Raw genomic sequence first — 55,969 nt, forward strand, 5'->3', positions numbered from 1 at the left:
GAAGACCTGGTGGCCATTGCGAGGGCCCTACACCCGATCCCTTCCCGAACTCGGCCGTGAAATCCCTCAGCGCCTATGATACTGCACCTCAAGGTGCGGAAAAGTCGGTCGCCGCCAGGTCCCCTAGCCCACTCACAAAAACTCCCACACACCAACATCACATACACCACCGCGGGGTGGAGCAGCCCGGTAGCTCGTCAGGCTCATAACCTGAAGGCCGCAGGTTCAAATCCTGCCCCCGCAACCACTGATACCGACACTCCCGTGAGCCCAACTCCGGGAGTGTTTCTTTTTTCAGCCTTTCCAATGGCTTGCCGCTCGATCCAGCTCAGGATCGTGCCCAGTTCCCCATACAGCATCGCGTCGATCTCGCCCCGGTTCGGGCCGGGTGTCAGCACAACCTTCTCGATCAGCGCCCGCAGTGCCTCGGCAGCTTCCAGCCGTTCCTCAGGGTGGTTGAGGGCGTCGGTCAGGCGTCCGACCTTGCGCGCATAGATCGCTGACGCACTCGGCAGCAGGTCAGGCACATCGTTGGGAACGTCGGAGAGCAGGGTCGCCAGCTCAGCCTTGCGGGCTTCGAGCGTGTCCATCTCCGCCTTCATGCTGGGATGGAACATGCCCTCCTTGATGGCCTCGATGATGCCCCGGATATGCTTCTCGACCTTCACCTGTTCCACCTGCCAGACATCGGCGTTGGAGCGGCGCTCGCGATTGAGGCGATTGGTCTCCTCGGCATAGGCGCGCATCGCTTCGGCCGCGATCTCCGGCGCCATCATCCGGTCCTTGAGACCGGAGAGCACGCGGCGCTCCAGATCGGGACGGGGGATCGTCCGGCTGTTGGCGCAGGAACCATTGGTGACATGGCCTGAGCAGGCGAAGCGGTCGGAACCCCGCAGCGTGTAAGGGCCAGCACACAGGCCGCAGAACAGCAGGCCCGACAGAAGGGATTTCGGGCGGCGGGTGCCGTTGAGCCGGTTCCGCTTGTGGTGGGCGCGAACGGCCTCGGTGACGTTGACGTACTTCTCGGCGATGACGCTCTGGCGGGCCTTGGTCGCCTGCCAGAGCGCGTCATCGACGATCCGCAGATCGGGAACCCCTGTTACCACCCACTCGGATTCCGGATTAAGGCGCGAGACGCGCTTGCCGGTGGATGGGTCTTTGACATAGCGCTGCCGGTTCCAGACCAGGCGTCCGATATACAGCTCGTTGTTGATGATGCCGGTGCCGCGCTTCACATGGCCCCGGATGGTGGTGTCGCTCCACAGCTTGCCCTCGGGACCGGCGATGCCCTGATCGTTCAGGGCTTTGGCAATGGCGCGTGGGCCGATGCCGGCGGCGAAGTCCCGGAAGATGCGGCGGATAATCTCCGCCTGATGCGCGTCGACCTCGCGATCGCCCCGGATCTGTTCGCCCTTTGCGTCGAACTGCCGGACGACGCGATAGCCGTAGCAGAGACCGCCGCCGGATTTGCCGTCCTCAACCCGGCCGCGCAGGCCACGATGGGTCTTGGCCGCAAGGTCTTTCAGGAACAGGGCATTCATCGTGCCCTTGAGACCGACATGCAGTTCGCTGATTTCGCCCTCGGCCAGGGTAACGATCGGCACGCCGGCGAATTTCAGGTGCTTGAACAGGGTGGCGACGTCGGCCTGATCCCGCGAGATGCGGTCCAGCGCCTCGGCCAGAACGATGTCGAAGCGCCCGGCCTGGGCATCCTGCAACAGGGTCTGGATACCGGGACGCAGGATCATGCTGGCGCCAGAGATACCCGCGTCCTTGTAGGCGTTAATGATCTTCCATTTTTCCCGCTTCGCGTGTTCCCGGCAGATGCGGAACTGGTCCTCGATCGAGGCGTCGCGCTGGTTGTCGGACGAGTAGCGGGCATACAGGGCGACGCGGGTCATGGCGGTGTTTCCTATCAGGCGACCTTGTCCATCCGGCTGGGCCGGATCAGCACCTCGGCCGAGATGCCTAGGCCGTCATGCAACTGGCGGATCATATCGATCGAGAGGCCGCGCTTGCGGTTCAGCACATCGGCCACCCGGTTGCGCGGGCCGATCATCGGCTCCAGATCCTTGCGGGTGAGGCCCTGCTGCTCCATGCGGAAGCGGATCGCCTCGACCGGATCGGGTGGGTCGATCGGATGGTGCTTCGCCTCATAGGCGTCGATCAGCGTTGCCAGCACGTCGAGGCGGTCGCCGTCCGGTGTGCCGCTCTTCGTACCCCACAGCCGGCCGACTTCTTCCAGCGCTGCGTCATAATCCGCCTCGTTGCGGATGGGTTTCAGATCAGCCGTCATGCTCCACCTCCGTCACGTCGATCCTGTCATACGCCTTGTGCGTGCCGATCCATTTGATCCAGACGATACTTTTCTCGAAATCGACCGCCACGACCAGACGATAGGCATTGCCCTTGATGTTGAAGACGATCCGCTCGGCACTGACGATGCTGGCCGTGGCATAGAGCCGCTTCACATCGGCAGTGCTCGTCCACGCAGCCCTGCCGACTTCGGCGAACCAGGCATCCAGCGCCGCCTTGACGGCCGGCTGGTCCTTCTGACCCACCAGACTGTCGACGAACTCTCTCAGCGTGCGACGGGCGATGATCCTCATTGACTGACCTTATATCACGGGACCATAATGGTCACAAGAAAAATGCACGACTGCCCGGCGAGGGGGCGTTCGCCGGGGGAAACGCAGCCGGGGAGAGGAAGCTACCGCATGGGGCCGGATCGGTTCTGCCGGGTCTGTTTCCGCTCCAGCGCGCGGGCACGCTCAAACTGCTTGCGGGCGATCTGACGCCCGATCAGGCGGGCGAGGGATCGGACGGCTTCATTGGAGGGGCGAAACGCCTCTTCGGCTGTTTCCGCCTCAGTGGGGTCGAACACCTCGATCCTGATCCTGACGGGTTTGCGTGCCATCCTGTCCACTTTCCCGGTCATGGGGCGACAGGAACGATGAAGGACGGGACAAGGGGATTTGAGAAGACCAGACGCCGGTCAATGCGGTAATCGGCGGTGATCGCGCAGAAAAGGGAGGCATGGCGGAAGTGGAAAAGGTGATCATTTTTCTGGCGATCGGATATGCCATCGGATTCTACGTTCGGGATCGCCGCGCGAAAGAGGCCCTGGCGCAGCAGGCCGCTGTTCGGCAGAAGGAAGACGAACGGCGTCGGCAATACCGACAGGAAAATGACCTGTCCGATCCGCAGAACCAGTTGCGGTTCATTGATGAATGCAGCCTGAAGGCAGTCCCTCCCGTCAATCGGGAAGCCGTGCGCGTGCTCTATGCGATCGATGAATGGATCAAGGATATGCAGCCCGACTGGCGTTTCGCCTTCGAAGTTGCGATGGGTGGCTTCATCAAAACGCCTTATGCCCCGGATGATCCGCGTCAGAAGCGGGCGTTCAAGTCCTACAGTGGCAAGCGCGTCGATTTCCTTCTGATCGATCGTTTTGGTAATCCGGTCCTGGTGGTCGAGTATAACGGTTCCGGTCACGATCTGTCCGGCGACGCTGACGCTCGCATGGCGGTCAAGCGTCTGGCCTTGCAGAAGGCGGGTATCCCGCTGCTCGAAATTCCCGAAAGAATGGGCAAGCTCGACATCCTCGCCGCGCTTTCAGAGAAAGTTGGAGTGCTGGAAACAGAAAAAAGAACAGGCTAAGGGCTCCGCCCTCGCGCCGGCAAGGGTTCGCGTCAGCAGGCTGACGCCGCCCGATGGGGTGTCCCCGATCTTCCTGCGCTACGCTCCGTGCAGACCGGGAGAGACCCCTCCCCATCGGTCGCCCTTGCCGTTGCTACCCCGCTGCTCGCCGCGAGGCAGAGGAACAGCGGGGGCTGTTCCTCGCGGAACAAAGGGCAAAGACCATGACCGGCAACACCATCACGGCGACCGATTTCCGCAATACCATTCTCAATGGCGACAGCGTGGACCTGATGCGGGCAATGCCGCGCAATTCGGTGGATTTCATCCTGACCGACCCGCCTTACCTGGTGAATTATCAGGGCAGGGACGGGCGGAAGGTCCGCAATGACGATAATGCGCGCTGGCTCCGGCCTGCGGTGAATCAGATGCACCGTGTCCTGAAATGGGGCGGTCTTGCCGTCAGTTTTTACGGATGGAATAAGATCGACCTGTTTGCCGACGCCTGGAAAGCCGCCGGGTTCCGCATGGTCGGGCATATCGTGTTTCGCAAGTCATACGCCTCATCTTCGGGTTTTCTGCGCTACGAGCACGAAAGCGCCTATCTATTGGCGAAGGGAAATGCGATGCGGCCCCATCAGCCGGTGCCGGACGTGATCGACATGCCCTACTCGGGGAACAGGCTGCATCCGACGCAAAAGCCCGTCGCGGCGCTGCTTCCGCTGGTGGATACGTTCTGCCCGGCTGGTGGTCTGGTGCTGGACCCGTTTTGCGGTTCGGGTTCGTCGCTGGTGGCGGCGCAGCATCTCGGCCGTGAGTGGCTGGGGATGGAACTCGACGCAGAACATGCGGCAACGGCGACCCGGCGACTGGCCTGGCACGCGGCGAAGAAAATAGCAGCATAGGGATCGAACGCCGCAGGGCCGACAATTCGGTTCTGCGTCTTTCCTTTCTTGGGCCTGTCTGTCCGTACAAATTTGCGCCGATCCGACTTCGCGGATCGGCGACGGGAAGATGGAAAATAAGTGCCGCTCGCCGGGCGCGTGCCCGGCTCGCGGACTATTTTGGTAGCGCGGACGAACGCCATAACATCGTGCGATCGTGTTACGAGATCGACATATCTCCAAACACAGTCTGCACAAAATCTTCCCATTGCGCATCCTGATGTTCCTGCTGCCAGAAGCAGGCGCAAGAGGAAGGGTAACGCGATGCCGATATCAGATTGGCAGTCGCCGGCCGCTTACGAACACGCACAAGACATTGCTGCTGCCGGCATGGCCTGGGAATATCTTCGACGTGACGACGAATATCGTCGCGCGTTCCAGCGAATGAAAACGCTTGCGGCTCCGAAGCCAAGGGGCAGGAAAGCTTTCTCCGAACGATGGGGTTTGCGATTTCCCTGTCGATCCGGCGCAGCCTGCCGGCCGCACGCCTGTCTTCTGGATGCCGGAACTCTCGCCTGACGTGATCGAACTGCGCGAGGCTCTCGCTGACACAGATAACCCGGTCGTCATGCCGATCAACCTCGCGGAATTGCCGGACCTCGTCGTGCGGCTGGATGACGGTGATGCCTGGCATGGTTTCTGGCGGTCCGGCGCATCGGCGCATCAGGTCTGGCTCCCGACACCTCCGGCGGACGGGCGCGCCACCTATGTCATCATCTTGCCGCTCGACAAGCTGCTGGAACTTCGCGCGGAGGCCGTGCTGCGTTTATGGCGCGCGCTGGTTGGCCGGTCTGAGGGCAGGTGGGCTCATGATTTTCCGCAGCAAACGCGGGACCGGCATATCCTGATGCTCCGGGCGTTTGACGGTCGGACGGCTGGCGCGAGTTATCGCAAGCTCGCCGAAGTTTTGCTCGGGTTTGAAGGCAGGAAGGCCGATTGGGAAAACAATCCTCGCAAGAACCAGGTCCGCCGTCTCGTTGCTGATGGTCAGTATTATGTTCGTGGCGGCTATCGTGACTTATTGCGCTATCCGATCCGTCTGTCTGAGCGTTGAGATAAGGCGGGGGACCAGGAAGCTATCATGAGTCCGAACATGACCAAAGAGCCGCAACAGGCCGATAATATTCTGACACGACTCTGTGCGCTTTTCAGCCCAGTATCCAGGAAACGCCTGCCTCAGCGTGAATCGCTGTGGTATCAAAAACGGGCAGATCGGTATCATCCTGCGTGATCAGCATGGTGATTTCCGTGCATCCCAGAATGACGCTGTCGGCTCCTTCTGCTTTCATTTGTTTGATGACATCACGATAATACGCCCGGCTTTCGTCGCGTATGATACCCTGGCAAAGTTCTTCATAGATAATGCGATGAATGCCGATCCGCGCATCCTCATCGGGAATCCTGGCCGTGATCCCGAACAAATCGCGCAGGCGTTTCGTGTAGAATTCGCGTTCCATCGTGAAACGGGTCGCAAGAAGCATGGGGTGTTTGCAGCCGGCGCGTTGCAACACTTCACCGGTTCCGTCCGCGATATGCAGTGCCGGGATCCCCGCCGCCTGTTCGATGGTCTCATGGAGACAGTGCATGGTGTTGCTACAAATCAGCAACGCCTCAGCGCCTGACCGTTTCAAGTGCTGACCGGCCCGGCCTAATTGTTCCGCCAGCGCCGACCAGTCATCTTCACGTTGGCGGTCTGCGATCAGCGCGAAATTCGGTGACCAGAGCAGCAAGGGAGCCGAGTGCAGACCACCCTTTCGCGCCCGGACGCCTTCGTTCATCAGCCGATAATAGATCGCCGTGCTTTCCCAACTCATTCCGCCCAGAAGACCAAGAACGTGCATTTTCTTCTCCCTTTCCCATCCGTGACCGTTACCATCGAAGCCGGGGAACGGGTCTTGAACAAAATGCACATGGCGAAAACGGTCAGAAGGCTTGAGACAGAGAACTGGGTGGTCGAGTTGTGGCCCAAGGCGGCCTACGATGTGCAGGCAACCTCTGATCGCGCTGTGATCGGCTTTGCCTTCGAGGCGCAGCGCGGGGTGGATGCGATCGGAACCGGGAAGGCGCACTCTTTCCTGCGGCGCCCCAATACCTTGTCCTGGGTGCCGAGCACATGTCCGGTGTTTTCCCGCTCGGACGAAGGCGGTGAATACCTCGTCCTGCGCGGTATGCCGACCATCATGATAGGGCATCGGGATGCCAGAGAGCGACCGTTGAACGGAATTGTCGACCCGGACGCCGTGGCAGCCGCCTGTTCATTGCGGCGCAGGCTGCTCTCCGGGACACAGAAAATCGCATCGGAGCCGGATATCCTCGCCGCCGTCCTCCTCCATCAGTTTACTTCAGGAAGGGTTGCTGCTCCGTGGATCACGGCGGCTCGTCTGGCCGCGATCGATAGGTTGATCGACCGTCACATGGGTGAACGGCTGGAGGTTGCTCGACTGGCGGCGGAGCTTGAATTGTCCGTTGGATTTCTGGTGCGGGCTTTCCGGCAAAGCCTCGGCGTAACGCCGCATCGCTATCTCATGGAACGACGCCTGGCCCGCGCTAGAGAGCTTCTGGACGCCCGGTGTCCTATTGCGGACACCGCCACGGAATGCGGGTTCGCCGATCAGGCGCATCTGACACGCTATATGAAGCGTTCCGTCGGCGTCACTCCCGCGTTCTACGGTCGTATGGCAAAATGAGACGGCGATATCCAAGACGCTCGCCTTTGGTTCATTTTCGCCTCACTTTTGACTGCCGCACAGATATTTTTTTTCGGATAAAAATATTGCTATAAAAAATCAATGTCACACTTGTTACAATGAGGATTTTGTTGTGCGTAATAATCAAACCAATACTTTATTTGGAGTTGAAATTCAAAGACCTCTTGAAGAAGAAAACATAAAAGAAATTTTTAAAATTATAAAGGATATTATTAAAAATAAGGTCGAATCAGAAGATTCGGATATTGATCAATTAATGCATGAAATGGATAGTACTATTAAAGATTTTATTGAGCAACTTGATGAAGTTGAATTTGAAAAATTTATCGAAATAATGGAAGGCGAAATGTCGGCAGGAGTTGAAGATTCAAATGAAGATACCATAAGCATAATGGACTCTGAAGAGACTAAATGGAGTTTCTATATTCGCTTTAAGATATCAAAACCACTTGGAGTGGATCAAGATTCAATAGTATTTTTAGATAGATTTACTATCGTATCCGACTCAAATGAATCACTGAAGGGATCTACGATCCTAAAATTGAAGAGCTCGGATAATTTAATTTATCGGGAAATCGTCGATGTTTCTAAGAAAGTTGAGCAGGCTTTGATTTTAGCTTTTGCTGAATCTGGGATAGGTATCTCTTATCCTGAGCATCTGGCTTCTGAAGTAATTGTTGAAAAGTTAAGAAGGGAATTAGAAAGTGTTTTTATTGGACGGCACATTGATATTTATGAAAAACATTGTACAATTCCGCTAATTAACTTTAGTGATAAATTCGGAGTTGTTCTATTTCCATCTGGAACTTTTCAGTATAACAGTATGACTAAAATGGAAAGCGATACTTTTGATGTCGAAGAATTTACACTTTCATTTGATAAAAATTACAATAAATTTGAGGATGTTTTTATTTATGATAATAAATTTAAAAAGTTAGAAACTGCCATATCTATACTTACGGCATCTCTATTCGACGATCTTCTCATAAATAAAATAATTTTATCAATGACTGCTATTGAAGTTTTATCCGAAAAAATAAAACGCTCGGATAATGAAATTGAGGCGTTAAATTATTTAAAAAAAGAATTAAGTGAAGCCGATCTTGATGAAAACGTCAAAAAATCTATCACTCAAGGTGTATTATCAAATGAGTTTCAGTCTATTGGAAAAAATTGTGGAATTTTAGTTAAAAACCTTCTGGGAAAGAAAGAGGTTGATCCGTTTTATAAACTATATAATTATAGATCACAGTTAGTGCATGGGGGTTCTATTTCCGATGATAAAAAAACAATGTACAAAATTCATATGGAGGCATACCTTTTTTCTAAAAGGATAATTCTATCTTATATAGAAAGTATTTCTAACATAAAAAAAGACGAATAATAGCAGTATAAAAATATTATTGTTTGATTTATGATTTTAGATTCTTCCATTGTGGAGATGGCTTCTTTCGGTTTTCTCCTCCCGATAGCTGACTGTCATTTCCTTTCCACATAAGCACCTCCTATCGGGGTGTCGGAATCAATCCCATTTCATTCCGGCACTCTCCACGCCGCCGATCCTCCGCCACGGTTCGCCATGGCCCGCTGTCGTGACCGGCAGCCGCCGAACCCAACCGGAGGCCCGATCATGCTCGATCCCAAGACGGGGTTGCCGCCCCGTTTCCTGCGCACGCCCGACGCGGCGCGCTTCCTCGGTATTTCCATCCGCACGCTGGAAAAGCACCGTACCTATGGCACAGGCCCGACCTATCGGAAGATCGGCGGCCGCATCGTCTACGCCCTCCCAGATCTTCAGGGCTGGGTCGAGAATGGTGTCCGCAGGTCTACCACCGATGAGACTCCCTGCCGTGTCTTCCCAGCCCGCCCGCTGACTCCGGCCGAAAAGGCGACTCTCTGAATGGCCGGCGTCATACCGCAGCGCGGCCAGCACGGGAGGGAGAGCGAGCGGCTGCGCCTCGATCCCTTCGTGATCGCGGGTGGGGATGCCAGCCCCCGCGACCAGCGCGACCTTATGGAGCGCCCGTTCTTCTCGCTTTCCAAGGTGAAGCGGGTCGCCCCGATCCTCTACGAGGCCGGCGGTCAGCGGGTCGAGATTCACGGCCTGGCCGAGCACGGCATGGCAACCATCTGGGATGCCGACGTGCTGATCTGGGCCGCTTCGCAGATCGTCGAGGCCGAGAATGACGGCCTCAGGACGTCCCGCTTCCTGCGCTTCACCCCATACCAGCTTCTGACGGCCGTTGGCCGTGCCACGGGCGCACGGGAATACCGGCTGCTCAAGGCCGCGTTCGCCCGGCTACAATCGACCGTGATCCGCACCACGATCCGCAATGGCGAGCATTGGCGCCGGCACCAGTTCTCCTGGATCAACGAATGGGAGGAACGGACCACCCGCGACGGCCGTGTCGAGGGCATGGAGTGCGTCCTGCCCGACTGGTTCTATCGCGGCGTCATCGACCGCTCGTTGGTCCTGACCATCGACCCGGCCTATTTCCGCCTGACGGGCGGCATCGAACGCTGGCTCTACCGCGTCGCCCGTAAACATGCCGGGCATCAGCCGCAGGGCTGGCTGTTCGAGATCGCCCATCTTCACGAGAAATCCGGCAGCCTGGCGCGTGTCTCCGATTTCGCGCTCGACCTGCGGCGCATCGCCGTCCGCCAGTCGCTTCCCGGTTATCACCTCGCGATCCGACGCGAGGGGCGGCGGAACCTGCTGCATATTCGTCCCGCCAACTTATCCACAGTGCCTGTGGATGACGCTGTGGGCGGACACGGGATTTCGGGCGCAGGGACTATCGGGACTTCGGGCGCATCACTATCGGGATTTCAGGCGCACGAACCTCAGTTAAGTCTTTGGCCTAAAACGCGGAATCGCGCTCCTAACTTAGAGTCTAACTTAGACTCTAACTTTTTGATGTTGGGGCGACCGGATACCGACCGTGGTGCCGGTGCCGCCGACCGGCCGGGCGATCCGCACGCGTGTGGTCTTTCTCCCATGCCGGGAGACGGGCCATGACCCGCGCCACAACGTCTCGTGCGTGGGGCCACGCCCTGCCGTTTGCACGCGATCCACTGACCCATGTGGAGCTGACCCACATCGACAAGCGTGTCGAGAACTGGATCAGGTTCGGTCATGAGGCTCAGGAACAGATCCTCGACCGACGCCGTCGTATCTTCTCCTTCCGGCCTGGCAGCGTTTTCGCCTTTGTCCGCTGGGTGGCCAACGATTTCGGCACGATCGCATCGCGCATCGACATCCTGAGCGCCGTGGCACCGGGAGAACCTTGCCAGATTGTGCCCTTTGTCCGTCCGGGCGGTGAAATCCTGCTGCGGGTTGTAGGCTGGCCGAAGGTCGAGCAGGTGCTCCGCCATATCGACGGGGTGGAACAGGCCGGCATCGACGCCTGCGCGGTCGCGCCCGATCACTGGCGGCATGTCGGCAACCGGCTGAACGCGGGTGAGCAGCCGCGCGTCTACACGATGGCGCGTCATCGGGCCTGGCTCAGGCGGCGGGAGATCAGGTCATGACCCGCTTCGGCTATGTCATGGCGACGTATCTTGCTGCGATGGGCGTCGCCGTCGCGTCCATCGTCCCGGTGAAGCTGCTCTGGAACGCCTCCGCCAGCACGCCCCTCGGCCTCTACGACCTTACAGCGCCGAACAGGCTGAAGGCCGGCGATCTGGTCGCCGTCAGGCCACCGAAACCGCTGGCGGATTTCATGGTCGGGCGGGGCTATATCGGCCGGGGTGTGCCGCTGCTCAAGCCTATCGCGGCGCTGCCGGGGCAACAGGTGTGCCGTGTTGGCCGCATTGTCACCGTGGATGGTGTGCGGCTGGGTGAAGCGCAGGACCGCGACCGGCGTAGGCGCGTATTGCCGGTCTGGCAGGGCTGCCGCCGCATCGCACCGGATCAGCTTTTCCTCATGAACCCGTCCGTTCGCGACAGTCTGGACGGGCGCTATTTCGGTCCGCTTCCGCGCAGCACCGTGATCGGTCGGGCGACGCCGCTCTACACCGACGCGCGCGGCGACGGTCATTTCGTCTGGCACGGCCTATATGCTGACAGGCCGACGCCGTCTCTTCCCAACATCGCTATGGAGACTTCCCATGCCGCAGATCGGTAGCTTCACGCGCGACAAGACCGGTTTTGCCGGACGCATCCAGACCTTCCTCGGTTCTCATGAGATCGTCATCATGCCGGCCGAGAAATCGGACTCCGACAACGCACCCGATTATCGCATCCATCGCGATGACGAGGACGGCCCCGAGATTGGTGCCGGCTGGAAACGTAATGGCGAACGCGCTGGCGATTACGTTGCCCTGCTGATCGACGATCCCCTCCTGCCGCAGCCGTTGCGCGCCAATCTGTTCCGTGATGGCGGCAATGGCGGTCTCTGGTCGCTGCACTGGAGCCGCCCCCACAAGCGTGACGGACGGGACTGACACCATGCGCAGTCAGACCCGGATTACGTGTCTGCTGTTGACGGGCTGCCTCGTTGTCATGGCGCCGGTTGTTGTGTTGGCGCAGACACTCGACATCCCGTATGCCGCCGAGATCGCTGAGGCTGCACGGCGTTTCGACATTCCGACGATCTGGATCAGGGCCGTCATGGGGGCCGAGAGTGCTGGCGATCCGGGCGCCGTTTCGTCAGCGGGCGCGATGGGACTGATGCAGATCATGCCCGGCACATGGGCCGATTTGCGCCTCCGCTATCATCTTGGCCGCGATCCCTACGATCCGCGCGACAACATTCTGGCGGGCGCGGCCTATCTCCGCGAACTGCATGACCGCTACGGTTCGCCGGGTTTTCTCGCCGCCTATAATGCCGGTCCCGCACGCTATGAGGCGTCTCTGGCAGGGCGTCCATTGCCATTGGAAACGCGTGCCTACGTCGCTGCCGTTGCGCCGATCATCGGAGGTGGCGGCGATGCTCCCGTTATGATCGCGGCGGCCGATCGGTTTGCCTGGACCCGTGCGCCGCTCTTCATCGTGCAGTCGGATCGCAATGCGGCGGGTGCGTCTGGGCGCGATATGCCGGGGATCATGCCGCGAGCGGATGGCCTGTTCGTGGCGCATGGCGGCATGGGAGCGCGGCCATGATGACAGGGCGAGGGGCAGGGGGTGGAGAGGCGGAAAGAGGACAGAAAAGGGAGCGCAAGATTAAAGCGGACGGCACTCCATGGGTCCGATCCGCAGGGCAAGCCCTTGTCTGCACATTGTTTTGGGTGGCACCCCCTTTGAGGGGGTATGGTGCCGCCACAGGCGGCAAAGTCAGTTTCCGCCCCGGTTTTCGCGGCACTCTTGCCTGTTTGTGGCCGTTTCGGGCGGATCAGCGGCCATGAGCGCGGGCGACGACAACCGCTTCCGCCCGAGGCCTGGCCGTATCCGCGCCGACACGCCGAAGGTCGGTCGTGTCAGGAGTTTCCTGACCAGGGTGCGCACGGTCACGCGCCAGCAACAGGCGGCGACCGGCGCGAGCGGACGCCCTCGAGGTGGCGGGCCTAGCCATGCGCCGAGGGGGCAGGGAAGCATCGCGTCCGGACGTGGTGTGCGGCGTGGACGCGGGGCGACGTTCGTGCGCGCCCGGAACCTCTCGAATGGCTGGAGCCATCGGCGACCGGGTAGCCGCCGCGTCGTCGTCAAATCCCGCTCCGTCCGTGCCGCCGGGCGGAATGGCAAGGCCGCTGCCCATCTCCGTTACATCCAGCGCGACGGCACCGCCCGCGACGGTGAACGGGGCCGGCTCTATTCGGGGATCGAAGACCGTGCCGATGGTGATGCGTTTCTCGATCGTGGGCGCGACGACCGCCATCAGTTCCGGTTCATCGTCTCGCCGGAGGATGCCGGGAATCTCGCCGACCTGACGGGCTACACCGGCGACCTGATGGCGCAGGTTGAAGCCGATCTTGGCACGAAGCTCGATTGGGTGGCCGTCAACCACCATAATACCGGCCATCCGCATGTGCATGTCGTCGTCAACGGCCGTGACGAACTGGGCGAGGATCTGGTCATCAACGGCGATTATCTCGCCAACGGCATCCGCGAACGGGCGAGCGAACTGGTGACGCTGGAACTCGGCCCTGTCACCGAGATCGAGCAGCGCCGCAAGCTGGTCGCCGAAATCGACCAGGATCGTTTTACCCGTATCGACCGGGCGATGCTCGCGGAAGCTAATGACCGCTTTCTCGACTTGCGTCACGAGCCTGATGATCCGCGCGGCCAGGCGGATCGGACGCTTCGGCTGCGCCGTCTTGGCAAGCTGGGCGATATGGGCCTCGCCACGGAACATGCGCCGGGCGTGTGGGAATTGAGCGAGGGGTTGGAGCCGACGCTGCGCGAGATGGGCGAGCGCGGCGACATCATCCGCACGATGCAGAAGGCACTCCGGGCGGAGGGCGCCGAGCGCGACCCGATGAGCTTCGCGATCCATGATGCAGCACCTGCGACGCCGATCGTCGGTCGCGTCATCGACAAGCATCTGTCGGACGAACTGGGCGAAGAACTGACGCTGGTGGTCGATGGCATTGACGGGCGGACGCATCATGTTGCCGGCATGGACGCCGCCCGTGTCGCGGAAGCACGGATTGGCAGCATCGTCGAGATTGGGCCGCCTGATGGCACCGGGCGTCCCTCCGATCGCGCGATTGTTGGCATCGCCGAGGAGGGTGTCTACCGGCTGAGCCGTCATCTCGAACAGGCCCGGTTCGAGGGGCGCGTGCCGGGCGGCGACTATGACGGTTTCGTCGCCTCCCATGTTCGACGGTTGGAGGCCTTGCGTCGGGCCGGTATCGTCGAGCGGATCGACGCCGACCAGTGGCGTATCCCTGATGATTTCACCACCCGTGCTGCTGCCCACGATGCAGGACGGGGCGATAGGGCCAATATCCGTGTCCTTTCGACCTTTGACCTGGATAGACAGATCGGCGCAGATGGCGCGACCTGGCTCGACCGGCGGCTGGTCGGAGGTGTTGTGTCCGATCTGGTGCCTGCCGGTTTCGGGGAACAGGTGCGCGAGGCGATGGAGCGACGGTGGGATAGATTGATCGAGCAGGGGGATGCGGTCCGCCGACCGGATGGGCGTGTGAGTTACCGACGCAACCTGCTTGCGACGCTTCAGGAGCGGGAGGTCGCTCGTATTGGGGCAGACCTGGCCGCAACGAAGCACATGCAGTTTCGGGGCGCTGCTGATGGCGAGACGGTCAGCGGTACGTTTACCGGCACCGCTCAGCTATCGAGCGGGAAGTTCGCCATTGTCGAGAAGTCCCATGAGTTCACGCTGGTCCCGTGGCGGCCTGTGATAGAGCGCCGACTTGGCCAAGAGGTGACAGGCATAATGCAGGGTGCATCGGTATCGTGGCAGTTGGGGCGAAATAGAGGGCTTGAATTGTAACGGATTCAGCAGGGGTTGTTAAAGCTTGGATTTGACGATTGTGCCTCTTTAATAAGCCAATTTGCAAAAATCTGAGTTGAGCCGCCACTTAATCTGATCGGTTCTGGCAGGATCAGACAGAATGTCTTGGAAACCAAATTTCCCTCAGGCCAAGGCGCGATCAGACGACCGTCCGCCAGTTCTCTTTCGACATAGAGGCGCGGCACGAGTGCAACGCCAAGGCCGGCCAATGCAGCCTCGATCAGCATTATATGTAAATCGTAACGGGCACCGATCGCGGGGTTCGTCAGTGTGATCCCGGTTTCCCGTGCATATCGTTGCCAGGCGTCCGGGTTTTGCCGTCGATGCAGGCGCGGCAAATCATCCAGTGTCGTCGCCCCATCCCTGTCCAAAAGCGTGGGATGGCAAACGGGCACCAGCACTTCATTCAGCAGGTGGTGTGTCCGCATTCCCGTCCAGGCCGGATGGTCGAAATGGATCGCGGCGTCGAAACCGCTGCCGGCAAGGACAAAGGGTTCCATCCGCTCTGCGAGATGTACTGTGACGTTTGGATGTAGTTCTCGAAACCGTCCCAATCGGGGAATGAGCCACCGCGTTGCGAAAGTCGGGATGGCGGCGATATCGAGGCTCGCGCCATCGCTGGGTTGCCCCATCAGCACCTGACTGTCTCGTTCCAAGCGGTCGAGTGTCTCGCGAACTTGAGCGGCATAACGCTCTCCGTTCGGTAAAAGCCGAACACGATTTCCGATGCGCTCGAATAGTATGACGTCGAGGAAGGCCTCGAGCCGGGCGATCTGACGGCTGATCGCTCCTTCGGTCAGGGCTAGTTCATCCGCTGCGCGGGCAAAACTGCCATGACGAGCGGCAGATTCGAAGGCCATGAGCGCGGAGTTACTTGGTATCTTGCGGCGCATGAGCGGTTCCCGGCTCATTGATTCATTTCTTTGGTCAATCCCGCCGTGACATTAGGTCACTGAAGGATGATCCAATATCGATATATGTGCTGAGATTATCCGATTACCATGACAAACAATCAACCAGAGATGTGGTCAGGCCATGTTAACGGTTCCGGTCAAGGGATGTCAGATGATCTACACGGTGGAATGCAGTTTTGCCGATCCGCGCAGCGAAGCGGAATGGAACGACTTCTACAGCTTGGACAAGTTGCCGGCTTTGGTTTCGGTCAGCGGCTTTCATACGTCCCAGCGTTTCAAGGCGTTGCGCGAAGGTTGCCCTGTCTATCTTGCCATGCACTCGGTTGACGGTCTCGATGTCCTGACAAGTGAAGAGTATCGTCAGAAGGGCGGTGGCAATTTCGCGCGGTGGCAGCCCCACATTACCGACTGGCATCGCAATCTTTACGCTGGTCTTGATCGCACTCCCTCCGTCGGGCCTGACGAGATTCTGGCGATGAGCGAGAAAGGCCCGGAATCCTTGATCCGCTTGGGCTTCGCCTTCAACGCACTGCAAGCGGTCGCGTTGGAAAAATTCCCAGAATATCGATGGCTCGCCAGGCTGAAGCGGTCCCAGACGTTCGAGGCTCTGCCGAAGGATATTCATCTCTATGAGCCGATGACCGCACAGTTGGTCAATTCCGAAGATGCCGTCCCCGGAAAGCCTCGGCAGGCCAGCGATGCCTAACGTCACGCTTTTTATATCGCAGGACAAAATGCCGTCGGAAGAGACACTTACGACGCTCACTCAGGAATGCACAGCGCTTTGCACGGACCTCCTGGGGGCAGCATTGGACAAGGTACATATCATCTACGTCGCCGTCCGGCACGGTCGTGGACATCCGGTTTTTGCCGAAATTCAATTTCGGCTGGAAGTGTTTCGAACAGCTTCTGTCATGGAAAAGTTCATGGAGGAAATCGGTGACAGCATAAAGCGCAATACGGACCTTTCCGCCCGTATTCGCTGCTTTGGATATCCGACCGAAAACATTCACGCCCGCAACTGAATGACTGCCAGGCAGAGAACTCAGGAGAGAATAATGTCGGCTACACAATTCCCCTTCCAGCAGGTCGGAGATTTCACGATCACGGCGATCAGCGATGGCAATCTGAGCGCCAGCCTGGATCTCCTCTCGAATATCGAGCCCCCGGATGCCGCGCGGATGGAAGATGAAGCGGGGGTGAAGGACACCTCCGCCATTCATATAAACTGCTATCTGGTACGCGGGGGTGGTCGCACGGTCCTGATTGACGCTGGGGCTGGTGGTTTCAAGCAGTGGGGAGGCCTTTTGGCGTCCAATCTTCCACAGGCCGGAGTGCAGCCTTCCGGGGTCGACACGATTCTGCTGACGCATGCTCATCCAGATCATGTTGCTGGGCTTTTGGATAAAAACGGGGAGGCCGTCTTTCCGAATGCCGAGCTGGTCGTCCATAAGCGAGAAATCGAGTTCTGGCAGGATGACGGCAATCTGAGCCGCGCAAGCGAGCGGGCGCGTGGGAATTTTCTCATGGCGCGTCAAATATTCGAGAATTATCGAGACAGGTTACGTCTTTTTGAAGGAGGCGAGGTGTCCCCCGGCCTGACGGCTGCGCCGCTTCCGGGACATACGGCGGGGCATACTGGCTATCGCCTTGAATCCGGCGGTCGAAACCTTCTGATCTGGGGGGACATCGTTCATTTCCCAGAGATTCAGATTCCACGTCCGGATGTGTCGATCGCTTTCGACCTGGATCCAATTCTCGCAGCTGAGACACGGGCACGACTGCTTGACCTCGTTAGTTCTGAACGGTTGCTGATCGCTGGAATGCATCTTCGCGCACGTGGTTTTGGACGCATTGAGCGAAAAGGTCAGAGTTACAGCCTTGTCTATGAGGATGAATAAAAGAAGGAAAAGGTAAATGTTGTTCTCAAAGCTCGGCTCCACTGGCCTTGATATTTCGCGTCTCTGCTTGGGGTGTATGACTTTCGGAGAACCGGATGCCGGCGTTCATAATTGGACGATTGGCGAAGCTGATAGTCGACAGATTGTCAGGCGAGCAGTCGAGTGTGGGATCAATTTTTTCGATACTGCGAATAGCTACTCAGCCGGCACCTCTGAAGTGATCGTTGGTAAGCTTCTTAAGGAATATACCCGTCGAGACGAAGTAGTTATCGCCACAAAGGTCTTTTTTCCTGAACGGATGCTGGAAGGGAATGCTGCTCCTAATCGCAAGGGTCTCTCGCGCAAAGCGATCATGACCGAGATCGATGCCAGCCTGACGCGCCTTGGAACCGATTATGTCGATCTCTATCAGATCCACCATTGGGATTATGGAACGCCGATCGAAGAGACGATGGAGGCGCTTCATGATATCGTAAAGGCCGGCAAGGCCCGATACATCGGTGCTTCATCAATGTTCGCATGGCAATTCGCTAAAGCGCAGGAGACGGCGCGCCTCAACGGATGGACGCGCTTCGTCACCATGCAGAATTATCTTAATTTGCTCTATCGGGAAGAAGAACGCGAAATGATTCCGCTGTGCGCGGATCAGGGCGTGGGAATCCTGCCGTGGAGTCCATTGGCGCGTGGGCGGTTGGCACGCCCCGTTGGCGAGCAGACGAAGCGGAGCGAAAGCGATGCTTTCGGCCAGACGCTTTTCGCCGCGACGGAAGAGGCAGATAACGCAGTAATCAGCGCCGTAGAACGTGTCGCTGCTGCGCGTAGCATACCGATGGCACAGGTGTCTCTTGCTTGGGTTCTGGCTAAGCAGGAAGTGTCAGCTCCAATCGTTGGTGCCTCTAAATCACCTCATCTCGACGATGCTATAGCCGCCTTGGAGATCATGTTGAGCAGTGACGAGGTTGCGGCATTGGAGATGAATTACTTGCCGCATCCTGTTGCTGGATTTGAATAGATAGATCTGATTTCCAAGGAGACCATTGTGACATGCGTCGAACGCGGCACGTTCCGGAGATCAGGGGAGTTGCAGGCGGCAGGATACCGTTGATTTCACTTGTCCAGATGCTGGTGCTTGCCGAGCATCTGAACTTCCATCACGCCGCAAATGCACTCGGTGTTGCTCAATCGAGCGTCAGCACCCGAATCAAGGCGCTGGAAGAGACGTTGGGTCTTACCCTATTTGAGCGGCGTTATCGCGGCGTCCGGCTGACTGAGGCCGGGCGCCGCTTCGTTGCGGAGGTTTCGGCCGGTATCGAGCAGATCGACCATGCTGTCAGGACGGCAGGCGCGATTGCCGACGGCACGGTCGGGCGCCTTGCGATCGGGCTGAACGGTTCGATCGCGACGGGATTTCTCGCCGATCTGCGTCGGCGCTATCGCGCAGCCCACCCGGCAATCGAGCAGAGCATCATCGAAGGACCATCGTCACATACTCTCGCCATGATCCGCGAGGGCAAACTCGACGTGGCCTTTATCATCAATGTCGCCAATGTGCCTGATTGCCATAGCCTACATCTCTGGAACGAGGCGCTGGTGATCGCTCTTCCTGCCCCGCATCCGCTTGCGACCTTGGAATTCCTTGCTTGGGCTGACCTTGCGACGGAGAATTTCCTTGTCCGGTCAGGTGGCGCCGGGCCGCAGGTCTTCGAACATATCGTCCGGCGCGTGGCCGAACATGGACGATCGCCGCGCCTTCAGCGGCGCGAGGTCGGGCGGGACACGTTGATGCATATGGTTGCCGCAGGAGAAGGGATCACGCTGACCCACGAAGCAGGGAGCCATATGCCATTTCCCGGCGTCGTCTTCCGTCCGATCGACGACGAGAAGGAACACGCCCGGTTCAGCGCGGTCTGGTCGCCTCAGAACCGCAGCCCCGCGCTGCGTAATCTTCTGGTTCTCGCCACACATATGAGTCGTGTGGATGGTTTGACCATGCGGGGTCAAACCATGTCATCATCGTTGCCAGTCAAGATATCGGGACATTACGAAACGGGCGGCGAACGCTTATAAAACTATGAAGCGCCGGTCTGTAAAAATGACCTGTTGCCAGGAGGAAAATCCCAATGACCCTCGAAACCTTCCGTCATATCTACGGCCTTGATGACAGCCCGTCACCGCTCGACCGGTCGGTGCTGGTCCTGATCGACATCCAGCGCGAATATCGTGACGGGCGAGTACCGCTCGCCAATGTCGATGCGGCGGCGGATGAGGCCGGGCGGCTTCTCGATCTCGCGCGGCGCAAGGGCGTGCCGGTCATCCATATCGCCCATGACGCGGGACCAGGTGCTCCCGCCTTTGCCAGCGATGGTCCATATCGCGATTTCTTGCCCCAGGTGACGCCTCGCGAAGGGGAGACGGTTCTGTTCAAGACCCATGCGAATGCGTTTATCGGCACCGGGCTTTCGGACCGGATCAAGGAGACCGGTCGGAACGAGGTCATCATCGCCGGTGATACGGTGGGTGTCTGCGTGTCCACCACGGCCCGCGCGGCGGCGGAGGAATACGGCCTGCGCGTGACCCTGGTGGCGGACGCCATTGCAGCACGCGACGTCGCCGATCCGCTGGGTGGAACGATCGCGGCCGAAACCGTGCGTCGCGTTGCCCTGGCCGAACTTGCGGATATGTTCGCCGTCATCGTGAAAGACAGCGCCGCATGGAAAGAGTGAGGGCGTCTTTTTTCCTCAGCCGGTCAGCGCGGGTTGGCCGGGACAGCTTTCAATAGCGCGCCCGGTTCCACGTCCAGTGCCTCTGCAATCTTGCCCAGGATCGTAACGCTTGCCGACACGTCCGCGCGTTCGATCGCCCCGACATAGCGGGTGCTCAGGCCGGCACGATCGGCCAGTTCCTCTTGCGTCATGTCCCTGTCATGACGCATCCGACGCAGGTTGATCGCCATGACCTCCTTGAGGTCCATGCCATCATCGAGACCTATGTCGGAACGATCGTTCCAGGAATGATCGTTCCTATTCCTCCCGGCCCGTGGTATTCTCCCCGTCCGGTGGAGACTTTTTCGTGCCGTGTGCGAGACGGACGAGAAGATCCGCGCAGGAAACGCCAAGGGCGGCTGTTATGTCAGCGAACTCGATGACATCGATTCGGCGCTCGCCATTCTCATATTTGGCGACGAAGGATTGCGGTTTGCCAAGTGCAGCGGCCAGTTCCGCCTGCGTCATACCCCCGGTCTTGCGGGCTTCTGTAAGAAGCGATTGCAGCAAAAGCTGCCGGGGTGTGCGCAGGGATTTCTTCATGCGGAACAGCTCTCCGACGGGCAGGGAGCCGTTCCGATAATCCTGATTTAGGATTATCCCATTTTAGGATATAATTGACTGCAATCCTGCTGGAGGGCTGTCGGATGACAGCAAGACCCGAACTGGACCCCGATGTCGATGACCTGGCCCCGACCGTGCCGGAGATCACGACCTACGACGAAGTGCATTTCATCACCTATCTCCGCCTGCTCGATGCCGAGGCGGATCGGGCCGACTGGGCGGAGGTGGCGCGGATCGTGCTACATCGTGATCCGGCGGACGCCGAACGTACGCGCACCTGCTGGGAAAGCCATCTTGCCCGTGCGCAATGGATGACGAAAATCGGTTATCGGAAGATTCTCGAACAGGCCGTGATCGACGCCCGCGCAACCCGGCACTGACCGTCCTTTTTCTACGCCATGGTATCCGGCGATACGATCGCGACTCATTACATATTGCCTGTCGCTGGGTCGCCCCTTCTCTGATCGGTTTCAATCCCCAAGCCGATTGGAGCCCCGATGTCCGGAAGCCGTGTCCTGTGGGGGCAGGTCGCCCTCGTTCTGCTGATCGTCTTCGTCGCCATCTGGAGTGCCACGGAGTGGACGGCCTGGCGTCTCAGCTTTCAACCTCAGCTCGGCACTCCCTGGTTCATGGTGGCGGGCTGGCCGTTCTACGATCCGCCGGCCTTCTTCTGGTGGTGGTATTTCTACGACGCCTATGCGCCGTCGATCTTCGTGACGGGCGGATATATCGCCTCGTCCGGTGGAATTATTGGCAGCGTCGTTGCCATCGCCCTGTCGATCCTTCGGGCACGGGACGCCCGCAACGTCGCCACGTATGGTTCGGCACGCTGGGCAGATGTTGGTGAGGTGAAGGAAGCCGGGCTACTCGACCCCGACGGCGTGGTGCTGGGCCGGTGGGATCGGGACTATCTCCGGCATAACGGCCCCGAGCATGTTCTATGCTTTGCGCCGACTCGTTCGGGCAAAGGTGTCGGGCTGGTCGTGCCAACGCTGCTGACCTGGCCGGGCTCGGCCATCGTCCATGACATCAAGGGCGAGAACTGGGGGCTGACCGCCGGATTTCGTGCCCGGCACGGGCGCGTGCTGCTGTTCGACCCGACCGATCCGGCATCCTCGCCCTACAACCCGCTGCTGGAGGTCAGGCGTGGTGACAGGGAGGTGCGCGACGTCCAGAACATCGCCGATATCCTCGTCGATCCCGAAGGTGCGCTGGACCGGCGCAACCATTGGGAGAAGACCTCCCACTCCCTACTGGTGGGTGCGATCCTGCATGTCCTCTATGCCGAGCCGGACAAGACGCTGGCTGGTGTCGCCAATTTCCTCTCCGATCCGAAGCGGCCGGTGGAGGCGACGCTGCGTGCGATGATGTCCACGCCGCATCTCGGCAAGGCGGGCGTGCATCCCGTCATCGCCTCATCGGCGCGGGAACTGCTGAACAAGAGCGACAACGAGCGGTCGGGAGTGCTGTCCACCGCCATGTCGTTCCTGGGCCTCTATCGCGATCCGGTGGTGGCAAAGGTGACGGCACGATGCGACTGGCGCATCGCGGATCTCGTGTCCGGCAGCCAGCCCGCCAGTCTCTACCTTGTCGTGCCGCCGTCCGATATCGCCCGCACCAAGCCGCTGATTCGCTTGATCCTGAACCAGATCGGCCGACGGCTGACGGAGGATCTGCACGTTTCCGCCCATCGGCACCGGCTGCTGCTGATGCTCGATGAGTTTCCCGCCCTCGGCCGTCTCGATTTCTTTGAATCCGCCCTGGCCTTCATGGCGGGTTACGGGATTAAATCCTTTCTGATCGCACAGAGTCTGAACCAGATCGAAAAAGCCTACGGCGCGAACAACAGTATTCTCGACAACTGTCATGTCCGCGTCGCGTTTGCCACCAACGACGAGCGCACCGCCCGGCGTGTGTCGGATGCCCTCGGCACAGCGACCGAAATGCGTGATTCCACCAATTATGCCGGTCACCGGCTATCGCCCTGGCTCGGGCATCTCATGGTATCGCGACAGGAAACGGCACGCCCGCTGCTTACCCCCGGTGAGGTGATGCAGCTTCCGCCGACCGATGAACTCTTACTGATCGCGGGTGTGGCACCCGTTCGCGCGAAAAAGGCCCGCTATTACGAAGACGCGCGGTTCATGGAGCGTGTTCTGCCACCGCCCGCGACAGGGATGAAACGCCCGTCGGCACCTCCGACCGATGACTGGTCGGCGCTGGAGACAGGGGCTCCATCAGGAGGGCCAGCACCGGATGGCAGCACGGGCGCTGATGGTGATTCCGCCAATGCCGGCATCCGCCGCGAACCGGAATTACCGGAACATGAGGACGTCGTGCCCCCCGAACGTTCGGGCGTGCAGGAGTTCGATGTGCTCGACGACGAGCCGGATGACGATGCCGCCAAAGCGCGGGCCATACGCCAGCAAGCTCGTTTCGTTGCGCGGCAAGCGACGATGGACCCGGCTGATGGCCTCGACCTGTGAGGATGCCCATGTCGAGCAAGACCCGCATGAATGTGTATTTCGAGCCCGAGCTTCTGAAACAGGCGGAAGCGCTGGCGCTGCGGCGCAACGTCTCGAAGTCGGCGGTGATTGAGGCCGCTGTCGCTTCCTTTCTCTCGGCTGACGCATCGGAGCGACTGGAGGCGGTGTTCGCCCGCCGTATGGACAGGATCGATCGCCAGATCGGCGGGATGGACGAAGACCTCGCCATTATGGGCGAGACGCTGGCACTGTTCATCCGCTTCTGGCTGACCGTCACCCCGCCATTGCCTGACAGTGCCCAAGCATCTGCCAGGGCGAAAGGTGTCGAGCGGTTCGAGGGGTTCCTGCAATCGCTAGGGCGGAAACTGGCGACGGGAGATCGGTTTCTCAGGGAGTTGTCGCGTGATATAGATACTCGCCGTGATGGAAATAGTGGATAGGATGGAAAATATTCAATATTTTTCTAGGATATATTGTAGAAGAATATGTATTCGTATTCGACCATCAGAAAGGTAATAAAATGCCAACTTTATATGATAGACATGATGTTCATGAGGAATTGAGAATCAGGGAGGAACTCGTCGAAATCATTAAAAATGCCTTTGAAGGCCAATCTCAGGAAATTTATACATATTTAGAAAAATTATCATCTACTAATAATTTGGATTGTGATGATCCTGCTTTGACATTTCCTTACAAAAAGTGTGCAATGTCTGGATCAACAAACATTCAGGTTTATGTTGTTCTGCATCCCAATGAAGCATCTTATAATCGCGCAATGCATTTTGACGTGAGAATATCTGATGCCACCTATATTCTTCATGCATCGCTTATCGCTGAATCTGCCCAAGAGGCTTCTTCTTGGTTGTTTGTTAAGCCTTGCACTGGATATTGTAGTGACAGAACGAAATCATTGGCAGAATTGACTAGCTTATCGAAAAAAACACTAACTTTCTCGGGCTGTCCATAAAATACTATGATGAGTTTTGTGATAATATCTAGGCCTTCTAAAAATTTGCTTTAATGAATTTTTAATTCTGCCGATTGCCGCCGTTTCTTCGCTATTGCCGCACGGTTCGCAATAGCTGTTGAAACGAGCTGAAATCGGCCTTTTTTAATTATCCCCATGCGGGGACCATCTGTTCCGGTCCCGTTCGAGCGGGGGGCAGATGGTGGTTTCGCATCATAATTCGGACAGTCAGGCACGCGGCATCTCAATGCTGCGCACGGCGATGGGACCGGCGATCGCAGCGCACCTTGCCGATCCGGCCGTCGTCGAGGTCATGCTCAATCCCGACGGGCGGCTGTGGATCGACCGGCTGTCCGAAGGGCTGTCTGACACGGGTGAAACCATCACGCCCGCCGATGCCGAGCGCATCGTGCGTCTGGTCGCGCATCATGTCGGGGCGGAGGTGCATGACGCGGCCCCACGCGTCTCGGCCGAGCTGCCGACCGGGGAACGGTTCGAGGGACTGTTGCCACCCGTGGTGACAGCCCCGAGTTTCGCGATCCGCAAACCCGCCGTCGCCGTGTTCACTCTCGATGATTATGTCGCGGCCGGGATCATGACTGATGCCCAGGCCAGTTTCCTGCGTGAGGCAGTCTCGAACAGGAAAAACATCCTGGTCGCGGGTGGTACATCCACCGGCAAAACCACGCTGGTCAATGCCCTTCTGGCCGAGGTTGCAAAAACTTCCGACCGTGTCGTGCTGATCGAGGACACGCGCGAACTGCAATGCGCGGCCCCCAATCTCGTGTCGCTCCGCACAAGGGACGGCATCGTGACCCTATCCGAACTGGTGCGCTCGGCCCTGCGTCTGCGACCTGACCGTATTCCCATCGGCGAGGTGCGCGGTCCCGAAGCACTGGATCTGCTCAAGGCGTGGGGCACGGGCCATCCCGGTGGGATTGGCACGCTGCATGCCGGCACCGCCATCGGTGCGCTGCATCGCATGGAGCAGTTGATCCAGGAAATCGTCGTCACCGTGCCCCGCGCGCTGATCGCCGAGACGATCGACGTGATCGCTGTCCTGTCGGGGCGAGGCACACAGCGCCGGTTGTCCGAACTCGCCACCGTGGACGGGCTCGACCCCGCCACAGGCGCCTATCGCATTCATTCAATCGATACCGATGGAGATTTCCAATGAACATCACGCTGTTCCGCGTGCGTCGGCACGCGCCTGTCTTTTCCGCCGTGCTGCTGTCCATCGCATGGTGCTCCTCGGCCTTGGCGTCCGGATCGGACATGCCGTGGGAGGAACCGCTCAACCAGATTCTGGAATCCGTGCAGGGACCGGTAGCGCGTATCGTGTCGGTGATCATCATCACCGTGACCGGCCTGACGCTGGCGTTTGGGGAAACATCCGGCGGCTTCCGCCGCCTGATCCAGATCGTCTTCGGCCTGTCCATCGCTTTTGCGGCCAGCTCGTTCTTCCTGTCGTTCTTCAGCTTCAGCGGTGGAGCGCTGATCTGATGGGCGCCGGATATGACGATGACGCGGTGCCGGGCTTTCATGTCCCGGTGCATCGCTCGCTGACCGATCCCATCCTGCTGGGCGGCGCTCCTCGTACCCTGGCGATCGCCAATGGCACGCTGGGCGCCGCGATCTCGCTGGGTCTGCGGCTCTGGCTGGTCGGGGCGGTATTCTGGATCGTGGGGCATAGCCTCGCGGTTTGGGGTGCCAAACGCGATCCGCTGTTCGTCGAGGTCGGACGGCGGCATCTCCGCTACCCCGCCTGGCTGCGGGCATAGGAGGGTAGGGCGATGATGTCCCTTGGCGAATATCGTAATCGTGCTGCCCTCCTGTCAGATTTTCTCCCATGGGCGGCCCTGGTTGAGAAAGGCGTTGTCCTGAACAAGGATGGTTCCTTCCAGCGCACGGCAAAGATACGTGGCCCAGATCTGGACAGCGCCACACCGGCCGAACTTGTCGGTGTCACGGGACGCCTGAACAACGCCCTGCGCCGGCTCGGTTCCGGCTGGGCGGTGTTCGTGGAGGCCCAGCGCGTGCCGGCCACGCTCTATCCCGAGAGCGACTTTCCTGATGCGGCCAGCCAGATGGTCGATCTCGAACGGCGCGAACAGTTCGAGGATGAGGGCGCGCATTTCGAGAGCCGGTATTTCGTCACCCTGGTCTGGCTACCGCCAGCAGAATCATCAGGCCGGGCCGAGCGTTTTCTGTATGAGGGCAGGGAGCGCGAGGGGCCTGATCCGCATGGAATGCTTCATGCGTTCGTGGATCACACGGACCGGATGCTGGCCCTGCTGGACGTCTTCATGCCCGAGGCAGTTTGGCTCGATGACGGCGAGACGCTGACCTATCTCCATTCGACCATTTCCACCCGGAACCAGCGCGTCAGGGTGCCGGAAATCCCGATGCACCTCGATGCGCTGCTGGTGGACCAGCCGCTGGCGGGCGGTCTGGAGCCGAAACTTGGTGATGCTTTCCTCAAGACGCTGACGATCACGGGTTTCCCCAGCCGGACTTTCCCCGGAATTCTGGATGACCTGAACCGGCTGGCTATGCCCTACCGCTGGTCCACCCGTACCATCCTGCTCGATAAGACCGATGCCACGAAGGTTCTAACAAAAATCCGTCGCCAATGGTTCGCAAAGCGCAAGAGTATTGCAGCGATTGTTCGGGAGGTGATGACCAACGAGGCGTCGGTTCTCGTGGATAACGATGCCGCCAATAAGGCTACCGACGCCGATCTGGCCCTGCAATCCCTTGGCGCCGACGATGTCGGGCAGGCGTACATCACCGCGACTGTCACGGTCTGGGATGGCAGCGCCAGCATCGCGGCCGAGAAGCTGCGGCTTGTGGAAAAGATCATTCAGGGTCGCGATTTCACCTGCATGGCGGAAAGCTTGAATGCCGTGGAAGCATGGTTGGGATCTTTGCCCGGCCATGTCTACGCCAATGTCCGCCAGCCCCCGGTTTCGACCCTGAATCTGGCGCATATGATTCCACTCTCCGCCGTCTGGGCGGGGGCGGAGCAGGACGGGCATTTCAGGGCTCCGCCGCTGTTCTACGGCAGGACGGCGGGGGCGACACCCTTCCGGTTTTCCCTGCATGTCGGGGATGTTGGTCATACCCTGATCGCCGGGCCAACGGGGGCGGGGAAGTCGGTGTTGCTGGCCCTTATGGCGCTTCAATTCCGTCGTTACGCGGGATCACAGGTTTTCGCCTTCGATTTTGGCGGTTCCATGCGCGCGGCGACGTTGGCGATGGGTGGCGACTGGCACGATCTCGGGGGCGGGTTGTCGGACGGCGACATAGAAACCGCCGCCGTCGCCCTTCAGCCGCTGGCGTCGATCGATGATCCGGACGAACGGAAATGGGCCATGGAATGGCTGGGTCAGATTCTGATGGGCGAAAGGGTGCCGCTCACCCCCGAGGTGAAGTCTCACCTCTGGTCCGCCCTGAATTCGCTTGCATCTTCGCCCGTTGGTGAACGGACCCTGTCCGGTCTGGTGGCATTGCTCCAGTCCAACGCGCTGAAGCAGGCATTGGCGCCTTACTGTCTGGGTGGCCCCTATGGTCGCCTGCTCGATGTCGATATCGAACGGCTCGGTGACGCCGACGTCGTCGTTTTCGAAACCGAGGGCCTGATCGGCTCAGGCGCCGCGTCTTCGGGTCTCGCCTACCTGTTCCACCGCATTGAAGGCCGTCTGGATGGCCGCCCGACGCTGCTGGTCATCGATGAGGGCTGGCTGGTGCTCGATGACGGTGATTTCGCCGGACAACTCCGGGAATGGCTGAAAACGCTGCGCAAGAAGAATGCGTCAGTGATTTTCGCCACGCAAAGCCTGTCAGACATTGCCAACTCGCCGATCGCGCCAGCGGTGGTGGAAAGCTGCCCCACGCGGATATTCCTGCCCAACGAGCGCGCCATCGAGCCACAGATCATGGCGCTCTATCGGGATTTCGGTCTGAACGACCGGCAGATCGCCATCATCGCCCGCGCGGCGTCCAAGCGGGAGTATTATTGCCAGACCCAGCGGGGAAACCGGTTGTTCGAACTGGGTCTCGGTCCGGTGGCGCTGGCGTTGTGTGCCGCGTCCGGCAAGGACGATCATCGACTGATCGATAGCGTGCTGACCAAGCACGGGCGGGATGGTTTCCTGCCTGCGTGGTTCGAAGCACGTGGTGTCATGTGGGCGGCGGACCTTCTGCGGGAAGGGGGCGTGCCGTGAGATATCGTCTGATTCCTGCCGTTATGGTCATTACTTTTACGGTTTCATCTTCTCCACCTGCCCACGCGCAATGGGCGGTCTATGATGGTGCGAACCACGTCCAGAATGTGCTGATCGCGGCCCGCACACTCCAGCAGATCGACAACCAGATCACCTCTCTCGCCAATCAGGCCCAGATGCTGGTCAATCAGGGACGTAATCTGGCGAGCCTGCCGCTTTCGACATTGTCGACGTTGCAATCAACGGTTTCCCAGACCACGGCATTGCTCGCACAGGCGCAGAACATCGCCTACAGCGTCCAGTCCGTTGAGCAGCAGTATCAGCAGGCGTACACGTCCGTGTCCTCGGGCATGTCCGACAGCGCCCTGTTCGGTCAGGCACAGACACGCTGGCAGAATTCCGTTGGCGGGTTTGAGGATGCCCTGAAATTGCAGGCCCGCGTGGTCGGAAACATCCCGAGCGACAGCAGCGCCATGACGCAACTGGTCTCGGCCAGCCAGACGTCAACCGGGGCGTTGCAGGCGGCGCAGGCCGGAAACCAGCTTCTGGCCCTGCAATCCCGTCAGCTATCTGACATTCAGGCGGAACTGGCCGCCAACGGTCGCGCCACGGCTCTGCAACAGGCACGTGATGCTGCGGCGGAAGCGGAAAGCGATGCGCAGTATCAGCATTTCTCGCTGCACGACGCCTATGTGCCTGGCACGGTGTCTATGTTCGGCAGCGGCGGGAACTGACGGTCATGGCCACCAATGATGTCGGCGTTATCGACACTTTCCTGAACACCTTCACGACCACGATCGACAGCGGCTTCGGTCTGCTGAAAGGAAACGTTGTTTCGCTGGCGGGGTCGTTGTCCGTGCTCGACATCGCACTGGCCGGGCTGTTCTGGGCGTGGGCAGCGGATGAGGACATCATCCAGCGTCTGGTGAAGAAGACACTGTATATCGGGTTCTTCGCATTCCTGATCAACAATTTCGACCATCTGGCGAAGGTGGTGTTTGACAGCTTCGCCGCCATGGGCCTGAAGGCTGGGGGCGGCAATCTGACATTGTCGGATTTCCTCCGCCCCGGTCGACTGGCCGCGACCGGGTTTGATGCGGCCCAGCCACTGCTGGACTCTGTCCACAACCTTTTGGGTCCGGTGGCCTTCTTCAAGAACTTTATCCAGATCTTCGTGCTCTGCCTGTCCTGGCTGATCGTGCTCGCCGCGTTCTTCATCCTTGCCGTGCAGCTTTTCGTGGCGCTGATCGAGTTCAAGCTGACCAGCCTCGCCGGTTTCGTGCTGATCCCGTTTGCCCTGTTCAACCGGACGGCCTTCCTGGCGGAGAAGGTGCTGGGCAATGTCGTGTCATCGGGCGTGAAGGTGATGGTGCTGGCGGTGATCTCCGGCATCGCGTCTGTATTATTCCGGCAGTTTACGACCTCTTATGGCGATGCTGTGCCCACCGTCGGACAGGCAACGTCAGTGGTACTGGCGTCCCTCGCTATCGTCGGTCTGTCCATTTTGGGCGGCAGCATCGCCAATGGTCTGATCTCCGGCGCGCCACAGCTTGGCGCTGGCGCCGCTGTCGGCACCGGCATGGCGGTTGGCGCGATGGGGGCAACGGCCGTGGCTGGCGTTGGAGCGGTTGCCTCTGGTGGGGCTGCGGCCGTGGGCGCGACGGCAGCCGCCGCGCGGGGCGGGGCCGCGATCGCAGGTGCGGCGAACACGGCTTATTCGATGGGTGCCATGAATGCCGCTGGCGAAAGTGCCGGTGCCCGCATGGCAGCCGGGCTGGGCGGTGTCGCCCGGGCGCCGGGCAGTGCTGCCGCGAATGCCGTGAAGAGCAAAATGTCGTCTGCGGCGACCGCCATGAAGCAGAGCTACGGCGAGGGCGCGCGAGGCGCTTTTACCGCGACGGGCGGACGCTTCACAGGTGGGACATCGTCCGATGCGAACGGCGGGCAGTCTGGTGGTCCGTCCGGTAACGGCGGCGGCCCAGCGGATGGTGGTCTAGAAAGCAGCGGTCCCGACGGTCAGCCACCCCGCTGGGCGCGGAGCATGAAGCGCCGTAACGCAGCCACCCATGCCGCCGAAGCCGCGCATGTCATCCGTTCCGCCGATGGCGGCGGCGGAAGTTCCAGCATTGATCTCTCGGAAAAGGAATGAGGACGATGTTCCGTCGCTCCACCAGCCGCTACGGGATCACGCCCGAGCCCGTAACCCCATACCAGAAAGCAGCGCAGATCTGGGACGAGCGCATCGGCTCCGCCCGTGTGCAGGCCCGCAACTGGCGTCTGATGGCGTTCGGGTCACTGTTTCTGTCCGCCGGCCTTGGTGCCGGTCTGGTCTGGCAGTCGGTGCGTGGCACCGTCGTGCCATGGGTGGTGCAGGTCGATCGGCTTGGCCAGGCGCAGGTCGTGGCTCCCGCGACGGCGGGCTACATACCGACCGATCCGCAGATTGCCTGGTATCTGGCGCAGTTTATCGGCGATGTCCGTGGTCTTTCATCAGATGCGGTGGTCGTGCGCCATAACTGGCTGCGGGCCTACGACTTTGCCACTATTTCGGGGGCGCAGGCGCTGAACGATTATGCGCGCCTGAATGATCCATTCTCGCAGATTGGCCGCGAGCAGGTCGACGTCGATGTGTCGTCGGTCATCCGGGCTTCCCCCGGAAGTTTCCGTGTCGCCTGGACCGAGCACCATTACCGCGACGGAGCGTTCACCGGCACCGAACGCTGGACCGCCATCGTGTCGGTTGTTCTGCGCACGCCGCGTGACGCCGATCATCTGCGGAAAAACCCGCTTGGCATTTACGTCTCCGCCATCAACTGGTCGAAGGAACTCGGACAATGATCCGCATGGTCATGCGCGCCGTTCTACTGGCGCTGCTCACCCTGTCCGCCTGCGCGGGGCAGTATCATCCGCCCGTCATCCGCTACGATGATGCGGCCCAGGCGACACGCCAGCCCGATCCACCGAAGCCTGTGCAGGTCGTGGAAGTCCCGAAAATCCTTCCCCTGCCGGGCCAGCTCAAGCCGCTTCCACCGTTACGGCGCGTCCACTTCGCGCCTGAAGCGGCCGATCCCGCCGTGCGCGTGACCCAGGCCAATCTTGCCGCCCGCATCCAGCCGACACGGGCCGGTTATGTGAACGCGGTGCAGGTTTATCCCTACAGTCCGGGAGCGCTCTATCAGGTCTATGCCGCGCCAGGCGAGATCACCGACATCATGCTCCAGCCCGGCGAGAAGCTGGTCGGCACCGGACCGGTCGCGGTGGGTGATACCGTGCGCTGGATTGTCGGTGATACGTCGAGCGGAGCGGGAACCACGAAGCGCGTGCATATCTTGGTCAAGCCTACACGCCCGGATCTGACCACCAACCTGATCGTCAACACCGACCGGCGGACCTACCTCGCCGAACTGAGGTCGACGCCCGCGACCTATATGGCGTCGGTGTCGTGGGACTATCCCGAGGACGATCTGATCGCGCTGCATCGGCGGGATGATGCCTCCGACGAGGAAGCGCCGGTGGATGCGGGGCTGGATCTGAACTCGCTGAATTTCCGCTATGCCATCCAGCCAGTGAAAGGCGGGAAACCGCCCTGGCTGCCCGGCCGGGCCTTCGATGACGGCCACAAGGTCTATATCGCCTTCCCGTCGGGGATCGGGCAGGGGGAACTGCCGCCCCTGTTCGTGCTGGGGGCCGATGGCGGGCCGGAACTGGTCAATTACCGGGTGCGGCAGGACTGGATGATCGTCGACCGCCTGTTTGCCGCCGCTGAATTGCGTCTGGGTGACAAACATTCCGAGCAGCGCGTGCGCATCGTGCGCACGGATGGCAGAAAGTCATGAGCAGCGCGGAAGAACGCCCGGATGAGGACGGAGGCGCTACTGGCAACGGAAGCGCAGCGGGGCCGGGATCAGCAGCGCCACCCGATCTGCGGCTGCGCGCGCAGCGTCCGCCGGTCGTAAAGCTGTCGCGCCCCGTCATCTGGACATTGGGTGCCGCCGGAATGCTCGCCATCGGTCTTGCGCTGGGCTACGCGCTGCAAGGCAACACGCCAAAAGGGCCGGTTCAGGCGGCACAGGATACCGACGCGCGCGCCTCGGCCGATGGGCTGTCGGCTCTGCCCAGCGACTATACCAATGTACCGAAGCTGGGGCAGCCTCTGCCCGGCGATCTGGGCGGGCCGATCCTTAATGCGCAGCGGCAGGGACGTGCGGGACCGGTTCCCGGCATGGGGGATCGTCGCGGTGACCAGGAGATCGAAGCAGCGCGGACCAGTCGGCTGTTTGCGCAGGTCGAGGCGCGGGAGGGTCAGAGCGCACAGGCGGTCCCGGTCCCGGCACAGGCAGCTCCCGGAGTGCAGGCATCATCCGCAGGAACCGATCAGCAGGTTGGTAATCGTACCTTTCTGGCGGGTCAGCCAGATCGTGCGACGGTGAGTCCCGACCGGATTACGCCGCCTGCATCTCCTTATATCCTTCAGGCAGGGACCGTCATCGCCGGGGCGCTCAACACGAAAATCAGCTCCGACCTGCCGGGTCAGATTGTCGGTCATGTCACCCAGAACGTCTATGACAGCCCGACCGGGCGGTATCTGCTGGTCCCGCAGGGCAGCACCCTGTTCGGGGCCTATAACAGCAGCGTCTCCTTCGGACAGCAGCGCACCCAGATCATCTGGACCCGGCTGATCTACCCGAACGGGGAGAGTCTCGTGTTGGAAAAACTGCCCGGCGGCGACGCCATCGGCCAGTCCGGTCTGTCCGACGAGGTGAACAATCACTGGGGGCAACTGTTCCGCGCAGCCCTCGTCACGACCTTGCTCAGCGTGGGTTCGGAAGCGGGCACGTCATGGAATGAGAATAACCTGATGCAGGCGATCCGCAGCGGGGTCAGCAATGGCTTCTCCATGGTCGGCAACCGGCTGATCGATCGCAGCCTCAACGTCCAGCCCACGCTGACCGACCGGCCGGGGCTGCCGTTTACGCTTATTTTGAACCGCGCTCTGGTTCTAAAGCCTTGGACAGAGAAGGAAATCCACCCATGACGACAGTAGCGGTTCGTCGAGCGATACAAGATAGTCAAGTGAGTCTGAGAACGCTGGCAAAACGCTACAGATTAACGACCAATCCGTCTCGCGCCTGCACTGGAGTTGGAAAACATAAAGACAACGCCATCATACCCAAGCCTCTTGAACATGCACGCGGCGCTTCAGGGTGCTTACTCCCCAAATACACGATACAGCCCGAAGATGGTGGACGAGGGTTTCGAAACACCCCGCTCCATCCACCGCCGGGATTGCTGATAAACTGCAGACCTCGGCACTGACATTAGATAGATACGGTTTGCGGGCAGTAATCATCCACTTGTTCTGTGCCACCCATCCCGGAAGGTGTATAATAGCTTTTAATTAAGCGTAATCGCCTGCACCTCAGCAAGCAAAAGGGGCGAAAGTCCCAGCGCTTCAAGCGGACGAGTTCGCAACCACTGTAGCGCGGCGGCAGTATCGAGATCTTTACGGGCAGACATTTCGTTCAGCTTCATCGCTGTGACACGTGATAACCCTAGAGAGATGAAGCTAATCATCGTTTTGTCGGATGCGCCGATCTCCAAGTAGAGTGGCAAGGACGGGATACTGGAGACCATGTCCACCAAACCTGCGCTGTCGAGCGCGTAGACAAGAAGTGCAGTGTAGCAACCAAATAGACGCACCGCTTGAAAACGGATATCACCTTCAATTAAATCTAACGTGCTTCTGATCGTCGTTCGAACAGGTTTCGACGCATTTCGCGAAATTTGCTCGTCAATGATCTGGGGAAGCGGAAGGCCAAGCATCCAGCGCCGCGCAATCAGGGCATGGAACCGATGGCGGTTTTTCGATGTGTCGATACCGAGGATGATCTCGTGGCACAACTCCAATATATTCGCATAGGACTGAAACGCTTCGCTCTCTCTCGGATGCGACGGAATAAGGGTTCGCGCGACATCGGGACCTAGCGCTATCTTCGAGCTCAGCCGCTCATAAAGGCACTGCTGTTTATGGGCAGAGATGTTCGGAGTTCGGCGCAGAACCGCCGCGGGCAGGGTCAGTTTTTCGCTGGCCGATCCAAGTGCAGCTGCTAACAGACTGGACTGGACATCACCTACTGCGAGGCCAGCACGCTCGAATGTCTGATTTAGATCGCCACCTTTGAAATCGGTATAGAGGCGGACGAAAACTGTCTCGAGATCAGTCTCATCGCTGCGGCCTGCTGTGGGCGCGCCAGCAATCACATTCATTAACTGGTCATGATGTTTGTTGAGGCTGGTTTCAATTGCTGGCGTCACGACCGAATTTTTTGGACCGGCGAGCGGTTTTTTCTTCCAAGTATCATAGTCGATGAGAAAGATGTTGCCCTGAAACTCCCGTTTGAGTCTACCGGCGCGACCAGCAAGATTCCAGAAGTCTGTCGATTCCAGCGCTCTGGTCCGCCCCTTTTCTGGGGCGAACATAAAGATATTCTTGGCGGGAAGGTTGACACCTTGAAGCAGCGTACTTGTGCAGACGAGATAATCGATTTCGCCAGACGATACGGCCGCTTCAATTGCACGTCGGAGCTGGGTCGGGATGTTGGAGTAGTGAAATGCTACGCCGTGTTTGACGCACTCGACCAACCCGTAGTTAGCGTGTACCGCTTCTTTCGCCAAGTCGGATAAAGCAAGGAGTGCTTCGGTTGGCTCGCGATCGGACATCAACTCTGCGAGTTGGAGCGCGATGCTCTCCGCTTCAGCCGCACCATTCGCGTAGATGATATTTGAATGCCCGTGTCCAAGCACCGCCGGGATATGGACGAGCTTCTCTGTTCGGCTCGCCACCGTCCGCCCCAGCTGCAGCGTTGCGACTTGCCGCAGCGTTCTTGATCCGTCGCCAGCGGTTTGGACCACCAGCTTGCCCTTGGTGGCGGACTCGACGGTAATGACCAAAAAATTTTGGGCAACGGTCGGCTCTACAGACGAAAATTCAACCACATCGTCCAAGCCAAACAGCCGTCCAAAGACATCTAGGTTACGGATCGCTGGGCTGGCAAAAAGAATTTGTGATGCCGAGTTGCGGATTAGTAAATCGTCGATGACCCATTGCAGTAGTACGCCGCGTGACCCTTCCGCGATCGAATGCGCTTCATCGACGATGATGACGCTGGCGCTAAAGTCTGGGTGAGCTCCAAGGGCGAGTTGTACCCTCTCTTGAGTCATCACGTAAATGGAGCGCTCGGCGAGGGTCGTTTCAGCATCGACTGGTACCGTCACGATGTCGGGGGCATCTTGGTGCATTCCCTGAAACTGGATCTTCAAATCTTCGGCCACTTGGGCAATCAAGGCGCGAGTTGGGACGATGTAGACGACTGACTTTGGCTGCTCGTTGTCGAAGAGCGCCGACAGATAGCCCTGCAAGACAAAGGATTTTCCTGCGGATGTAGGTGCAGCCAACGCGATGCGACGACTTTGGATAAGGTTTAGCCACAGTTTCTGCTGGAAATCTGTCAGCAGCACTGTTTGTCCGTTGATCGTAACCTCATGAGCGTCCGCCGATACAATTTCTTCTGCCGCAAGCATGAGCGGTAGACTTGTCCGTGCGGATGCCACGTCTGCACGAGTGCCGATGGAAGGAAAGTTGCCGAGACGCGTGAGCACAACACGTAGGGCTTGATCTAAAGGCACTTGGCTGGTTCCGAACAAGTCATACGCACACGTCGCCACCCGGAACGCCGCGTGTCGATGATCTCGCGTCTCGGAGCAAGCCAAGATTGCCGCCGAGCGCATCAATCGCGTGGCGTCCGCAATGTCGGCGTGACCATCGTCAATGCCGCCGATTTCTTTGGTTAGCCACGCGAGCTCAATGCGATGCGCCGCATCATGAAAGCCGGGGTTTCCCCAAACCTTATCAGCCAGTTCCTGCATCATGGTAGCCAGCCAATTCGAGCCTGAAAAAGATCGCGAAACTCCTGGACGGCAGGGAGTGGAAAAAAGAATAGCTCCACGTCCTGAGAATCCAGTCCAGCCGTCTTGAGCGCAGTTGAAACCTTAGGAGCCATTGCTGCAAGCTGCTCTTTGGCCAGTGCTCGAAACGTATCTTCAGCAGCCTGATCACCAGCAGCGTTGGCCTTCTGGAAGCCATCAAAATCGAAGCCGATTAGGCAGGTGATGACATCCTTACGTTCATTGTATTCCTCCTCATGCGGGTCTAGGTAGCGTAGCAGCGCTGCTTTGCCGTCAGCCCCTAGTCCTGTAAAATCGATATTTCGCTGAACAAGCTGGAGTTCGTGGTCCAGTTCTCCTGGCCCTAACGATTTTGCGATCGATGTCGCGGCAGCGTTAATAGCTGCACCGACATCACCATACATTTTAGACTCGCCCCAATAGAGGAATAGCCGCGCAGTCTCCGGGCAGTAGCGAACATGGATCCCGTCCGCTCCGTGTACAGGCATTTGCGAATTAGTTTTTAAGGTCATCTTGGCGATGAACTGCGGCGCGCCTAATATCCACTCGGTTAGCAGGTAGAGCAACAATTCGCCAGCTTCGCCATTTCGATTTGTCGCTTTATGAGCCTTAATGAAAAGCTTGGCCGCCGTGTCGTTGAGCTGCGTGGTTTTGATTAGAAAATCTTCAAACGGCAGAGTCGACTGAAGCTCCCTTACTGCGTCGATTTCTTTTCGCGTGAGCGCAAAAGGGGTCAGGTGAAGCCATACCAACTCCACCAATTCATGAATGGTAGTCTTGCCTTGTCGGAAAGCGGGAAAATGCAGACGAAGTGTGACACCGGCGCACTCGCACGTCACCTCGTGCTGTAGTTCCCTTATCCTTGGTCCTAATTTCGAATAGTCACGGCGGAGCGCTGCTAGGACCATATCTAAATCAGAGTTTACTGCTTCATTTACACGCGGCTGGCTCAAACCTTAGTCCCCAATGATCCAAAAGCATTGTTCATTTTTCAAATAAAGCTGTCTGATTTTTTCCTTCAGGATTTATCTGATACCTGACAGGCCTCGTTAGTTTAGAGATCTTTTCTTCACATTGCGCGCGCTTCAGCCAAGCGTTTACCTGCGTCTTCTCAAGTTCAAGGCGCGCGGCTATATCATCGACCGCCATGGGGCCGGCTGACGTAAGCTCCAGAAACCGGGCCAGGAAAAGGGTATAGAAGTCTACGTTGACCACCGCGCTGCTCTCAGGAACAGATACGCTAGGAATGACTGTCGCGCTTACTGGTGGTAGTTGGCTCTCCGTTATGGAACTGGCTCCAGTCTTTTTTTCATTTTCCGATCCGGCCTCTCGGTCATCATCCCGCCCAAGCAGTGGAAGTTCATTGCTTAAGGTTTGAGACGATGCGAAGTGAGGTTCCCCGAATAATTTCGACAGCGAGGTCATGTCTTCTGGAAACCAGTTGGCTCCACGCAGGACAAGCTCTCGATTGCCGGAATCCCGATCGTTACTCGCCTTAACCCAAAGCGGAACCCATCCAGCGCGGATGTCCTCGATCGCTCCGTTCCACGTTCCTCCCTTTTCGCGCGTGCTGCTAATGACGACAGCAGCGTCGGATAAGCAGTAAATATATCGATTGCGCGACATTGCATGACCAACATTGAAGCCTGCCTCGGGATTATACGGGCTGATCAACGCTAAATCGCCGGACATAATATGCTTGCGATACTTCGATGACGTTGCGGACCGAAGCAGGCTGTCAGCAAGAACACCGACAGCTGTGCCTTGCCTCGCCAATGCTCCAATCATTGCGCTTTGATCGACCCCGCGAGCACCCCCAGAGACAAGTGAATATCCTTGTGCTGCTGCCTCGGCTCCAAGTCTTTCGGTGTAGGCGAGATCCTCTTCGTTGGCGTCACGCGAGCCTACCACGGCGATTCCGCCGGTATTAAGAAGAGCCTTGTTTCCGCAGCCGAACAGGACGGCGGGCGATTCTGAGCGTAGCCGCCGCTTCAGCCGCTCCGGGTATTCTTGGTCAGATCTCGTTAAAACCCATAAACCTGCCCGCTGCCATTTTTCGAGCGCAAGTCCAAGGGCGGCCCCCCTTCCTAAGAGAGTCCGAATACGCGCTATTGAAACTGTACGATCCACCCAACTGGCGAGTAGAGAGTCCAGATCGCCTCTCAACAGGACGGCAGGCTCCAGCCCATGATCCTTTAACCAAATGGCAAATTTAGCCCACTCGCTGTTAGAGAAGGGTTTTCCATTCTGTGACTCGGACTTTCCGAAAGACACGGTTAGGAGCATCACCGCCTGAGCTTGAGGTGTAAGATGCATGTCAGCCTCCCACGCTCGAAGTCGTTAAGGCGACTGGCCAAACAGGGCCACTGCCGGCTTGCCTGAGAAGCGCAGCGGCCACTGTCATTGTCCACGCTGAGTCAACGACGTCATCTAGGAGGAGCACAGGGCCATTGGACACAGCCCCGACGATTTCAAAAACACCATCGAGGTTGCGGCACTGGTGGAACCTGTTCTGTTGCCCCTTCTGGGGCTCATTGTCCTTCACCTTGACGATTGCCTGCACGAACGGGAGGCCAAGAGCCTTCGCAAGGCGGTGCGCGAAGTCAGGTACAAGTGTCGGATGGTTTCTGGAAGGGACGCAGGTGACCCATGTCGGTGACGGATTTGGTTGCCAGCGGTCGCGCAGCATCTCCACAACAGCATCAACGAGTTCGTCTCTGAAACGACCATTGTGCTTGTCGTCAGCGACCACTTGCCCCCAACCAGCGTCACCCCAACGGGAAAGAATCCGACCTGGTTCTGCGCGGAGTTCCAAGGGAAGATTCCCTCTAAGCCCATATTCGGCGAAGGCATCCTTTGCGACCTGCTTGTTGCATTCCAAGACGATCTCGGAATGGCGCAGGAAACGGCCGGCCGCGAATGCCGTTTTGCGAGTGAATGACGGATCCACGACTGGCCTGCCCAAGCAGTTGGCACAGTTGCCGCATGCCTGCGGGTTCGCATCATCAAGGGCGTTGGCCAGAAACTCCATCAGGCATCCCGGTTCATCGATGTAGGCTTGAACTTCGTCCCACTCGATTTCGCGCTGTTCGGTTAGACGCTGAATGCGTTCATGATCCATACGAAATGGGACGGGGGTCCTCTGCCATTTCGAGCCGTCCTTGATGACAGGGGCAGGGCTATTGACGGAAAGGAACTTGAGTACCTGCTCGATCTGGCCGTGTCGCAGGTTCACTATCTCCTCGATTTGAGCTGTGCTCAGACCATCGCTGTCCTCAAGCGCTTTCAAGATCGATTGAACCCATCGCTCGCGCGGGAACGCATTGCTACGAAAGAATTCGTGGATCTGATCATCTTCGTCGCCTGACATTAAAACGCCGACTGCGTGAGCAATGCCACGGCCGGCCCGGCCGACTTGCTGATAATAGGCAACGATCGATCCGGGTGCCTGATAGTGAACAACGAAGCTGAGATCCGGCTTGTCGTATCCCATTCCAAGGGCGGTCGTCGCGACCAATACCTTGATCTCGTTTCTCAGGAGTTGATCTTCAAGGTGCTCACGATACGTGTCAGAGTCTTCAAACCCATCGCTCAGCACACCGCTATAGTAAGGTCGGGCAGCAATGCCGTGCTGATTGAGCCAATCAGTAACCTGGTTGGCATCCCGCTTTGTCAGCGTGTAAATGATACCTGTACCCGGAAGTTCATTGATATGCTCCACCAACCACGCGAGACGCGCTGCTTGCGTGGGGAGGCGTAACGTCTGTAGCGCAAGTGTTTGCCGTGTGAGTGCTCCGCGCTCGATTCCAACGTTGCCCAGTTGTGCTTGAACATCCGCAACGACGCGATTGTTGGCCGTCGCTGTCGTACCCAGTATTGGGACGTTCTCTGGCATCCTCTGCAAGACGTTGACGAGGCGCCGGTAATCGGGCCGAAAATCGTGGCCCCAGTCGGATATGCAGTGGGCCTCATCGACGACGAGCAAGCCAATCGTTTCAGCGATTGGTAGCAAGATGTTTTCTACGAAATCGTCATTGGCCAAACGTTCGGGAGAAATCAGAAGCGCATCAGCCTGATTGGCCCGCACGATCTGTTGAAGTGCCGGCCATTCGTTTCTGTTCGTAGAATTTATTGTCAGGGCGCGAATGCCAAAACGATTTGCGGCTTGAATCTGGTTGCGCATCAAAGCGTGAAGTGGAGAAACGATGAGAGTTGGTCCACGACCACGATCTCGAAGAATACGGGTGGCAATAAAATAGACGGAACTTTTTCCCCAACCAGTCCGCTGTACGACCAGCAAGCGCTCCTGTCTGTTCACCAAGGCGTCTATGACTTCCCACTGCCCATCGCGAAATGATGCCGTGTTATCGCCAAGAGCCCGTCTAAGGAGAGAAAGTGCGGTCGAATAATCGGTCATTATCTATGCTCCAGTTCCGTACCGATCCGCAGTCGGTCGACATAGGTTTGATAGGCGAAGCTGCGATCTCGTTTTTTGCCCGTCGTCTCGACGAGAATGCCTGCAGCGATAAGCGTCTCAACGGCACGAGTGGCCGTCGGCTTACTCGTCTCGATAAGCGTCATGGCGGTTGCGATGGTGATGATCGGATGATTGGGCAAAAGCTCGAACAGCCGCATAGCGGAGACAGATGTCGTGTCTTGGGCCAGTACGCGGGCTCGGTCAGAGGTGACGACGGCAAATAGCTCGCGTGCCGATGCGACGGCCTCGTCGGCAATCGTCGCCACGGCATCGAGAAAGAAGTCGGTCCAGCCCTCCCAATCGCCGTCGGTGCGCACGGCAGTCAGTCGGCTGAAATATTCTGCACGATGACGCTTGAAAAAGAGACTGATATAGAGAAGCGGTGCCTTCAGCAGCCCCCAATGTTCGAGGAGCAAGGCAATGAGCAGGCGACCCAGGCTACCGTTGCCGTCGAGATAGGGGGAGATGCTCTCGAACTGAACATGGGCTAACCCCACTCTTACCAAAGGTGGCAGGTTGTCGGTCGTATGAAGGTATTTCTCAAGATCGCCAAGCAGACTGGGAAGCGCCTGCACAGGGGGCGGAACATAGATTGCATTTTCCGGACGACTGCCGCCGATCCAGTTTTGGCTCCGCCGCACCTCGCCAGGCTGCTTGGTTGCGCCCCTCGCGCCGTGCATCAGCCGCTGATGCGCGCCGTTCAACAACCGCATCGAGAGCGGCAGGCCATCGGATTTCGCCAGCTCTTCGCGCGCGTAGGTCAGTGCATCCAGATGGTTGCAGATCTCCTCGACATCCGCGTCTGGCTCTACTTCATGCTCGGCTTCGAAGTTCAGCAGATCGATAAGTGTCGCCTGTGTGCCCTCGATCTGGGATGAGATGACCGCCTCTTTGCGCACGAAAGCGTAGATGAACCAGTCGAGAGACGGGACTATCTCACTGGCGAGATCGAGCCGCGCCAGCGCGTGCTCGGCCGTGCGCAGTCGCTCCGCGAGTTGAACGCCGATCTTAATTTCAGGGTCATTCGGTGGCAGGGCCGCTGGTACGAATGCCTGTACCGCCTCACCACCTGCGATAGTGCGTTCGTAACGACCAGTGGTTCGTTTCACGCGTGCATCCTGCCTAGCAAAGCGTAATTATGTGCCGACTCGGCAGAGGAGCATGATTCCATTTCCAAGCTGAGACTCTAAAGAAAGAACTCTTTACCAGCCGGGAGAGAAAGTCAAGAGATCGTTATTAACTGTGAAGCCGGGTGCCTTCTTTGCGGCTTTCGAAGACTGCGGGAAACGTTAAATCGTATTTTAAAATGCTCGTGTGAGGGAAAGTGGTTTATTGATATTTCGTAATTATATCGCCGTCTGAAGTGAATGTGGGTATCGGTGCTTGCGTGCCCCCGCAACCACACCAATACAGTTCCAAAAACCCCCGCTCTCTCACCGAGACAGCGGGGGTTTTCGTGTTCTACCCTACCGGATCACACCACAAATCACGCGAGACCCCGAGCCCCCAATCGGCTGACTCTTGTAATCATCAGAAAACGCATGAACCACTAGAGAAGAACCATCAGCATCCAGCAATGCTGGACGCCCATCTTTGCCTGTTAGAGAGACGAAAGTTGAATAAACTTCAGCTGACGCTTTGCCGTCTGCGCCCGCAAAAATGTTAGGAAGATCGCCAGAGTCATTTTCCTTTGCATTCAATAGGCCGTGCGTGACTGGTGTCTTTTTATGGACATGTGACCCTGCCTTGGTAAAGGCTGGGTCGCTGCAGTCGCCTTTTTCATGGAAGTGCATGCCGTGCCAGCCCGGTGTTAGCCCGCTGACTTCAATATGAAGGAGGACACCTTGTGGCGCTTCGGTAATTTGAGCCGTGCCAGCCGGTTTTCCGTCGCTTCCTGCAAGAGAGGCAGTCGCCTTTTCTGCTGAAAAGGCCAGGGACGGCGTCAGGCTCAGGGACCCGGCTATAAGAGCGATCCGTGTCAAGCGCATTATAGTCATTGGGAGTCTTTCTCAGTTATGAGGATGGCGGGGGCATTTCGTGAAATTGCGGGATATGGTGCAAACCTGATGCAATTAAGACGCAATAGCAACAAGGATATGTTGCTTTCTTCTCCCCACTTTCTGGCCTTGGAACGAAAACGCTAGCGCCTGCTATCATAAATCGACATTCACATTGTCATGAGGAGAGAGCGGCTAGCCAATCGTGCCATTTTCCCAGCGGGAGAGTGTGAGGGGAAGAAATAATAAAGAACCTTCGGTGAACTTCACTTCTTTCGTTTTGTTTTGGTGGAAAGAATGGCAGAACGCGCCCTGGCCCAACGCAATCACTGCGGCACTGTATTCAGGGAAATTATGCTTTTCAAAACTCTCCCCAGGCAGACCGTTATTGGTTTGTGTGCACTATTCGCGTGTACATTTACGGCACTGACCAGTGAAGTGGCCCCGGTTGGCCTCCTGATTGATATGGCTCAAGGGTTTCATATCACAGAAGGTCAAGCAGGACTGGCTGTTAGTGCCTTTGCTCTGATGGTTGCTTTGGGAGCAGTCCCTCTGACCATCCTGACGGCGAAAGTGGACCGTAAGAGACTGATGCTGCTGTCTTTGGGAGGCTACGTGCTTTCCAATCTGATTGCCGCTGTTGCTCCGACCTTTATGATTCTATGTGCGGGGCGTGCGATCGGTGGCATCGCGCATGCGTTGCTGATGTCGATTGTCTCGGCTTATGCCGCACGGCTTGTTCCGCCCAAAATGACTGGGCGCGCTATTTCGTTTGTTTATGGTGGTACATCTTTGGGCTCTATTCTTGGGGTGCCGGGGGCCGCTGCAATCGGACATTTTGCCAGCTGGCGTATCGCGATGCTCGTGATGACTGCCATTGCAGTGTTGCTGACGGTTTGTATTGCTTTCTTTCTGCCGCCAGTCGCAACATCCGGAGATGCGAGCACGAACTTGCCATCGATGGGCTCACGGAAGGCAATGAGGATCTTCCTGATCGTCGTGGCTATTGATGCAATCTTCTTCGTCGCTCACAACATGCTTTATACTTACGTCACTCCATTGCTGCTGGCACATGGTCTTCCCAAGAGTGTTCTCAGCGTTGCTCTGCTCCTGACGGGTGCTGTGAGTATTCTGGGTCTTTGGGCCGCGGGGCAGATTGTGGATCGCTGGCCGGCGGCGGGCATGCTGGCAGGGGGAATGGCGATGCTCATCGGAATGGGCCTGATGTATGGTCACATTCTGTCTGGCTGGGGTTCTGTGGCCTCTGTTGCGCTTTGGTGTACCGGCTATTCAGCACTCATTCCATTCGTCATGTCTGGGGCCATTCGTGCAAGAGCGACCCGCCCGGATGTGGCGGGAGCAGCTATCAACGGCGGTAGTAATCTCGGGATTTTGCTCGGATCAGCGTTGGGTGGTCAGGTGCTGACCTGGAGTGGGTTCAGCGTTTTGACGCCAATCGCTATTGCCATAACGCTTACCGCTATTCTTCTGGCAATTTTCAATCCCGAGGCTTTTCCAAGGATATTGAACTCTTCAGAAGAAGAGACTGCTTCCTGACAATAAAAAGGGGCTCCGAATAGCAATTCGGAGCCCCTTTTTGTCGATTTGGTCTTAGTAGACTGAAAGCCTATCAGAATGATGTCGATAGTGTTCCCATCATCGCGAATGGCGGCATGATGTAATAGGTTGGGGCTGTATCAGCACTGATCTTGTGGCCATAGACGCCTGTCGTTGCCCGGGCATTGTTCGAGAAGTAATAAACGCCACCCAGCTTGTACTGGCCTGTCAGGTTGGTGAAGTTCAGCTTGAACGTCGGCGACTGGGCGATGAAGAACTTTGGCAGATGGTAACCCAGCGTCAGGGAGTCTGAGAAATAAGACGGCATGTACTGATCATTCATAAAGGACGATGCCTGCTTGGACGTGTAATGCACGCTCGCATTCAGGAAGAACGGGCCTTCATTATAGGTTAGGCCAACGCTGCCAGAGAACTTCGGCGACATGACAGCCGTCTTGCCCTTGGTCCGCATATAGTCCACGGAGCCGTCGTCGGCCGTGGTCTGAAGGTTGTTGTCCATCGTCGTGTGCAGGTATTCAAATGCGAAATACGGCTGGAAACGATGGAACAGCGGACGAGTGGACAGCATGACATCCACGCCGCGGATTGTTTCGCCGCCTGCGTTAATTGTCTGGCTAACCTGAACGTCGTTGCTGAACATGTTGACGGACAGCAGACGATTAGAGACGTTCATGTTGAAGAAGCTGATATCCGCCAGGAACAGGTTGTCGTTGTAACGATAACCCAACTCTTCTTTGATCGAATACTGCGGCTTTGCTCCTGCCCCGGATGTCGTCATGACGCCTGTGCTCGTGCTGTAGCGCGAGATCATGTTGATCGGGGAGGGCGCGCGGAAATCGCCTTCAGCATTGATATAAAGCTGATGATGAGGGGCAAAGTTATACGACCAGGAGAAACGCGGCGTTGGCGAAACATAGGTGTGATTGGTGTGGCTGGCCGTGCTGGGCAGGTAATCCTGCCCTTCCAGTGTCATGGACGTCACCTTGATGCCGCCAGTGACGGACATCTTGTGGTTCAGAAGGTGGACGGTGTCTTCCAGAAAGCCTGAGTTCAGGCTGTAGGATCCCAGATAGTCAACGGAATAGTAGATGTTGCCGCTTGTCGTCCGGTAATAGGACGATTTATCCGTATCAGAGGGCTGTGCGCCTGTTGTCTGGTTCATCCGTGACAGGGGAGTGCGCAGGGCATAACGGTATTCTTCATGCCAGTAACCGATCTGCCCGTCATTGTTCTCCGAATGCCAGCCGAGCGCCGCAACAACACCGCCCTGTTGGGTAACGGACATGGAATTCGTTGAGACCGCAGCGCGTGTTGATGTGCTGATCCTGCCATCGCCATTCAGGTCCACCCGTTGCAGGGCTGTCCCGGCGTAGGTCCGGCCTTCCTGCAGGCGGGAAGCACTGTTCAACGTAATGTCAGACCGCTCATAGTAGGGCGAGATGTTCAGCGTAAAGGTGTCGTTCAAGGCGAATTTCATGGGCATGGACACATAGAACTGGTCCTTGTCCGTACCACGAACACCATAATAGCTGCCCGGAGACGTGGCGCTGAACTCGGCATTATAGCTGAGTGGCGTGGAGACCGGGCGGCCATGTTTGTCATTCTGAAAGTTCGCCAGCGTCGGATAGCGGTTCAGGTAGTAGTGCGAGTGGTTGTATCCAGCGAACAGGTCAATGGAACTGCGGTTGCCGATGAGCTTCTGGGCCCGGAAGTCCATATGCTTGCGATCACTGTCCCCCGACCCGCGCCATGCATCGGAATGAGTATTGGAGAACGAGGCATAGCTGGTGATGCCGGTGTGCCCAATCTCACCTGAATCCACACGGATGAAACCGCGTGTTCGGTTGAAAGAGCCATAGCTGCCGGAAACCAGACCGCCAAACTTTCTGGAAGGAGCACGGGTTGTAATGCTCAGGGCACCGGCGCCAGCCGAGGTCAGCGGGTCTTCTACGGAAATGGAGCCAGGGCTCATGCTTTCCGAAGAGATATTGTTGCTGTCGATGTAGTTCTGAACAAAGTTTGAGGCCGAAGACGTACCGCCGTTTGCGATTGGCATGCCGTTCAGCATGATGCCGATATCGTTGTCATACAGACCGCGGCTCTGCATGGACCCGCCTTCGTTGCCGCTCGGGTCTGGCGTGGTGATATTCACGCTTGGCAGATTGCTGATCAGGTCCAGCGGGCTGCTCGTCGGGCTCTGCATTTCGATGTAGTTCTGCGTCACGGTCTGCACAGCGCGGGATGCTGTTTCGGCGCGCATCATGCCGCCACCCGGCTGATGATGTGTTCCTGTGACACTGATGGACTCTTTGCCGGCTTCGACTTCAGTACGGGCAGCGTGTGCACGATGCTTGGAGGGCTCTGTTGCCGCAGAGGAGGCGGCATAGGCTGTTGGAACAGTGACCGAGAGGCCGCTCAGAAACGTGGCTGCTGCAAGGGCTTTCTTTCCCGGTCCGAAAAGAGCGTTAAGCGGAACGGAGATTCCGGAACGGCTGGAGCGGTTGGGAGAGAAAGTACAGGAAGACATTTCTGGGACTCATTCTGCAGGAGACTAACGCTTCGATAGCGTTATGAATTTGGTAAGCGAAGATAAAGGAGAGAATTATAAGAACATTCCAAAGAAAAAATTGATAGTTTCAATTTTTGTCTGAGGGGCTGTTTTGCGTCAGGAGCGACGCGTCAGCAGGGGCTTGGCCAGAAGGACACTCATGAAGGAAATAATGGCCGTCAGGATCATATAAAGCGCTGGCGCATGGTTCATGCCGCTCCAGGCAATCAGGGCGGCGTTGGTCATGGGAGCAAGGCCTCCGAACAGCACCACGCCGAATGAATACCCCATCGTTAGTCCACGGCCTCGCCGTTCGCTGGGAAAGATCTGTCCGATGAAACCATCGAGTGCCGCAAAGTAGAAAAGCCCACTGAGATTGAAGATCAGCGGCATCAGCAGAACTGTGATCGGAGCAACGCGGATCAACTGGAATGCAGGTAATGGAAGAAGGATCAGAAAAGCGCAGGACAGAAGCATGGGGCGGATGCTGTGTGTTCTGTCGAAGCGGTCTGCCAGTTTCCAGCGCAAGGGGGTGAAAAGCAGCTGCCCGCCATAGGTCAGGAGTGGCGCAAGGGATGTGCTGATATTGGAGAGACTGTACTGGCTGCGGGCATAATGCGGCATGTAAAGGCCGAGATAGGTAATGCCGCTCCCCAGTGCGACAGATCCCATGATGAGCGTGGTACGCAGGATTGTATCGGACTGGAAAAAGGGAGCAACGACTGGCGGCGGAGCAAGCTGCGCCGGTGGTGCGCGGCTGTTCAGAACAAGGCGCAGGATCAAGCCCCCCATGCCTACAGCTGCGCCAAGTCCTGTAGCGATACGAAAGGCGTAGTCGTTGAACGCTGCTGTCGGGAGGCAGAGGTTCAGAAGAAGGACTACGGTTGCTGCGCAGAGGGAGGCCGTAATTTGCCCGATAGCCTGCCAGCTTGCGGCACGGGCTTCATGGTGAGGTGCATGCTCGATCAGGAAAGATGTTGCGCTGCCAAATTCGCCGCCAAGTGAAAAGCCGTGAATGAGGCGCGCCACGACAATCAGAACTGGTGCTGCAATACCAATGGTGGCGTAAGGCGGCGTCACGGTGAGGAGCACGCTGCCAACCGCCATGAGAAGAATGCAGATCATCATGGTGGGGACGCGACCCCGCCGATCTGCATAATTGCCGAGAACGATAGCTCCGAGCGGGCGTGCAAGCAGGGTCAGGCCGAATGTTGCGAGAGATAGCCCGAGTTGCGACAGCGGAAGCCCTGATGGAAAGAAGGTGCGTCCAATCGAAGCGGAAAAATACGCGTAAATGACGAAGTCGTAGTACTCAATGATATTGCCAATGATCGAAGCAATAACAGCCTGATCTGGCTTTTTTTGAAACAGGGCAACCCTCTTCGCCATCAACCCTGGATGCCCCCAAGTTGCTGGATCAGGAACTGGATGAATGAGCGGAGGGTCGGCGCGCTGTAGCGTTCCTTGTGATACAGGAGATAAATAGGCCGGGACGGAAGCGTATAGTCTGGAAGAAGGGCTTGGAGTTTTCCGTCCCGGATATCTTCGCGCACCAGGTCTGAGGGCAGCATGGCAACCCCCATGCCTGATAAGGCGGCACGGCGCATGGCCTGCGTGTTATTGAAAAGGCCCTTGCGGTTCATTTCTATCGAGACATGCCCCTGCGGTCCTTCAAAGTGCCATTCCCGTCTGGCCCAATGCCAGGGGGATGCTGGCGTATAGGAAAAGGCTAAGGCGTCATGTGTTGCCAGTTGCTGGGGCGTAAGGAGTTCCTCACGGCGCGAAAGATACGCAGGGGACGCGCAGAGCGTCATGGTGTAATTGGCAAGCCGACGACAGATCAGGGATGAGGGCTCCGGCACGCCCAGTCTGATGGCGATATCGAACTTCTCGTGCGTAAGATCGACGCTGCGTTCCGTCAGGACGAGGTCGATATCCACGGAGGGATGCTCGCTGAGGTAATCCGCGATGCAGGGCGTGATGCTTTGTGTGCCATACGTGACCGGAGCGGTAATTCTCAGGGTTCCGGAAGGGAGGCTCTGGGCAGCTTCCGCCATCCGTTCCGTCTCGTCCAGCATGCTGAGAATCTTCTGGCACTTGGCGAAATAGACGGCCCCAAATGCGGTCAGGCTCTGTCGGCGTGTCGTGCGTCTCAGCAGACTTGTGCCCAAACGTTCTTCCAGCAGGCGCACGTAATTGCCCACCATTGTGGGTGAGATGCCGCACCGCTCTGCGGCAGACGTCATGCTTCCTGTTTCAACGACCGCGATAAAGGTCGTCATGGCCTGAAAAACGTTCATTGCAAACCGCAGGTTAGTAATTATCGCACCATAACAGCATTTATCGAAGAGATCGAAGACCGTAACGGTTTGACGTAGATGCTCCCGATCAGGAACTGAAGGTTGATGTTTTCCATGCGTATCAGAAGTGCGGCTCTCTCCCAAAGAAAGCTTTCTGCCAGAACTCCGGTTCTTGTCGGCCTGCTTGGAGCAACGGCCCTCGGACTGAGCGCCTGTGCACATCAGCTTCAACCTGTTCAGCCTGTATCCCAGCCCACAGTGGCCCATGATTTTATGGCTGCCACAGCCAATCCCATGGCGTCTCGTGCCGCTTCTGATGTTTTGCAGAAGGGTGGAAGCGCCGTTGATGCTGCCATTGCGGCCCAGATGGTTCTTGCCGTGGTGGAGCCCCAGGCTTCCGGTCTGGGTGGTGGTTCCACCATCCTGTACTGGGACAAGGCCGCTGATCGTCTGAGCTTCTTTGATGGTCTCGCCAGTGCGCCGTCTGGTATGCATCGGGACTACATGCATGACCGCAATGGCGTCCGGATTCCTGAAGCAATATTGCAGCGGACGGGCCGTGTCGTCGGCGTCCCTGGAACCTTGCGAACGCTGGCACTTTTGCATGAGCGCTATGGCAAGCTGCCGTGGAGCGATCTTTTCCAGCCAGCAATTTCAGCTGCCCGGGGTGGTTTTCCGCTTGCCGGATATTTGCATCTCGTCCTGACCGAACGTCCGGAGCTCGCGAAAGAACCGCAGTTTTCGGCATATTTTGATGGCAGCGGTCAGCCTCTGCCTAAAGGCACGATCCTGCACAATGCCGATCTGGCAGGTACGCTCGAACATGTGGCGCATGATGGAGCGGAGTATTTCTATACGGGCGCTTTTGCGAAAAAGCTGTCCTCTGCGGTTACGAGTGGCGCTTATCCCGGAGCGCTGTCTCCTGCGGATTTAAAGAACTACAAGGTGCGCGAGCGAGCCCCTCTGTGCGTTACGGCCTTTAATCGTCGCATTTGCTCCGCGGCTCCCCCGGTTGCGGGCGGACTGTCCGTTCTGCAACAGCTTGCCATTCTGGATCGTCTGAACATTGGTCAGTACAAGCCGGGCAGTGTGGAAGCCGCCCACTTGCTGCTTGAAGCCTCCCGTCTGGCCGAGGCCGATCGCCGGAAATATGCTGCTGATCCGGATTACACGCGAGTGGATACGGCAGCCATGCTTGATCCAGCGTATCTCGATCGCCGGGCAAAGCTTGTTTCAACGGGTGAAGCGGCCAGCCGCGTGGTGGCAGGGCAACTTGCCGGGAAGCTGGCGCTTTTGCCATCGTCCGACCCTATGACTGTGCCTGCAACAACGCATCTGTCCATCCGTGATGCATCTGGCAATGCGCTGTCTTTCACAACCACGATCAATTTGAATTTCGGATCGGATATCATTGTGGATGGTGTCGTCCTGAATAATGCCATCACGAATTTTGCGTCCCATCCTTTCGTGAATGGGCAGCCTGCGGCTAATATCGCAGCACCGGGGAAGCGTCCTATCACCACCATGTCTCCAACCATCGTCTTTGGGCAGAACGGGCAGCCTGAAGTCATCGTTGGTGCAGGCGGTGGTGCCCGGATTATTGACTCCGTCGTGCAGACGCTGGTGGGCTATCTGGCGTGGGGACAAAATATCCGCACGGCTATTGAGCAGCCTCGGATTGGCGCCCAGAACCATGCCGAGGAACTGGAGCAGGGCACATCTGCCGCCGGGCTTGCGTCCGCTTTGAGTGCCATGGGGCATCACCCGAAAATTGACGTCATGAATGCCGCCGTGCAGGGCATCACCATTCATCCGGACGGCCTTACGGGCTGGGGTGACCCGCACCGTGACGGCGTGGCCGTCGGTCAGTAATATCTGCCTCGATCTGCTGGAGACCACAATGAAGCTTTCTTTCCGCGCTGCCCTCAGCGCTGCCACACTCCTGTCTCTCGCGGCCTGCGCCGAACCTGCCCAGACTGCAAAGCCTGCAGTTGTGGCAGAGGTAGATCGTGCTCTGGGTGATGGCGGGGTCAGCGATTTTTACACACCGCCCGCTCAGGTGCCGGCAACGGTGGGTCAGATGATCCGCACGCAGCCGATTACCGATCGTCCGCTGCCGGAGAATGCAGGCCAGGCCGTGCGGACGCTCTACACGTCCATCAGTGGGGTGAATGCTCCTGATCCCGTCACGGTTTCCGGTCAGATCATCTTTCCCAAGGGTACGCCCCCTAAAGATGGCTGGCCTGTTGTGGCATGGGAGCACGGAACGACAGGGATTGCGGATATCTGCGCCCCATCCTGGCGGGGATATCTCTCCCGGGATCGTGCCTATCTGGATCATTGGCTGAAGGCGGGCTTTGCCGTTGTGGCCAGCGATTATCAAGGACTGGGAACACCGGGGCCGCATCCGTATCTGATGTACCGGCCGGAAGGCTACAGCGTTCTGAACGGGTTGCGCGCCGCTCTGGCTCAGTACAAGGGCACGCTTCAGAACCGTATCATTCTTGTTGGTCAGTCGCAGGGCGGTGGCGCTGCGTTGGGTACGGCGTGGCTTTCCCCGAAATATGCACCGGATCTGCATGTCCTTGGAACGGTTGCAACAGGCGTCGTAACGCAATTCAAGCTGCCGGATCATCCCAAGCATGAGCCGCTTCCACGCCTGAATGTCGAACCACCGCACATGGCTGCGGCTTTTGGTATCCTGACGATTGAGGGATCGCGGAAGAGCCTGCATCCTGAGGTGGATGTCCGTGCGAACATGACGGATAAGGGCAAAGATCTGTCTCATCAGGCCCGTCAGACCTGCCTTGGCGATCTGTTCCGGTATACGGAAGCGCATGATATCACCGAAGACAATGCGTACGCAGGTGATACATCCAGGCTCGAAGCTGACTTTCAGGACGCGTTCACCATCCCGGATGCGCACATGACGATGCCGGTTTTCGTAGGCACTGGTCTTGCCGATAATGAAGCTGGTGTGGCCCAGCAGTACAACGCTGTGGCGGCCATGTGTGACGCAGGCACGAACGTAACCTGGAAGACCTATTCGGGGCTGACTCACAACGGGGCAGTGAATGGCTCTGCGGCTGATTCTGTTCCGTTTGCGCTGGCGCTGCTGAAAGGCCATCATCCGAAAGGAAACTGTGCAACGATCAAGCCCGTTTCCGAAGTGGAGAAGGCATTGCCGGGAATTCGCTGGAACAACTGAGTTCTGTCGGCCTGTGCGTTCTCCCGTCTGGGAAAGGAACGTTTATGCCGACGCTTGAAATCTGTGTTGAAGATGCCGTTGGGTTGCAGACAGCCCAGCGGCCCGGCGTCTCGCGGATTGAACTGTGTTCCGCTCTGGCGCTGGGTGGCCTGACCCCTTCGGCAGGGCTGATGCACCTTGCTGCAAAATCCAAGGTTCCGGTTTATGCCATGATCCGCCCCCGAGAGGGCGGCTTTGTGTTTGCCGAAGCGGAAATTGATCAGATGCTGGCGGACATTGATGCCGCCCGTGCAGCAGGGCTGGCCGGTGTGGTTCTCGGCGCGTCTCTGGACGATCATACGCTCGATATCGCGACCCTGAAGCGTCTGTCTGAAGCCGCCGGTTCAATGGGCCGCACGCTTCACCGCGTCTTTGACCTCACGCCTAACCCGCTCATGGCCGTGGATCAGGCAGTTGAGTTGGGTTTTGAGAGAATACTGACGTCCGGGCAGGCAATTAGCGCCCCCAAGGGACATTCTGTTCTGAAGAATATTGTGCATCACGCCGCCGGACGTATCGAAATCATGGCGGGCAGTGGTGTGCGTGTCGGGAACGCGCGCGATCTTCTGCGCGACACAGGTGTCACCAGTCTTCATGCCTCCTGCCGGGGGCCATCTGTCGGGCAGGCCTGTCGCGTCTGGGACCTGGGGTTTGGGCGACTGGCATCCCGAACCAGTGGTCGCATCATCGACCAGATGCTGGCCATTCTGGCGGAGGAGACAACAGCGCAGACTGTCTGAGATGTCAGAGCTGGTGTGCGAGCGCTGCCCGAAGTTTCAGTGGCGTGTTGGTCACCAGAATATCAATCGGCAGAAAATGCGCCTGGTGCGCGCCTTCACTCGGTGAAACGGCATCCATTATTGCGGTTGGGCCGAGCAGATCTGTGACGATAACAGCGCCCTTTGCGTGGGCGGCTTGGAAAAGAGATGGTGGAGAATTTTGCGGGATATACGCTGCAAACTGTCTGCCAGCGGCCATTCCGGCATATGCTTCCAGATCCTGCGGTTGTGTGACGAGGACGGAAATGAGCGCCTTGGGGTCAGCAGCAAAGGCTTCCCGGGCCTGCTGTTTTTTGAATGTCAGCACCACAATCCGCTCTGACAGACCTCTCTGCTGAACGGGTTGCAAGGCATCATGAGGCGAGACATCTTTGATATCGAGCATCAGAAGGGCATCGGGTGTTGCAGCGGCCCATTGCAGCACCTTGTCGTAGGTAGGAACAGGGTCGCGGGGTGTCCCATGCCCATTCCTGAGTCGTAGCGTCGCGATCCTTGCATCGTTCAGGGCGCTGAAGAGGCCGTGCCCCGTTGTGACACGATCCACCTCTCGATCATGCATCAGCATGATGGTGCCGTCGGCCGTTTTGGCGAGATCAATTTCCATCATGAATGGACCTGCCTGATGGGTCTGGCGCATCTGGGTAAGGCTGTTTTCTGTTCCTGAAGGGCTGGTCCAACCGCGATGCGCACAGATTAACGGTCTGGCGCGCAGATAAGGTTTCAGATCCTGGGCCCTGACCATGGAAGAATACATGAGGCCAACAAGAATTGCTGTGCTTTTCGTCAGGACTGTCCTGCGTTGCATGGTCTGCCCTTCGAGCGAGTGATGTTTGGGTAAAATACAGGGTCTGTCAGGGCGATAAAAATGCTCTGGCTGCCTGCATTCTGTGCTGGCGGCTCCTATCGGGACTGGCTACAGAATTCAGTCCGAATTGCTGTGGAAAAGGAATAACCGGAATGACCGTTTCAGTCATGCTGTATGGCATCAAGGCTTGTGACACCATGAAGAAAGCCCGGCTCTGGCTGGACGATCATGGGATCGATTATGCGTTCCATGATTACAAGAAGGACGGGATCTCAGATGCTGTGCTGGAAGGCTGGGTTCGTCAGGTGGGCTGGGATGTGTTGCTGAACAAGGCTGGGACGACGTTTCGCAAACTGGCACCGGAGCAGAAGGACGATCTGACACAGGATAAAGCTGTGGCTCTGATGCTGGCACAACCTTCCATGATCAAACGGCCTGTTCTGGAACGTGCGGGTAAGATCGTGCGCGTGGGCTTCAAGCCTACTGAGTACGAAGAAACCTTTGCTGGCTGAACCTGCTGTTCAGGGCGTCAGGTTCAGCATCTTGATCTTGCGATGAAGTGTGGAGCGACTGATGCCAAGTGCGCGAGCCGCTGCGCTGACATTGCCCTGTGTCGTGGCGAGGGCCGAACGTATGACGTGGACTTCGGCTTTGCGGAAACTCAGCTCATCCTCTGAATCCAGGAAGTTCATCAGGGCAGGAAGATGCTCCAGTTCGCCTGCTGGCCAGTGCATACGCTCCCGGCTTGCATGGGTGGCACCCTGCACATGCCCATCGGCGTTCAGCGCGACCAGCGGCGTTGAACTTGCCGTCGCCAGCCCCAGCGTAATGATCGTCTCGTTTGGGAAGAATTCCCGGAACAGTCTTTCTTCGATTTTGCGTGCCGTGGTCGTCATTGTCTCCATCAGCAGGCCCGCAAACGGCAGGATATCGTTCCCTGCGAAAGAGCAGATGTTAAGGACGCCCGCCAGCTTTCCACTGGCATTGTAAAGCGGCGCGGCAATACCGGTCAGGCCCCGGAAGCACAGACGCCAGTGCTGGCTTTGCAGCACCATGACGGGCTTTTTTTCCTGCAGGCACGTTCCAATGCTGTTCGTCCCGGCATTGGCTTCATCCCAGAGGGCCCCGGCCTGAAAGCCCCAGCGACGGCAGCCGGTCAGATCTTCACGGCTGGTCTGACGTGACAGAACAACGCCGTTCGCATCCGCCAGCATCACGGTAAAGCCAAGTGCCATCACCATCGTATGCAGACGCTCCATTTCTGGCAGGGCATGCTGGATCAGAAGGCGCGTGCGGTTACTGATGAAACGCAGTTCCGGCGGGCTCAGAAGGCGCGTTTCCCACCGCTCCGCCGGGTCAAGATTGTAGCTGGTGGAGCACCGGATCCATGACTCGGACAGACCGGCCTGTGGCGTAATACCGGTCATGAGTGTCTCTCGTTTTTCAGATGTGTCTCAGAACTGCGACAGGTGACGACGATATAGTCACAATCGGGTGAAAGAGATCCGATCATGGATGGCATCGCGCGGGCTGTGGAAGGAACAAGGCTGTCAGAGTGCGTGACTGACCGGTGCCCGTGTCTTTCAAACGAAAGTTTCGTCCGCCGGTAGCTCTCGCCTTTCTGTTGTAACGCTCTTGGCGAGGGGTTGGATGCATGGATGAGAAACAAGCTTTTCAAGACAACCATCCGGCCGGCAGGGAAAGACCTGCGCAGCAGTTTTCTGCCCTCGCACAGTCATATGGG

Annotated in this window: 57 protein-coding genes, 1 tRNA gene and 1 rRNA gene; 39 read left to right on the top strand and 20 right to left on the bottom strand. The window is 58.1% G+C overall.

The annotated features are described in order from the left end of the window. Positions 1-5: 5 nt before the first annotated feature. A 5S ribosomal RNA gene (gene rrf / locus KP702_RS08405) occupies positions 6-120 on the top strand. A 50-nt stretch (positions 121-170) separates the two neighbouring features. Further along, positions 171-247, top strand: a tRNA-Met gene (locus KP702_RS08410). Here KP702_RS08410 and KP702_RS08415 read toward each other — a convergent pair. The 4 genes from KP702_RS08415 to KP702_RS08430 form a co-directional block, all read right to left on the bottom strand. Then, complete coding sequence (locus tag KP702_RS08415; protein ID WP_215768827.1) at positions 204-1,901, bottom strand: recombinase family protein; 1,698 nt, start codon at positions 1,899-1,901, stop codon at positions 204-206. The genes KP702_RS08410 and KP702_RS08415 overlap by 44 nt on opposite strands. Positions 1,902-1,915: 14 nt before the next feature. Then, on the bottom strand, positions 1,916-2,296 hold the full coding sequence (locus KP702_RS08420; RefSeq protein ID WP_202208593.1) for a type II toxin-antitoxin system HigA family antitoxin: 381 nt from the start codon (positions 2,294-2,296) through the stop codon (positions 1,916-1,918). After that, entirely contained in the window at positions 2,286-2,609 is a 324-nt protein-coding gene (locus KP702_RS08425; protein ID WP_007283918.1) for a type II toxin-antitoxin system HigB family toxin, read from the bottom strand. The genes KP702_RS08420 and KP702_RS08425 overlap by 11 nt, the downstream gene beginning before the upstream one ends. 101 nt (positions 2,610-2,710) lie before the next feature. Next, on the bottom strand, positions 2,711-2,938 hold the full coding sequence (locus KP702_RS08430) for a hypothetical protein (protein ID WP_202208592.1): 228 nt from the start codon (positions 2,936-2,938) through the stop codon (positions 2,711-2,713). A 98-nt stretch (positions 2,939-3,036) separates the two neighbouring features. Here KP702_RS08430 and KP702_RS08435 point away from each other — a divergent pair, with 98 nt between their 5' ends. From KP702_RS08435 to KP702_RS08445, 4 genes are all read left to right on the top strand, one after another. Then, entirely contained in the window at positions 3,037-3,660 is a 624-nt protein-coding gene (locus KP702_RS08435; RefSeq protein ID WP_237390101.1) for a DUF2726 domain-containing protein, read from the top strand. A gap of 203 nt (positions 3,661-3,863) precedes the next feature. Then, complete coding sequence (locus KP702_RS08440) at positions 3,864-4,544, top strand: DNA methyltransferase (protein ID WP_202208591.1); 681 nt, start codon at positions 3,864-3,866, stop codon at positions 4,542-4,544. 369 nt (positions 4,545-4,913) lie between these two features. After that, positions 4,914-5,102: a transcriptional regulator domain-containing protein gene (locus tag KP702_RS16525; RefSeq protein ID WP_373687838.1), complete on the top strand. Its 189-nt coding sequence runs from the start codon at positions 4,914-4,916 to the stop codon at positions 5,100-5,102. A 49-nt stretch (positions 5,103-5,151) separates the two neighbouring features. Continuing rightward, positions 5,152-5,637: a DUF2285 domain-containing protein gene (locus tag KP702_RS08445; protein WP_373687839.1), complete on the top strand. Its 486-nt coding sequence runs from the start codon at positions 5,152-5,154 to the stop codon at positions 5,635-5,637. 94 nt (positions 5,638-5,731) lie between these two features. On the opposite strand, the gene KP702_RS08450 is transcribed toward KP702_RS08445, so the two are convergent. After that, a complete protein-coding gene (locus tag KP702_RS08450) occupies positions 5,732-6,424 on the bottom strand; it encodes an aspartate/glutamate racemase family protein (protein WP_202208590.1) in 693 nt (230 codons plus the stop codon). On the opposite strand from KP702_RS08450, the gene KP702_RS16530 reads away from it, so the two are divergent. The 8 genes from KP702_RS16530 to KP702_RS08490 all read left to right on the top strand — a co-directional run bounded on the left by KP702_RS16530 (position 6,419) and on the right by KP702_RS08490 (position 12,395). Next, positions 6,419-7,270: an AraC family transcriptional regulator gene (locus KP702_RS16530; protein ID WP_215768779.1), complete on the top strand. Its 852-nt coding sequence runs from the start codon at positions 6,419-6,421 to the stop codon at positions 7,268-7,270. The genes KP702_RS08450 and KP702_RS16530 overlap by 6 nt on opposite strands. A gap of 133 nt (positions 7,271-7,403) precedes the next feature. After that, positions 7,404-8,675, top strand: coding sequence for a HEPN domain-containing protein (locus KP702_RS16535; protein WP_215768780.1), 1,272 nt, complete (start codon positions 7,404-7,406; stop codon positions 8,673-8,675). Between the two features lie 246 nt (positions 8,676-8,921). Next, positions 8,922-9,191, top strand: a complete 270-nt coding sequence (locus KP702_RS08465; RefSeq protein ID WP_019086238.1) for an AlpA family transcriptional regulator — start codon at positions 8,922-8,924, stop codon at positions 9,189-9,191. Continuing rightward, positions 9,192-10,310 (top strand): replication initiator protein A, encoded by a 1,119-nt coding sequence (locus tag KP702_RS08470; RefSeq protein WP_202208587.1) that lies wholly within the window; start codon positions 9,192-9,194, stop codon positions 10,308-10,310. Further along, complete coding sequence (locus KP702_RS08475; RefSeq protein ID WP_202208586.1) at positions 10,307-10,822, top strand: DUF2840 domain-containing protein; 516 nt, start codon at positions 10,307-10,309, stop codon at positions 10,820-10,822. The genes KP702_RS08470 and KP702_RS08475 overlap by 4 nt, the downstream gene beginning before the upstream one ends. Further along, entirely contained in the window at positions 10,819-11,418 is a 600-nt protein-coding gene (locus KP702_RS08480) for a S26 family signal peptidase (protein WP_202208585.1), read from the top strand. The genes KP702_RS08475 and KP702_RS08480 overlap by 4 nt, the downstream gene beginning before the upstream one ends. Further along, entirely contained in the window at positions 11,402-11,737 is a 336-nt protein-coding gene (locus KP702_RS08485) for a DUF736 domain-containing protein (protein ID WP_202208584.1), read from the top strand. Before KP702_RS08480 ends, KP702_RS08485 begins: the two co-directional genes overlap by 17 nt. A 4-nt stretch (positions 11,738-11,741) precedes the next feature. Next, positions 11,742-12,395, top strand: a complete 654-nt coding sequence (locus KP702_RS08490) for a lytic transglycosylase domain-containing protein (RefSeq protein ID WP_215768781.1) — start codon at positions 11,742-11,744, stop codon at positions 12,393-12,395. 229 nt (positions 12,396-12,624) lie between these two features. On the opposite strand, the gene KP702_RS16540 is transcribed toward KP702_RS08490, so the two are convergent. Beyond that, positions 12,625-12,906, bottom strand: coding sequence for a hypothetical protein (locus tag KP702_RS16540; RefSeq protein WP_373687837.1), 282 nt, complete (start codon positions 12,904-12,906; stop codon positions 12,625-12,627). Between the two features lie 546 nt (positions 12,907-13,452). Between KP702_RS16540 and KP702_RS16545 the strand changes: the two genes are divergently transcribed. Then, positions 13,453-14,685: a DUF3363 domain-containing protein gene (locus KP702_RS16545; protein ID WP_373687840.1), complete on the top strand. Its 1,233-nt coding sequence runs from the start codon at positions 13,453-13,455 to the stop codon at positions 14,683-14,685. Positions 14,686-14,690: 5 nt separating this feature from the next. On the opposite strand, the gene KP702_RS08500 is transcribed toward KP702_RS16545, so the two are convergent. Continuing rightward, positions 14,691-15,617, bottom strand: coding sequence for a LysR substrate-binding domain-containing protein (locus tag KP702_RS08500; protein WP_237390070.1), 927 nt, complete (start codon positions 15,615-15,617; stop codon positions 14,691-14,693). Positions 15,618-15,741: 124 nt separating this feature from the next. On the opposite strand from KP702_RS08500, the gene KP702_RS08505 reads away from it, so the two are divergent. Genes KP702_RS08505 through KP702_RS08530 form a run of 6 tightly spaced genes read left to right on the top strand, consistent with a single transcriptional unit; the run spans position 15,742 to position 20,244 of the window. Then, entirely contained in the window at positions 15,742-16,326 is a 585-nt protein-coding gene (locus KP702_RS08505) for a sugar ABC transporter (protein ID WP_252348630.1), read from the top strand. Positions 16,327-16,354: 28 nt separating this feature from the next. Then, complete coding sequence (locus KP702_RS08510; protein WP_231948159.1) at positions 16,355-16,645, top strand: hypothetical protein; 291 nt, start codon at positions 16,355-16,357, stop codon at positions 16,643-16,645. A gap of 33 nt (positions 16,646-16,678) precedes the next feature. Next, complete coding sequence (locus KP702_RS08515; protein ID WP_202208376.1) at positions 16,679-17,521, top strand: MBL fold metallo-hydrolase; 843 nt, start codon at positions 16,679-16,681, stop codon at positions 17,519-17,521. A gap of 16 nt (positions 17,522-17,537) precedes the next feature. Continuing rightward, on the top strand, positions 17,538-18,533 hold the full coding sequence (locus KP702_RS08520; RefSeq protein ID WP_202208375.1) for an aldo/keto reductase: 996 nt from the start codon (positions 17,538-17,540) through the stop codon (positions 18,531-18,533). Positions 18,534-18,565: 32 nt separating this feature from the next. Continuing rightward, positions 18,566-19,588, top strand: coding sequence for a LysR family transcriptional regulator (locus KP702_RS08525; protein WP_202208374.1), 1,023 nt, complete (start codon positions 18,566-18,568; stop codon positions 19,586-19,588). Positions 19,589-19,641: 53 nt separating this feature from the next. After that, positions 19,642-20,244, top strand: a complete 603-nt coding sequence (locus KP702_RS08530; RefSeq protein WP_202208373.1) for an isochorismatase family protein — start codon at positions 19,642-19,644, stop codon at positions 20,242-20,244. A 23-nt stretch (positions 20,245-20,267) separates the two neighbouring features. Here KP702_RS08530 and KP702_RS08535 read toward each other — a convergent pair whose 3' ends face one another. Both KP702_RS08535 and KP702_RS08540 read right to left on the bottom strand, forming a co-directional pair. Continuing rightward, positions 20,268-20,474 (bottom strand): helix-turn-helix domain-containing protein, encoded by a 207-nt coding sequence (locus KP702_RS08535; protein WP_237390069.1) that lies wholly within the window; start codon positions 20,472-20,474, stop codon positions 20,268-20,270. 67 nt (positions 20,475-20,541) lie between these two features. Next, on the bottom strand, positions 20,542-20,826 hold the full coding sequence (locus tag KP702_RS08540; RefSeq protein ID WP_202208371.1) for a helix-turn-helix domain-containing protein: 285 nt from the start codon (positions 20,824-20,826) through the stop codon (positions 20,542-20,544). Positions 20,827-20,930: 104 nt separating this feature from the next. Between KP702_RS08540 and KP702_RS08545 the strand changes: the two genes are divergently transcribed. The 13 genes from KP702_RS08545 (at position 20,931) to KP702_RS08605 (ending at position 33,564) form a co-directional block, all read left to right on the top strand. Beyond that, positions 20,931-21,227, top strand: coding sequence for a DUF2285 domain-containing protein (locus tag KP702_RS08545; protein ID WP_061471202.1), 297 nt, complete (start codon positions 20,931-20,933; stop codon positions 21,225-21,227). A gap of 117 nt (positions 21,228-21,344) precedes the next feature. Continuing rightward, entirely contained in the window at positions 21,345-23,333 is a 1,989-nt protein-coding gene (locus tag KP702_RS08550; RefSeq protein WP_202208370.1) for a conjugal transfer protein TraG, read from the top strand. Between the two features lie 8 nt (positions 23,334-23,341). Further along, positions 23,342-23,773, top strand: a complete 432-nt coding sequence (locus KP702_RS08555) for a CopG family transcriptional regulator (RefSeq protein ID WP_215768783.1) — start codon at positions 23,342-23,344, stop codon at positions 23,771-23,773. Positions 23,774-23,853: 80 nt separating this feature from the next. Then, positions 23,854-24,303: a hypothetical protein gene (locus tag KP702_RS08560; protein WP_202208367.1), complete on the top strand. Its 450-nt coding sequence runs from the start codon at positions 23,854-23,856 to the stop codon at positions 24,301-24,303. 247 nt (positions 24,304-24,550) lie between these two features. Further along, on the top strand, positions 24,551-25,480 hold the full coding sequence (gene trbB, locus KP702_RS08565) for a P-type conjugative transfer ATPase TrbB (protein WP_202208366.1): 930 nt from the start codon (positions 24,551-24,553) through the stop codon (positions 25,478-25,480). Further along, a complete protein-coding gene (locus KP702_RS08570; protein ID WP_202208365.1) occupies positions 25,477-25,806 on the top strand; it encodes a TrbC/VirB2 family protein in 330 nt (109 codons plus the stop codon). Before trbB ends, KP702_RS08570 begins: the two co-directional genes overlap by 4 nt. Continuing rightward, positions 25,806-26,084, top strand: coding sequence for a VirB3 family type IV secretion system protein (locus KP702_RS08575; protein WP_202208364.1), 279 nt, complete (start codon positions 25,806-25,808; stop codon positions 26,082-26,084). Before KP702_RS08570 ends, KP702_RS08575 begins: the two co-directional genes overlap by 1 nt. A 12-nt stretch (positions 26,085-26,096) precedes the next feature. Next, on the top strand, positions 26,097-28,529 hold the full coding sequence (gene trbE, locus KP702_RS08580; protein ID WP_202208363.1) for a conjugal transfer protein TrbE: 2,433 nt from the start codon (positions 26,097-26,099) through the stop codon (positions 28,527-28,529). After that, positions 28,526-29,263 (top strand): P-type conjugative transfer protein TrbJ, encoded by a 738-nt coding sequence (trbJ, locus tag KP702_RS08585; RefSeq protein WP_202208362.1) that lies wholly within the window; start codon positions 28,526-28,528, stop codon positions 29,261-29,263. Before trbE ends, trbJ begins: the two co-directional genes overlap by 4 nt. A gap of 5 nt (positions 29,264-29,268) precedes the next feature. After that, a complete protein-coding gene (gene trbL, locus KP702_RS08590; protein ID WP_215768784.1) occupies positions 29,269-30,678 on the top strand; it encodes a P-type conjugative transfer protein TrbL in 1,410 nt (469 codons plus the stop codon). Between the two features lie 5 nt (positions 30,679-30,683). Continuing rightward, the gene (gene trbF, locus KP702_RS08595; RefSeq protein WP_202208386.1) at positions 30,684-31,367 is read left to right on the top strand and encodes a conjugal transfer protein TrbF; all 684 of its coding nucleotides are present in this window, start codon (positions 30,684-30,686) and stop codon (positions 31,365-31,367) included. Beyond that, positions 31,364-32,365, top strand: a complete 1,002-nt coding sequence (gene trbG, locus KP702_RS08600; RefSeq protein WP_202208361.1) for a P-type conjugative transfer protein TrbG — start codon at positions 31,364-31,366, stop codon at positions 32,363-32,365. Before trbF ends, trbG begins: the two co-directional genes overlap by 4 nt. Next, a complete protein-coding gene (locus KP702_RS08605) occupies positions 32,362-33,564 on the top strand; it encodes a TrbI/VirB10 family protein (protein WP_202208360.1) in 1,203 nt (400 codons plus the stop codon). Before trbG ends, KP702_RS08605 begins: the two co-directional genes overlap by 4 nt. Before the next feature lie 359 nt (positions 33,565-33,923). Here the strand turns inward: KP702_RS08605 and KP702_RS08610 are convergent, their stop codons facing one another. From KP702_RS08610 to sodC, 6 genes are all read right to left on the bottom strand, one after another. Then, positions 33,924-36,458, bottom strand: a complete 2,535-nt coding sequence (locus KP702_RS08610) for a DEAD/DEAH box helicase (RefSeq protein ID WP_202208359.1) — start codon at positions 36,456-36,458, stop codon at positions 33,924-33,926. Further along, positions 36,455-37,447: a DUF1837 domain-containing protein gene (locus KP702_RS08615; RefSeq protein WP_215768785.1), complete on the bottom strand. Its 993-nt coding sequence runs from the start codon at positions 37,445-37,447 to the stop codon at positions 36,455-36,457. Before KP702_RS08615 ends, KP702_RS08610 begins: the two co-directional genes overlap by 4 nt. A gap of 31 nt (positions 37,448-37,478) precedes the next feature. After that, positions 37,479-38,810, bottom strand: coding sequence for a DNA-processing protein DprA (locus tag KP702_RS08620; RefSeq protein WP_237390067.1), 1,332 nt, complete (start codon positions 38,808-38,810; stop codon positions 37,479-37,481). Position 38,811: 1 nt separating this feature from the next. Beyond that, positions 38,812-40,911, bottom strand: a complete 2,100-nt coding sequence (locus KP702_RS08625) for a RecQ family ATP-dependent DNA helicase (RefSeq protein ID WP_202208355.1) — start codon at positions 40,909-40,911, stop codon at positions 38,812-38,814. Beyond that, positions 40,911-42,080 carry a Fic family protein gene (locus tag KP702_RS08630; RefSeq protein ID WP_202208354.1) on the bottom strand — a complete coding sequence of 390 codons (1,170 nt, stop codon included), beginning with the start codon at positions 42,078-42,080 and terminating at the stop codon, positions 40,911-40,913. Before KP702_RS08630 ends, KP702_RS08625 begins: the two co-directional genes overlap by 1 nt. A gap of 357 nt (positions 42,081-42,437) precedes the next feature. Next, positions 42,438-42,968, bottom strand: coding sequence for a superoxide dismutase[Cu-Zn] (gene sodC / locus KP702_RS08635; RefSeq protein WP_202208353.1), 531 nt, complete (start codon positions 42,966-42,968; stop codon positions 42,438-42,440). 354 nt (positions 42,969-43,322) lie between these two features. Between sodC and KP702_RS08640 the strand changes: the two genes are divergently transcribed. Then, positions 43,323-44,525 carry an MFS transporter gene (locus KP702_RS08640; RefSeq protein WP_202208352.1) on the top strand — a complete coding sequence of 401 codons (1,203 nt, stop codon included), beginning with the start codon at positions 43,323-43,325 and terminating at the stop codon, positions 44,523-44,525. Between the two features lie 73 nt (positions 44,526-44,598). Here KP702_RS08640 and KP702_RS08645 read toward each other — a convergent pair whose 3' ends face one another. From KP702_RS08645 to KP702_RS08655, 3 genes are all read right to left on the bottom strand, one after another. Further along, positions 44,599-47,073 (bottom strand): TonB-dependent receptor, encoded by a 2,475-nt coding sequence (locus tag KP702_RS08645; RefSeq protein ID WP_215768786.1) that lies wholly within the window; start codon positions 47,071-47,073, stop codon positions 44,599-44,601. 138 nt (positions 47,074-47,211) lie between these two features. Next, on the bottom strand, positions 47,212-48,483 hold the full coding sequence (locus KP702_RS08650; protein WP_215768787.1) for an MFS transporter: 1,272 nt from the start codon (positions 48,481-48,483) through the stop codon (positions 47,212-47,214). Then, positions 48,483-49,376, bottom strand: coding sequence for a LysR family transcriptional regulator (locus KP702_RS08655; protein WP_237390066.1), 894 nt, complete (start codon positions 49,374-49,376; stop codon positions 48,483-48,485). The genes KP702_RS08650 and KP702_RS08655 overlap by 1 nt, the downstream gene beginning before the upstream one ends. Before the next feature lie 123 nt (positions 49,377-49,499). Here KP702_RS08655 and ggt point away from each other — a divergent pair, with 123 nt between their 5' ends. From ggt to KP702_RS08670, 3 genes are read left to right on the top strand one after another with little or no spacing between them, the layout of a single operon-like run. Beyond that, positions 49,500-51,266 carry a gamma-glutamyltransferase gene (ggt, locus tag KP702_RS08660; protein WP_237390065.1) on the top strand — a complete coding sequence of 589 codons (1,767 nt, stop codon included), beginning with the start codon at positions 49,500-49,502 and terminating at the stop codon, positions 51,264-51,266. 28 nt (positions 51,267-51,294) lie between these two features. After that, positions 51,295-52,602: a lipase family protein gene (locus tag KP702_RS08665; protein WP_215768788.1), complete on the top strand. Its 1,308-nt coding sequence runs from the start codon at positions 51,295-51,297 to the stop codon at positions 52,600-52,602. Positions 52,603-52,646: 44 nt separating this feature from the next. Continuing rightward, on the top strand, positions 52,647-53,381 hold the full coding sequence (locus tag KP702_RS08670) for a copper homeostasis protein CutC (RefSeq protein ID WP_215768789.1): 735 nt from the start codon (positions 52,647-52,649) through the stop codon (positions 53,379-53,381). Between the two features lie 4 nt (positions 53,382-53,385). On the opposite strand, the gene KP702_RS08675 is transcribed toward KP702_RS08670, so the two are convergent. Then, the gene (locus tag KP702_RS08675) at positions 53,386-54,225 is read right to left on the bottom strand and encodes a glycerophosphodiester phosphodiesterase family protein (RefSeq protein ID WP_215768790.1); all 840 of its coding nucleotides are present in this window, start codon (positions 54,223-54,225) and stop codon (positions 53,386-53,388) included. Positions 54,226-54,377: 152 nt separating this feature from the next. On the opposite strand from KP702_RS08675, the gene KP702_RS08680 reads away from it, so the two are divergent. Next, positions 54,378-54,737, top strand: coding sequence for an ArsC family reductase (locus KP702_RS08680; protein WP_215768791.1), 360 nt, complete (start codon positions 54,378-54,380; stop codon positions 54,735-54,737). A gap of 9 nt (positions 54,738-54,746) precedes the next feature. On the opposite strand, the gene KP702_RS08685 is transcribed toward KP702_RS08680, so the two are convergent. Beyond that, entirely contained in the window at positions 54,747-55,652 is a 906-nt protein-coding gene (locus KP702_RS08685; RefSeq protein WP_215768792.1) for a helix-turn-helix domain-containing protein, read from the bottom strand. Positions 55,653-55,969: the final 317 nt, after the last annotated feature.

It is taken from the genome of Gluconobacter sp. P5B12, from assembly GCF_018812035.1.
Classification (GTDB): Bacteria; Pseudomonadota; Alphaproteobacteria; order Acetobacterales; family Acetobacteraceae; genus Gluconobacter.

What these genes read in the sequence shown, in the direction of transcription:
- KP702_RS08415 (WP_215768827.1), bottom strand. Translation starts at nt 1,901, where the DNA reads ATGACCCGCGTCGCCCTGTATGCCCGCTACTCGTCCGACAACCAGCGC.
- KP702_RS08420 (WP_202208593.1), bottom strand. Translation starts at nt 2,296, where the DNA reads ATGACGGCTGATCTGAAACCCATCCGCAACGAGGCGGATTATGACGCA.
- KP702_RS08425 (WP_007283918.1), bottom strand. Translation starts at nt 2,609, where the DNA reads ATGAGGATCATCGCCCGTCGCACGCTGAGAGAGTTCGTCGACAGTCTG.
- KP702_RS08430 (WP_202208592.1), bottom strand. Translation starts at nt 2,938, where the DNA reads ATGACCGGGAAAGTGGACAGGATGGCACGCAAACCCGTCAGGATCAGG.
- KP702_RS08435 (WP_237390101.1), top strand. Translation starts at nt 3,037, where the DNA reads ATGGCGGAAGTGGAAAAGGTGATCATTTTTCTGGCGATCGGATATGCC.
- KP702_RS08440 (WP_202208591.1), top strand. Translation starts at nt 3,864, where the DNA reads ATGACCGGCAACACCATCACGGCGACCGATTTCCGCAATACCATTCTC.
- KP702_RS16525 (WP_373687838.1), top strand. Translation starts at nt 4,914, where the DNA reads ATGGCCTGGGAATATCTTCGACGTGACGACGAATATCGTCGCGCGTTC.
- KP702_RS08445 (WP_373687839.1), top strand. Translation starts at nt 5,152, where the DNA reads ATGCCGATCAACCTCGCGGAATTGCCGGACCTCGTCGTGCGGCTGGAT.
- KP702_RS08450 (WP_202208590.1), bottom strand. Translation starts at nt 6,424, where the DNA reads ATGCACGTTCTTGGTCTTCTGGGCGGAATGAGTTGGGAAAGCACGGCG.
- KP702_RS08465 (WP_019086238.1), top strand. Translation starts at nt 8,922, where the DNA reads ATGCTCGATCCCAAGACGGGGTTGCCGCCCCGTTTCCTGCGCACGCCC.
- KP702_RS08470 (WP_202208587.1), top strand. Translation starts at nt 9,192, where the DNA reads ATGGCCGGCGTCATACCGCAGCGCGGCCAGCACGGGAGGGAGAGCGAG.
- KP702_RS08475 (WP_202208586.1), top strand. Translation starts at nt 10,307, where the DNA reads ATGACCCGCGCCACAACGTCTCGTGCGTGGGGCCACGCCCTGCCGTTT.
- KP702_RS08480 (WP_202208585.1), top strand. Translation starts at nt 10,819, where the DNA reads ATGACCCGCTTCGGCTATGTCATGGCGACGTATCTTGCTGCGATGGGC.
- KP702_RS08485 (WP_202208584.1), top strand. Translation starts at nt 11,402, where the DNA reads ATGCCGCAGATCGGTAGCTTCACGCGCGACAAGACCGGTTTTGCCGGA.
- KP702_RS08490 (WP_215768781.1), top strand. Translation starts at nt 11,742, where the DNA reads ATGCGCAGTCAGACCCGGATTACGTGTCTGCTGTTGACGGGCTGCCTC.
- KP702_RS16540 (WP_373687837.1), bottom strand. Translation starts at nt 12,906, where the DNA reads ATGGCTCCAGCCATTCGAGAGGTTCCGGGCGCGCACGAACGTCGCCCC.
- KP702_RS16545 (WP_373687840.1), top strand. Translation starts at nt 13,453, where the DNA reads ATGCTCGCGGAAGCTAATGACCGCTTTCTCGACTTGCGTCACGAGCCT.
- KP702_RS08500 (WP_237390070.1), bottom strand. Translation starts at nt 15,617, where the DNA reads ATGAGCCGGGAACCGCTCATGCGCCGCAAGATACCAAGTAACTCCGCG.
- KP702_RS08505 (WP_252348630.1), top strand. Translation starts at nt 15,742, where the DNA reads ATGTTAACGGTTCCGGTCAAGGGATGTCAGATGATCTACACGGTGGAA.
- KP702_RS08510 (WP_231948159.1), top strand. Translation starts at nt 16,355, where the DNA reads ATGCCGTCGGAAGAGACACTTACGACGCTCACTCAGGAATGCACAGCG.
- KP702_RS08515 (WP_202208376.1), top strand. Translation starts at nt 16,679, where the DNA reads ATGTCGGCTACACAATTCCCCTTCCAGCAGGTCGGAGATTTCACGATC.
- KP702_RS08520 (WP_202208375.1), top strand. Translation starts at nt 17,538, where the DNA reads ATGTTGTTCTCAAAGCTCGGCTCCACTGGCCTTGATATTTCGCGTCTC.
- KP702_RS08525 (WP_202208374.1), top strand. Translation starts at nt 18,566, where the DNA reads ATGCGTCGAACGCGGCACGTTCCGGAGATCAGGGGAGTTGCAGGCGGC.
- KP702_RS08530 (WP_202208373.1), top strand. Translation starts at nt 19,642, where the DNA reads ATGACCCTCGAAACCTTCCGTCATATCTACGGCCTTGATGACAGCCCG.
- KP702_RS08535 (WP_237390069.1), bottom strand. Translation starts at nt 20,474, where the DNA reads ATGGCGATCAACCTGCGTCGGATGCGTCATGACAGGGACATGACGCAA.
- KP702_RS08540 (WP_202208371.1), bottom strand. Translation starts at nt 20,826, where the DNA reads ATGAAGAAATCCCTGCGCACACCCCGGCAGCTTTTGCTGCAATCGCTT.
- KP702_RS08545 (WP_061471202.1), top strand. Translation starts at nt 20,931, where the DNA reads ATGACAGCAAGACCCGAACTGGACCCCGATGTCGATGACCTGGCCCCG.
- KP702_RS08550 (WP_202208370.1), top strand. Translation starts at nt 21,345, where the DNA reads ATGTCCGGAAGCCGTGTCCTGTGGGGGCAGGTCGCCCTCGTTCTGCTG.
- KP702_RS08555 (WP_215768783.1), top strand. Translation starts at nt 23,342, where the DNA reads ATGTCGAGCAAGACCCGCATGAATGTGTATTTCGAGCCCGAGCTTCTG.
- KP702_RS08560 (WP_202208367.1), top strand. Translation starts at nt 23,854, where the DNA reads ATGCCAACTTTATATGATAGACATGATGTTCATGAGGAATTGAGAATC.
- trbB (WP_202208366.1), top strand. Translation starts at nt 24,551, where the DNA reads ATGCTGCGCACGGCGATGGGACCGGCGATCGCAGCGCACCTTGCCGAT.
- KP702_RS08570 (WP_202208365.1), top strand. Translation starts at nt 25,477, where the DNA reads ATGAACATCACGCTGTTCCGCGTGCGTCGGCACGCGCCTGTCTTTTCC.
- KP702_RS08575 (WP_202208364.1), top strand. Translation starts at nt 25,806, where the DNA reads ATGGGCGCCGGATATGACGATGACGCGGTGCCGGGCTTTCATGTCCCG.
- trbE (WP_202208363.1), top strand. Translation starts at nt 26,097, where the DNA reads ATGATGTCCCTTGGCGAATATCGTAATCGTGCTGCCCTCCTGTCAGAT.
- trbL (WP_215768784.1), top strand. Translation starts at nt 29,269, where the DNA reads ATGGCCACCAATGATGTCGGCGTTATCGACACTTTCCTGAACACCTTC.
- trbF (WP_202208386.1), top strand. Translation starts at nt 30,684, where the DNA reads ATGTTCCGTCGCTCCACCAGCCGCTACGGGATCACGCCCGAGCCCGTA.
- trbG (WP_202208361.1), top strand. Translation starts at nt 31,364, where the DNA reads ATGATCCGCATGGTCATGCGCGCCGTTCTACTGGCGCTGCTCACCCTG.
- KP702_RS08605 (WP_202208360.1), top strand. Translation starts at nt 32,362, where the DNA reads ATGAGCAGCGCGGAAGAACGCCCGGATGAGGACGGAGGCGCTACTGGC.
- KP702_RS08610 (WP_202208359.1), bottom strand. Translation starts at nt 36,458, where the DNA reads ATGATGCAGGAACTGGCTGATAAGGTTTGGGGAAACCCCGGCTTTCAT.
- KP702_RS08620 (WP_237390067.1), bottom strand. Translation starts at nt 38,810, where the DNA reads ATGCATCTTACACCTCAAGCTCAGGCGGTGATGCTCCTAACCGTGTCT.
- KP702_RS08625 (WP_202208355.1), bottom strand. Translation starts at nt 40,911, where the DNA reads ATGACCGATTATTCGACCGCACTTTCTCTCCTTAGACGGGCTCTTGGC.
- sodC (WP_202208353.1), bottom strand. Translation starts at nt 42,968, where the DNA reads ATGACTATAATGCGCTTGACACGGATCGCTCTTATAGCCGGGTCCCTG.
- KP702_RS08640 (WP_202208352.1), top strand. Translation starts at nt 43,323, where the DNA reads ATGCTTTTCAAAACTCTCCCCAGGCAGACCGTTATTGGTTTGTGTGCA.
- KP702_RS08645 (WP_215768786.1), bottom strand. Translation starts at nt 47,073, where the DNA reads ATGTCTTCCTGTACTTTCTCTCCCAACCGCTCCAGCCGTTCCGGAATC.
- KP702_RS08650 (WP_215768787.1), bottom strand. Translation starts at nt 48,483, where the DNA reads ATGGCGAAGAGGGTTGCCCTGTTTCAAAAAAAGCCAGATCAGGCTGTT.
- KP702_RS08655 (WP_237390066.1), bottom strand. Translation starts at nt 49,376, where the DNA reads ATGACGACCTTTATCGCGGTCGTTGAAACAGGAAGCATGACGTCTGCC.
- ggt (WP_237390065.1), top strand. Translation starts at nt 49,500, where the DNA reads ATGTTTTCCATGCGTATCAGAAGTGCGGCTCTCTCCCAAAGAAAGCTT.
- KP702_RS08665 (WP_215768788.1), top strand. Translation starts at nt 51,295, where the DNA reads ATGAAGCTTTCTTTCCGCGCTGCCCTCAGCGCTGCCACACTCCTGTCT.
- KP702_RS08670 (WP_215768789.1), top strand. Translation starts at nt 52,647, where the DNA reads ATGCCGACGCTTGAAATCTGTGTTGAAGATGCCGTTGGGTTGCAGACA.
- KP702_RS08675 (WP_215768790.1), bottom strand. Translation starts at nt 54,225, where the DNA reads ATGCAACGCAGGACAGTCCTGACGAAAAGCACAGCAATTCTTGTTGGC.
- KP702_RS08680 (WP_215768791.1), top strand. Translation starts at nt 54,378, where the DNA reads ATGACCGTTTCAGTCATGCTGTATGGCATCAAGGCTTGTGACACCATG.
- KP702_RS08685 (WP_215768792.1), bottom strand. Translation starts at nt 55,652, where the DNA reads ATGACCGGTATTACGCCACAGGCCGGTCTGTCCGAGTCATGGATCCGG.